This is a genomic window from Chryseobacterium indologenes, from assembly GCF_001295265.1.
GTDB classification, from domain to species: domain Bacteria; phylum Bacteroidota; class Bacteroidia; order Flavobacteriales; family Weeksellaceae; genus Chryseobacterium; species Chryseobacterium indologenes_A.
On record NZ_LJOD01000006.1, the window covers coordinates 57,672 to 115,123 of the forward strand.

Consider the following 57,452-nt stretch of genomic DNA (forward strand, 5'->3'; position numbering starts at 1 on the left):
ACTATGAAGTTCAATTATGATCTTGCTGAAACACAGGGATATGATAAACATAAAGAAATATTGAGAAATGCTTCCTTTTTCGGAAGAGCTTTGTATACCTATGGCGGAAAATATACTTTAATGGGAGTGTTCAGGTATAACGGCTTTTCAGGATTGGCTCCGGATAGAAAATGGGGGTTCTTCCCAGGAGTATCTGCTTCTTGGCTAGTGTCTAAAGAAGATTTCCTGACAGACAGTAAAGTGATCAGTGAACTGAAGCTTAGAGGAGGATGGGGACAGACGGGTAATGTTTCCGGAGTTCCTGCCTATTCGCACTTTAGTCTCTTTGATCCTTATTGGTCCAATGGAGAAGCTGTTTACAGTGTGGGGCAGTATGACAGCAGTGACCTTACGTGGGAAACAACAACGGATGCGAATGTAGGCTTGGATCTGGGTTTATTCAGTAACCGTATCCGCCTGGCTGTGGATGCTTACAAAAGAACAACCAAGGATCTTGTATTTCCTTTTATTCTTGGAAATACAATCGCGCCGATCTACAGAAACTTCGGAAGTCTTGAAAACAAAGGGCTCGAATTCTCATTGAATACTGTAAATGTTAAAAATGAAAACTTTACCTGGAACAGCTCATTTAATATTTCATTTGCTAAGAACAAGATTACGGAACTCAGCGAAAAATATCTCAAAACAGTATCGGCAGGTGGGGTAGATGGATATGATCAGATTGTACGTTTCCAGCCGGGGCAGGCTTTAAGTACTTTTTATGGGTATAAAGTAGACCGTGTAGACCCTAATACCGGGGATCTGATTTATAAAGATCTTGATGGAAACGGATATGTAAGTGTAGACGACAAAGCTATTATCGGTGATCCTAATCCGAAATATACCTTTGGCTTCAGCAATAATTTTACTCTGAAAAATTGGTATATGGATGTTTTGATTACCGGTTCTGTAGGAAATGATGTATTTAATGCGACCCGTTTTGATCTGGAAATGATGAATGATTATAAAAACCAGTCAACAGCTGTTCTCAACCGATGGACTACGCCGGGACAGATTACTGATGTTCCGAGAGCCAACTCGGCTTCTGCACTGGCTGTTTCAGACAGATTTGTAGAAGACGGATCTTATATAAAGCTGAAAGCGGTGACACTGGGTTACAACTTTAACAATCCTTTTAAAGGAGTAAGCAAATTAAATGTATATGTAACCGGACAGAATATCTTTACGATTACTGATTATTCCGGAATGGATCCTGAAGTGAACGCTTTCAGTCCTAACAGAAATACATCTGGTGCCGAAAGATCTGTTTTTGGAATAGACTACGGAACCTATCCTCAGGTAAGAACTTTTATCATCGGTTTAAAAGCTAACTTCTAAATTATTCACAATGAAAATCAATAAAGCAATATATTATTTATTTGGAGCATCGGTTCTTTTAACAACCGTTTCCTGTAATGACTTTTTAGATACCGAACCTATTACGGAAGAGGGGATTCCAATTGAAAATCCATTGAAAACCGCTGATGATGCAAATAAAAGAATGAATACGATTTATGCTGCATTTGGTAACGAGTACTGGCAGCTGGATTATTTTATGAATGGAGATTCTCAAACTGATATTTCCTATGCGGGAGCAGACAATATACAGAATTTTCAGCAGGATGAGTACCGTATTATTGCTACCAATGCTAATGTATCAAGGGACTGGAGATACCTGTACGGATTTATTAATGATTGTAATATGATCCTGAATTATGTGGATGAAATCAGTGATCCTGCCCTTACAGCAGCCCGGAAATCTGAAATGAAATCTGAGGCAGCCATTCTTAGGGCATTGTATTATTTTCATGCTGTCCAGCTTTGGGGCGATATTCCGTTGGTAACAAAAGCAGTCATAGGAGTCAACTCTGGTAATTTCGATGAAGTATACAGTCAGGTATATCCTGCGAGGAAAACAGTAAAAGAAGCCTATGATCTGATTATTGCCGATCTGGAGGGAGCCATTGCCAATGCACCATCAGGAATTCAGAAATACAGAGCCAATAAAAACTTTGCTTATGGCCTTCTGGCGAAAGTATATGCCTCAAAGCCGAATCCGGACTGGACTAAAGTAAAACAATATGCTTCCAATATTTCAGGAGTAAACCTCCTTCCTGTGTATGATCAGCTTTTTGACGGTACGCATGAAGCCAATGCGGAGTCTATCTTTGAAGTTGATGGAAATGCCGGAACAGTATGGGCGTGGGGGTCATCCATGTTTTATGGAACAGACTGGAAAAAATTCAATGTTCCGTCCAATGATCTCGTAAAAGCATTTAATGATGCCGGAGATACCCAGCGTTTAAACAGTTCTGTTAAATTTTCACCGGTAAGCTGGTCAGATAAGTATTGGACGAGTAATAACTATCCATTCATGTATAAAATGAGGAAAACCGATGGAACTCAGAATTTTTATATCCTGAGATATGCAGACATTCTTCTGCTACAGGCAGAAGCAGCGGTGAGGTCCGGAGATTATACGGGTGCTGCAGGTTTTATCAATCAGGTAAGGTCAAGAGCGGGACTTTCTCCGGTTGCGATTTCATCGGAAACAGACGGAATCCAGAAAGTGCTTCAGGAAAGAAAGCTGGAACTTGCATTTGAAGGTCAGCGCTGGTTTGACCTTAAAAGAACGGGAACAGCAGTTGCGATTCTTTCCCAGCAGAAAGACGGAAACGGAGTAATACTGCCTTATGCTGCCAATGTCAATCAGAACAGGCTGTTATGGCCCATTCCGCAGGGGCAGAGAGATAACAACCAGAACCTAACTCAAAATTCCGGTTATTAAATATGAAGTTTCACAACTTATATAGTTTCTTTTTTAACGGTACCGCACTACTATGTGGTGTGGTACTTTTTCCTTTATCATCGTGTACATCTGTAGCAGGTAATAAAGGCAATGAAGTTCATTTCTGGCTTACAAAAGGAGATCAGAGTGTAAAATTACAGCGGCAGACTTCGGTGAAGTTTACCCAAAACAGTAATAACCTTCAGAATATTGTAATTGATGAATCCCAAAAGTTCCAGTATGTAGATGGTTTCGGATATACCTTAACCGGAGGAAGTGTGGAAGTCATCAACCGTCTTTCACCTGCCAAAAGAAAAGCATTATTGAATGAGCTTTTTGGAGATGATGAAAATTCGATCTCTGTGAGCTATCTCAGGTTAAGTATCGGAGCTTCAGATCTGGACGGAGAAGTTTTTTCATATGATGATCTGCCGGAAGGGCAGGCTGATCCTTCTTTGTCTAAATTCAGTCTGGCAAAAGATAAAAACCTGATTGCTATGCTGAAAGAAATCCTGGCAATTAACCCTTCAATAAAAATCATTGCAGCACCATGGTCGGCTCCCGTGTGGATGAAAGATAACGGGAAATCAAAAGGAGGCAGCTTAAAACGTGAATTTTACGGGGCTTACGCCAATTATTTTGTAAAGTATATTCAGGGAATGAAGAAAGAAGGAATTCATATTGATGCTATCACGCCCCAGAATGAACCCTTACATCCCGGAAATAATCCAAGCCTGTATATGCCTTCTGAACAGCAGAGAGACTTTATCAAAGGCTTTTTAGGACCTGCTTTTAAAGCCAACGGGATCAAAACCGGAATTGTGGTATACGATCATAACTGTAACAAACCGGAATATGCCCTTGATATTCTGAAAGATCCTGAAGCTTATCAGTATATTGACGGTTCTGCCTTTCATTTATATGAAGGGGATATTTCAGCTTTAAGCACGGTTCATAACGCTTTTCCGGATAAAAATTTGTATTTTACCGAACAGTGGACCGGATCGAAAGGAACTTTTAACGAAGACCTGAACTGGCATATCAAAAATGTGATCATCGGCTCCATGAGAAACTGGAGCAAAACGGCTCTGGAATGGAATGTGGCTAATGATCCGCAGTATAAACCTCATACCGATGGCGGTTGTACGGAATGTAAAGGAGCAATAACAGTTTCCGACAGTGAAAACTTTACCCGAAATGTTTCCTACTACATTATAGCCCATGCCTCCAAATTTGTTCCTGCAGGCTCTCAGCGTATTGCTTCCACACAGACAGAACATCTTTCTACGGCAGCATTTAGAACCCCAGAAGGAAAAACAGTTCTTATTGTGCAGAATGGAAGCAGCACCGATGAAAATTTTAATATACAATATAACGGAAAGACAGCTGCTGTAAAAATCTCCGGAAATTCAGCAGCAACCTACATTTTTTAATAAACTAATTATGAAGAAGGCTTATTTTTTACTTGCATTTTCAGCATTGGGCATGAATGCCTACGGACAGAAAACAGTTGATCAGAAGGTTTCAGAACTCCTGTCCAAAATGAGCCTGGAGGAAAAGGTAGGGCAGCTGGTACAGTACAGCGGATTTGAATATGCTACAGGCCCGCAGAACTCTAATTCTGCAACGGTTTTAGAAGAAATTAAAAAAGGAAGGGTAGGATCTATGCTTAATGTGGCAGGAGCTGAAGAGACCAGGGCTTTTCAGAAGCTTGCTTTACAGTCCGGGCTGAAAATTCCTTTACTGTTCGGGCAGGATGTTATCCACGGATATAGAACCACTTTTCCGGTTAATCTCGGACAGGCTGCCAGCTGGGACCTCGGGCTTATTGAAAAATCGGAAAGAATTGCCGCAACAGAAGCTTCTGCATACGGAATACACTGGACTTTCGCCCCGATGGTAGATATTGCCAGAGATCCAAGATGGGGAAGGGTAATGGAAGGTTCCGGAGAAGATACTTATCTGGGCACGCAGATCGGGCTCGCAAGAATCAGAGGCTTTCAGGGAAAAGGATTGGGAAGCCTTGATGCTGTGATGGCCTGTGCCAAACACTTTGCAGCATATGGTGCAGCAGTGGGAGGGAGAGACTATAATTCTGTGGATATGAGCTTAAGACAGCTTCACGAAACCTATCTGCCTCCTTTCAAAGCGGCTGCAGATGCCGGTGCAGCTACTTTTATGAATTCTTTTAATGACATCAACGGAATTCCGGCAACGGCCAACTCATATATTCTCAGAGATCTTTTAAAAGGAAGATGGAATTATAAAGGGTTTGTGGTCTCAGACTGGGGTAGCATAGGGGAAATGATTCCCCATGGTTATGCCAAAGATGCGGGAGAAGCGGCTGAAAGAGCCATTGAAGCGGGAAGTGATATGGACATGGAAAGCCGTATGTATATGGCAGAACTTCCCAAACTGGTAAAAGACGGAAAGGTAGAAATTAAGCTGATAGATGATGCTGCCGGCAGAATCCTGAAAAAGAAATTTGAAATGGGACTTTTTGAGGATCCCTACAGATTCAGCAGTGAAGAAAGACAAAAAGAGCAGACTCATAATACGGAACACCGGAAATTCGGAAGAGAGTTTGGTTCAAAAAGTATTGTACTGCTTAAAAATCAGGGAAATATATTACCTCTTTCAAAATCAGTAAAAACAGTTGCCCTGATTGGTCCTTTCGGGAAAGAAACAGTAGCTAATCACGGATTCTGGTCAATTGCTTTTAAAGATGACCAGCAGAGAATTGTCTCCCAGTTTGACGGAATTAAAGGCCAGCTGGATAAAAACTCCACTTTATTATATGCAAAAGGCTGCAATGTAGATGACAATGACAGATCCATGTTTGCTGAAGCTGTTGAAACGGCAAAAAAAGCCGATGTAGTGATTATGACACTGGGAGAAGGGCACGCGATGAGTGGAGAAGCAAAAAGCAGGAGCAGTATCGGGTTTACAGGAGTTCAGGAAGACCTTTTAAAAGAAATAGCAAAAACAGGAAAGCCCATTGTTCTGATGATTAATGCCGGAAGACCCCTGATCTTTAACTGGGCAGCTGATCATATTCCGGCCATCATGTATACCTGGTGGCTCGGTACGGAAGCCGGGAATTCTATTGCTGATGTCCTGTTCGGGACCGTAAACCCCGGAGGAAAACTGCCGATGAGCTTTCCAAGAACGGAAGGGCAGATTCCGGTTTACTACAACCATTACAATACGGGAAGACCTGCCAAAAACAATACAGACCGGAATTATGTTTCGGCCTATATTGACCTTGATAATGATCCTAAATTCCCTTTTGGCTACGGCCTTAGTTATACTGAATTTAAGTATTCCGATATGAACCTGAGCTCCACAGCTTTGAAAGGAAATCAGACTTTAACGGTTAGCGTTACCGTTTCCAATACCGGAAAACATGATGGAGAGGAGGTTGTACAGCTCTATGTGAGAGATTTATTCGGAAAGGTAGTAAGACCCGTGAAAGAGCTGAAAGATTTTCAGAAAGTACTGATCAGAAAAGGTGAAAGTAAGGCCATAACCTTTAAGCTGACGCCGGAAAATCTTAAATTCTTTGATAATGATCTGAATTATGACTGGGAAAGTGGAGAGTTTGACATTATGGTAGGTACCAGCTCCCAAAATGTTCAGACCAAAAGAATCAGCTGGATCAAATAAAAATGAGATATTTGCCGGCAATTTTCAGCCTTGCAATAAAAGGAAGAATTAGGTTTCTGCCTATCAGGTAAATTAAAAATAATGAAGCGAGGGCGTATTCGTCCAAAAAGAGAGAAAGATATGAAAAAACTAATCGTAAGCTGTCTGGCAGCGGGAGCTGTTTTGAATGTGAATGCACAAAACTACTGGAAGAAAAATGCAGGGAAAACGGCCAGGGTTATCCTTACCAATTCCAAAACCGGCGAAAAAATGGCAGACAAAGGAGCCGTGAAATTTGAAAAATTCGGGCAGCCCAAAGAAACAGATGCCTGTATTTTTGTAGATCCTGATTTCAGATACCAAAAGCTGATCGGGATAGGAGGAGCTGTTACAGATGCTTCTGCAGAAACATTTTACAAAATGCCTAAGGATAAGCAGAAAGAAATTATTGATGCTTATTTCGGGAAAAACGGTTTAGGATATACCGTAGTCCGTACAAATATGAATTCCTGTGATTTTTCAAGTGATTCTTATACGTATGTAGCGGATAATGATACTTCGTTGAGGTCATTCAGTATTGCACATGATGAAAAATATAAGATCCCTATGATTAAGGAAGCCCAGAAGGCAATAGGGAAAGATTTTACATTTTATTTTTCCCCCTGGAGCCCCCCGGCATGGATGAAGTCTAACAAAAGTCTTTTCAAAGGAGGAAGACTTGAAAACCAGTATTATCAGACCTGGGCAGATTATTACATTAAATTCATCAAAGAATATGAAAAAAGAGGAATTAATATCTGGGGACTGACGATTCAGAATGAGCCAATGGCCACTCAAACCTGGGAATCTTGCATTTATTCAGCGGAAGAAGAAGGAGATTTTCTTAAAAATAATTTAGGACCCACACTCTGGAAAAATGGCTATAAGGATAAAAAAGTAATGATCTGGGATCATAACAGGGATCTGATCTACCAGAGGGCAACGACTACATTAAGTGATCCGGAAACTTCAAAATATGCTCACGGAATCGGGTACCACTGGTATGAAACCTGGAACAACAAAACACAGCTGTTTGATAATTTAGCAGAAACCCAGAGAGCTTTTCCGGATAAATTCCTTGCTTTTACGGAAGGCTGTAAGGAACAGTTCAGCATGACAAGAATTTATGATGTAAGCCTGGGAGAGCTTTACGGAAGAAATATGCTGAATGATTTCAATAAAGGAACCGCTTTATGGACAGACTGGAATGTTCTTCTTGATGAAACAGGAGGCCCGAACCATGTCGGAAACTTCTGCTTTGCACCGATTATTGCTGATACCAAAACAGGAGAGGTGCATTATACCTATGAATATTATTATGTAGGACACGTTTCAAAATTCATTAAGCCCAAGGCTCAGAGAATCGGAAGTTCTTCCAACAGGGCTGCTCTTACTTCAACTACTTTCATGAATGAAAACGGGCAGCTGGTGACGGTAATTATGAATGATTCCGATAATGATATTGAAACCAATCTATGGATTGAAGGAATGTCTGCAAAATTATCTGCTCCTGCACATTCTATACAGACCGTAATTATATAAACTTCATATTAATTATTTTTTATAAAGGCTGGCTTTTTTTAGTCAGTCTTTTTTATGGTGAATCTAACTTTTGGAATGTTTTCCCTGAATTAAGGCGTCCTGTAAAAAATAAGAGGTTATCTTCAACAGATAACCTCTTTATTTTAAAAATATGAATGACGGATTAGCCTTCAATATTATATTTACTGATTACTTTCTGAGTTACCCCTGAACTGCTGAAACCTCCATCATGGAAAAGGTTCTGCATTGTTACTTTTCTGGTAAGATCGGAGAAAAGGGTAACACAATAGTCTGCACATTCAAGAGCGGTAGCATTTCCTAGCGGAGACATGTCTTCTGCATATCCCAGGAATCCTCCGAAACCTTTCACGCCACTTCCTGCGGTAGTCATTGTAGGAGACTGAGAAACTGTATTTACCCGTACTTTTCTTTCACCCCAATAGTTTCCGAAAGTTCTTGCAATACTTTCAAGATACGCTTTATTATCAGACATATCGTTGTAATCCGGGAACGTTCTCTGAGCAGCAATATAGGTAAGCGCTAAAATGCTTCCCCATTCGTTCATACAGTCTTTTTCCCAGGCCACACGCATTACTTTGTGGAAAGAAACAGCGGAAACGTCCCATCCTTTTTCCAACCAGTCGTAATTCATTTCTGTATAGTGTTTTCCTTTTCTTACATTCACGGACATTCCGATAGAATGAAGAATGAAATCTATTTTACCAAATTTAGCAACAGCGGCATCAAAAAGTTTTTCAAGATCTTCTATAGAAGTGGCATCTGCGCCAATTACTTCAGATCCTGTTTTTTCAGCTAAAGCATTCAATTCTCCCATTCTCATAGCGATAGGAGCATTAGAAAGGATAAATTCAGCTCCTTCTTCATGACATCTTTCAGCAACTTTCCATGCGATAGATTGTTCATTAAGGGCACCAAAAATAATTCCCTTTTTGCCTTTAAGTAAACCGTATGACATAATTCTTTAATGTTTATTTTACTACAAATGTAGCAATAATTTGTGTTTGCGGCATAATAAAAATGGAGCCTTATCAATTTAAGACTCCATTTTCTTGAAAATATTTATATGACTGAAATTTTAATTGGTTTTCTTGTTCCATTCGGCTTTTACATCTTCAGCTGCATCTTTGGTTTTCTCCCATGCATCATTGGCTTTATCTTTAATATCATCCCATGCATCAGAAACATTATTTTTCACCCTGTCTAACCAGTCTTCCTGTCGGGCCTCTTCATCATTTTGTCTTTTTTCATTGATATACTCTTTTGCCTTGTCTGCCAGTTCCTCAATTTTCCATTTTGCTTTATCTGCTGCATTTTTTATTGAGTTTTCTGTGTTGTTTACTGCATCTTCCGCTTTGTTGTATTCTGAATTGTTCATAATATAAAATATTTTGTTGTGTAACCATAAATAAACAATAACCATTCCTAAAATCCGGAGCCATTGTTAAACTTTTCATAATCTTTTGTTATTCTTTTCTAAATCAGCTGTACCTTTAATATTAATATATAATAAATGAAAGCTTATGGAAAAGATACGCTGCGGATGGTGTGAGAAGGATGACCTCTACCGCAAATACCACGATGAGGAATGGGGAAGGCCTGTTTTTGATGACAGGACTATTTTTGAATTTCTCGTTCTTGAAAGTTTTCAGGCCGGATTGAGCTGGTATACGATTCTTTCTAAACGTGAGAATTTCAGGAAGGCATTTGATAATTTTGATTACCGGAAAATCGCTGGGTATTCCGATGCAAAAACAGAGGGACTCATGCAGGATCCGGGCATTATACGGAACAGGCTTAAAATAAAAGCTACGGTAAATAATGCACAGCGTTTTATGGAAGTACAGGAAGAATTCGGAAGCTTTTCTGAGTATATCTGGGCTTTTGTCGGAGGAAAACCGTTAGATAATATGCCTGAAACTCTGTCTGATATTCCAGCTGTAACAGAGGTTTCGGATGCTTTGGCAAAAGATCTTAAAAAGAGAGGGTTTAAGTTTATGGGATCAACAGTGGTTTATGCCCATATGCAGGCTACCGGAATGGTGAATGATCATCTTAAAAACTGTTTCATCAGATGGTGATAAATTTTATTTTATTCAAATTTTAGTGACGTTTTTTAATAATAATACAATTTTATTTTAAGTTTTTTTAAGTTTGACAGTCCTTTTAGTGCATTTTTGATGGGTTTTTAAGGTATTTTAAACCATGGAATGTTTCATTTATTAGTGATTAACTGTTGTTTTTGTCACTGTTGAGTGTATTTATTATTGAATTTTTAATTTTTTTAATGTTTTGTTGAAAAATTCGTATATTTGCATCCTCAAAATAAACACCCAACAATAGAATGATCAAAAAATGTAAACTTTCGCTTTCACTTATCTTTTTTCTATTCACTATTTTTTCATCGGCACAGGTGGGGATAGGGACTTCCAGCCCTGATCCTTCTGCCATGCTGCAGATTAGTTCAAAGGATAAGGGAATGCTGCTGCCAAGTGTGGCGTTGGTTTCATTAACGGATCGTGTAACCATTCAGAACCCTGCTGAAGGGCTTATTGTGTGGAATAATGGTAATGGAGCCTTAACCGAAGCTGGTTTTTATTACTGGAATGCTGCAAAATGGAATATGCTTTCCACAACTTCCGGAAATAACGGAAACGGATCGAACGGTGGAGGAGGAATTACACCTATGTCTGCCTGGAATAACTCAGCATCCAACAGTGGAAATTCAGGAGGAGCCAATACAAACCTTTCGCTGGGAACCAATACTTCTGATGACCTTGTATTTAAAGTAAATTCCGTTTCAGTAGGGAGATTGGGGGTAAACAATTCGGTGAGCTTCGGAAGAAATGCCAATGCTTCCCAGAATGGTATTGCTTTAGGAAATTCCAGCAGTGCTTATCAGGGAATTGCGATTGGAACCAATACTTCGGTAACAGCTAATGAATCTGTGGCTTTGGGAGCCAACACAAAAATTTCAGGGTATCAGTCAACGGCAATAGGTTATAATGCAAAAGTTACGGTGAATGAAGCCACAGCAGTCGGAAATAATGCTGATGCATCAGGGTTTCAGTCTGTTGCTGTGGGATATAATGCGAAAACGACAACCAATGATGCTACTGCTCTGGGAAAGAACTCAACAGCATCAGGGTACCAGTCAACAGCAGTTGGATATAGTGCTAAAACAAGCTCTAACAGTGAAACGGCAGTAGGTTATAATTCGCAGACTAATAACCAGAACTCTACGGCAGTAGGATCAGGGGCTCAGGCATTAGGTCAATTTTCTACAGCAATAGGTTATGGGGCCTCTACTTCTCAGGCAAACGCCGTCATTATCGGAAATGGGAATGCCAATGTGGGAATTGGGACAGGAACGCCTAATACATCTGCAAAGCTGGATGTTAACGGATTGTATAAGATGGGAGAAAAGGGAAGTGTGCAGAAAAACCAGATCACTTTTGAAGCGTGGCCTTCAGTTTCAGTGAACAATCTTCCGACAGGAAAAACTGTAACAATGGAAATACCGGTTCCTGCCAATCTGCAGCCTGGTTCTACAAGAGCAGCGATAGTAGTTTCTCCAGCCGGAGATTTTGCCGGAAACACTTCTTTTTCAATTTCAAATCCAAGAATGACCTCTGTTTCAAGTATTACCATCAACCTTACGAATGTTTCAGGAAATCCGGAAAGCCTTTACTCTACGCATTTTTATGTGATGATTAATGAGTTTTAAGGATGGAGTAATATTATACAGCAAGTTCTGAAATCCTGTCTTAATTGTTAATCTTCGTCCAGCAAAGAAAAATTACGGCCGGGTTTCTTTCTTTCCTTTTCATATTCTTCCCATTCTGTCTGGGTATATCGTTTTCCTTCAAATATCCTGAAGCAGCCGTCTTTGTAGCTGTCAAAATCGGTATCAACTGTATAATCTATTTCTTCAAACAGATCCTGTTCACCTTTAAGGATGTAATTCAGTTTAATGTGCTTTATTACATTGGTAATAGTCTCCAGTTTTATTTCTATTTTAGATTTAATGGTAAAATCCCGTGAAATGTGGTAATCTTTAGCTTTGTTACGAAAGCTCTGATTTAACAGCAGCCCGTCCAGATGCTCTTCTTTAAGGTTGATCCATCCTTCAAGATGGGTTTCTTTTTCGTCCGAACACCTGCATAAGAATGTAGTTTCCATAGGAATATCCAATGGTATAGATAAAAAATCCAGTCCCCTGTAGTGTTCATTTTCAGTATACATTCCCTTTTCATTGAGAAAAAACGGCAGATATACTCCATTTGAAAGGATATCGTATTCCATTCCCAGTGGTGTATTAAAGTATAGTTTTTCAACAATAAGCAATAAGGCCCTATTGTTTGCACTTCTGTGCTTGTCCCGGTATCGGTTCCATTGAGGCTTAAAATTTTTTTTATCTTTAATAGCCGCAAGGTTGAGTTTTCGGTTATAGTGAATAGCAACAGGGCTGAAGATTAACGGATCTTTGGTAATATTACTGCTGTATTCAAGGTTTTTGAATGTAAATATAGATTCATCCTGGTCAGCTTTTTCTTTTAATAAAGTAAACCTACCCGATGAATTAATGTTTAAGAGTGATTTTCCTTTATAGGAGCTGTTTTTTTTAAAAGAGAACCTATATTCAACAGGTTCTGATTGTTCATCAAGCATGGTATTTTATTTTTCTCCGATGTGTTGTTTTCATTTCTTTTTATCCGGATGCTATTCAGCTGCCTGACTTCCTTTTTATCTGAAAAATAATCATGGGGATCACAACTATGCAGCAGATATTGATGGTTCTTCTTCTATGAATTTCAGATCTGTTCTGATTTTAGAGGTCATTAAAATTAAATTCTTTGACCTTATGTCTGATAGTTATCAGGATTGGCGCTTTCCAAATATCCTTGTTCTGCATCTTTTTTCATTGAAGAAACAATATTGGACGGAACCATGTAATGATTAAGCATTTTATTTTCGGATTCCTTCATTTTCTCTGCATCACCTGTACAATGATATAATTTAAATAATATTTCGTCTTCTGTTAAGAACTGATATGGGTCTTTAACGTAATTACTTCTGAAAGCAATAAACTCATTTATTTTTTCAATTGCTTTTTCATATTGCCCGGTATGTATCAGAGAGGAGTAGAGCCTGATATAGGTTAGACCAAGCCATTGGCTTACTATTTTTCTTTGATCCTCTTCTGAATATTCATTTCGGCCGGTATCAAAATTATCAATCAGGAATTCAGCCTCCTGTATGGCTTCCTCGTATCTTTCCTGCTTGTAGTATAAAAGAACTAACCGGAGATACCCCATTTTAAAAGGAGCTTTCTTTTCAGTAGATTCTTTATAATAATGTTCTGCAAGATCATCGTTTCCCTGCTTTTCTGCAATCAGTCCTTTAAGCTCAATTGCTTCTGAATAATCAGGATCAATTTCCAGGGCTTTATTGCAGTATTCTTCTGCAGCATCAGCTGAATCTGCATCCCAATAAGCACTTGCCAGGAGAGCCAGGTATTTTTTTTCTTTTGGAAATTCATTGTTTAATAGATGCAGATTAGCAATAGCCTTTTCTGTTTCACCAAACATCTTCTGATTGCTTATTTTCTGCAGCAATTTTTCTACTTCCTGTTCAGTCATTTATCTTTGATTTATTATTTAATTACTATTTAGCCCCTAAATGTATTCCCTGGTGGCAATTTGCCATGTGTTGCTATATAAGCATCAATTAAAGCTACTTCTTCCGCACTTGCTGTTGCATAATTTACGTTTTGTAAATACCATTCATAAGGTAACAATTTTCCGGAAGACAGGCTTAGTAAAATATATTCATCTTTATCTCCCTGATATAGCTGGAAAATTACCAAATACCTTGAATATACCGATTTAAAAGAGGTCAGCCCGTATTTCCAGATGGCACCGCTTAACATAAATTGATTGACAAACCCGGCTCCGAATGTATAATTTCTCATTAAGCCCGGCATTCCGACATGGAGATCATATACGTTATAGATGTTTTTTTGTCTCCTTCTTGTTCTGGGTTTTGTTTGAGGAATAGGTATTGGAGGTGCAATCGGGATTGGAATAGGCTCATCAACAGGAATATCTACCGGAGGCGGAACGGGCTTTGGAAGGTTTTCATCAATTGCCGGAGGCGGAACGGTAATAGGGGGTGCGGTAACATATTCCCATACTACTTTTGCGGCATCAGCAATTGCATTTCCAACAGAAGAAAAGAAACTGCATATTTCGTCCCAATAGGTGACGACCAATGCGACAACAATCACAACGGCAACAATAGCAAGAATAACCCAGCCAATAGGATTCCATGACATTGAGGTACCCGCTGTTGTTCCACCCATGATAAAGCTGCCTGCACCACCTGCTAAAACTAATTCCATATTGATAATTTTATAATTGACCTGAATTTTTACAACTAATTATTCCCCCGAATGGGCAAATGCATTTTGAAATATCTGATAAAGGCTTTTTGTCTGAAATTTTAATTTTGGGTACTGTTTTTATCCATGTTAACGGAACACCCGAAAGTTCAAGGTTCAGACGGCAGATTCCCTTTAAACTGCACAATCCGAAATTGGGTATGTTCAGCCCAGCTATATTATCCTTATCGGTAGCAAATTTTCCATCGCGAAGTTTGATCTTTGGATTGGAAGTTACAATCAGTGTTGATTTTAATAATCCTTTATCGCAATCCAGAATAGCCTGATCTTTAATGTATTCCATTTTAAGTAAGTTTTACCTCAATTCCACCTTTTACATGAATGTTTTGATCATTCCTTATCGTAATATCTCCGCCTTTGGATGTAATATCTATCGTACCTGCTCCTCCTGCTTTTTCTGACGGAGTGGCATTCATCGTTATATTATTCCCTCCGGTAACAGTAATATCTTTTCCCGAAACAGAAATGGTACCATCATCTTTCATTGAAAAAGAACTGCTTCCAATGGTTATGGTAAGACTTTTATTACCGGTAAGATTAATATTACCCTCATTATCCATTTCAAATATTGATTTTGCAGGGCTGCTTTCTTCTGCTCCTACATGTATGGAGCTTTTGCTTCCTGCATTAATAGTATGATTGGTATTGGCACTGGTGGTAGCATTTCCTGTTCCGTCAAAATTCATATTGGCGCCTCCCTGATCCTTCAGGTTCATAGATCCTGCCCCGTTATCATATTTCAGCTCAGCACCGCTTCTTCCGCTAAAGCTCATAATATTGTTCCCGTTTCCGCCGCCGCTTCCGATATTTCCGTGGAACATTCCGCCCATAACGAAAGGCCGGTCGGGATGCTGATGCACAAAATTCACTACAATCTGGTCACCAACCTCCGGAACAGACATGAATCCCCGGTTTTTACTGACTTTATCACTGCTTCCTGCATCCGGGGTCATAACGCGTATGAATTCTGTGGTATCCGGACCTTTCTGCCAGTCAAGCTGAACCTGTACACGACCCTGGTTTAAAGGATCCGTATTAGAAATAACCTTGCCCAGCTGAGGGTCTGCTCTGGGAATATGAAATTCGGGACGGGGCATAAATCCCGTATCCGCAGCAATTGCTCCGAAATTTCCCGTGTAATAGCCTCTTGCATCTACTTCATGACTGACTTCTGTGATCATTAGTTTCGTGAAATAGACTGTTTGATTGCTGTCTGCTTTCCTCATTTCAATATCAGCAGTGCATCCCGGATATAAAAACGGAACGGTGGTGCTTCCCGATGTAATGAATACGTCCACAGCTTTGCTTCCTGCTGTACCTTTTTGTGAGGCATCAATATCCATAAAACTGGAAGCCTTGATGGGAGCTACACGCAGAGAAGGGGTGGTAAAGGTTTTTTCTGATATTTCGTAAGCCCGTCTGGCAATATCTGAATGATGGTTTATTTTGGAGCTGCCCGTAGTGAGCTTCTCATCTTTACTGCTGTTATAGCCATAAAAAGTGGGATTAACGTGCTGAGCTCTCATGTTGATCCGGATATCATTCACATTGCTTCCATACATTAGCTGAACAGGCTTTTCCTGAGGCGGAAGTTTTCCGAAATGAAGGACTTCACCATCATAGTAAAACTGTTCACCATAAGCTTCTGCTATTCTGGCAAGATAATTATAATGAGTTTCCTCGTATTGAGAACTGTATGAGACATTTCCATGCTGGGCATCTACCCTGAAATCGAATTTACTGGAACCAAGCCCTTCTTTGATAACCTGATCTGCAATGTTGTTCAGGCTTATTTCCTGTTTCCCTCCGAAACTCTGGATGTGTGGTGCAGCATCCAGAAGTACTGTAGGGCTGTATCCTGTAAGAACAATATTTCCCAGGCTGCCTTTATCCTGGCAGAAGCCTACTTCCGTAATCACTCCTACGAAATTCCTTTCCGGACTGTCTTCTACGTCTTTATACTTGAAAACAACTGTTATTCTTTTTCCAAGAAAACTCTGTGCCTGTTCCAGATTATGATTTTCGGCGTCTCCTAAAGTATCATGAGCCAGCATAAGGCTGAACTCATGGTGTTTCACAGCACTTTGTGTAAGTTTAAAATGTTTAAAATGTTTAATAATTCTGCCTTCAACAATAATGTCGAGCTTCACTACTCTGTTGATTCCCATGATTTCACTTTTCGGGATCGCTCCTGCATTATGAATTTTAGAAGTGGGTTGTTGGGACCATACCTTACTTTCACTGACCAACGAGGTGTTGGACTGTGAAGCCTGATTCATAAAGGTATTAGGAGAGGAGAGAGGCTGTTGGCCTGTCTGCTGCATTTTTTTTGGTTTCTGAGAGGCTTTTTCTGCCGTTTCTCCGGATTGTTGTATTTCCGGAATTTCCAGACCGGATAAATCGTTGGGGGATTTCCGGATCGGACTTTTTGAAAATTTATGGTCTTGAGACATAACATATTTTTTCTGGATTGGGGTAGAAAGGTGCAGTGTGAAAACTGCGTCTGGCATTTGTGTTAGTCCTTTCATGAAAAAATATGTTCTGACAATGAAACCGGAAAATATCTTCTATGGCAGGTTTATCGTACGTTCTTCAAATATTCAGTATTCATCCTTGTTGTTTAAAAAAAAATATTGGTTTAAAATTAATCTTCTGTTGAGAAGTTTTTAACTTTATGTAAATCAATAGTTTGTTTGATTTTTAAAATCACATCTATGTGAACAAATATAAAGAATCTATCCCCTAATTAATAAAATATGGAATGGTATTTTGAAATTTGTAGTAGTTTTACTACTAACGGTTGTTAGGGAAATGTTTGTGATGAAAGTGATAGAAATATTTTGCTATAAAATAAGGTCAGTCAATAGATATTGAATTAATTTTGTAAGGGAATAACTAAGCTGGAAATTTGAAGATGGAGATTGTACGGTTATTCCGGTCTTTACAATTTCAGGCAGGTAATTAATTTATATTTTACAAGCCTGAGTTTTCAGCAATTATCCATTCAATATGAAGAAAATAGGAATCATTGGTTGCGGCTGGCTCGGATCCAGAATTGCAGAATCCCTGTCAGGGAGATATATCATATATACTACAGCAACTACAGAGGGAAAAATTAAGGAGCTGAATTCTAAAGGATTTAATGCCATTCTTGCGAGCTTCCCGGATTATCAGCTGGATGAGAGCATTCCACAGTGGAGTGTAATCAGTCAGCTGGATGCATTAATCATTACGATCCCGCTTTCAGGAAAAAGTTGTTGTGTGAGCTCTTTGTACAACAGAATACAGCATTTGTTATCATTTACAGGAGATTTCAAAGGACAGATGTTTGTGATGAGTTCCACAGGGGTTTATCCTGATCTTCCAAAAGAATTTACAGAAGATGATCTTTCAGTAGTTTCTGTTTCCGGAGAAAGAATGATCCGGAATAAATATCCTCAGGCTAATATTCTGAGACTGGGCGGACTTATGGGAGACAACAGACTTCTTAAAAATTATAACGTTTCTGATCTGGAAGCTCCGGTAAACCACGTTCATTATGCAGATATATGCTCTGTAATTTCAAAAATGACAGAGAAGGGAGCGGAAGGAAAGCTTTATAATGTGACGGCTCCTTTTCATCCTTCAAAAGCGGCTGTAATTCAGGCACAGAAGAATTTACCGTTTTCCGGTGAGAGGGAAGCTGAAGGCAGGAAGATCCTTTCATCGAAACTAGCTTCTGAGCTGGATTTTGAATTTAAATATCCGGACCCGTGTTATTTTCATGACGTTTAAAAACTTTATAAATATTTTTTTTACCAGTTATTTCACAGCCGTCCTTATGAAATCTACCATATATGGTTAATAGAGGCTAAATAAAACATACACCATAATCTCTGCACGAAAAAGCACATAAAAAAACCTTACAGATTTAAGCCTGTAAGGTGTTATGATATTTCAATGCTGAAAATTATTTTTTTGCTTGAATCAAAGTATAAGCTCTGTCCGAAACGGGATAAGAATGAAACAGGTCATACATGGCAAGCCAGTCGAAATTCAGGCCGAAGTTCTTTTTAGCTTCTTTAATGTTTTCAAAATTATTTCCGGTAAACTGATTTTCGTTGTTCACCAGAGGATTCTTAATGATCCTGCCGTCAAGAACCTGCATAAAACAATAATCTACGGGCATATCCGCCCATTCGGAACTGTGCTCAATAATAAAATTTTCGAGTTGATGATCTCTGATCATTTTAAAAATATCTACTTCACAGTGATCATTGTCCCGGTCATACGGATAGCTTTCAAAATCATCTTCAGATTCCAGATGCCTGATATAGTCACTTACCTGATCGAAATTTTCTATTCCCTCAAAACGGGGACAGGACATATTGAACGGAACAAAGGTGAAATCATTCACCTCAAAATGAACAACTTCCTTCCCTAAATCAAGTTTTTTATTGATGATAAGACAAGTAATATCCTGGCCCATGAGCAATTATTTAATGATTCTGTCAAGCACCCAGGTAATCAGGTTCTTTTCAGAAGCATGGTGGTCTGCAGAGAATTCTCCACGTCTTCTGTTAGCAATTACGTTGTTTACGGTGATGGCTTTGTGGCCTAATAATTTGGATAGAGCGTAGATGGCAGAAGTTTCCATTTCGAAATTGGTGATGCCAAGATCATTCAATGTTTCCAGGAATTGATCATCTACTGCTTTCAGACGAAGCTGTCTTCCCTGAGGAGCATAGAATCCCGGGAAAGTAGCCGTATTTCCGTGATATTTGGCATCTTTGTAGTATTCACCCAGCTCTTCAGCCCAGTCTGAAAAATAAAGCATCGGCTTGATTCTTTCATAAGGGAACTTTTCCAGGAAGCTTCTGGAGAATTCATTCTCGAAATTATAATCCTGGTAGAAATGCATAAGACCGTCCAGTCCAACTACATTCCGGGTAACAAGCATATTATCAACCTGTACATCAGGATTTACACTTCCGCAGGTTCCCATACGGAATAATTCAAGGGATTTATGTTCTGTTTTGAATTCTTTATTCTTTAGATCGATGTTCACCAGCGCATCCAGCTCGTTCATAACGATATCAATGTTCTCAGTTCCGATTCCGGTAGACATTACGGTGATTCTTTCTCCGCGAAGGGTTCCTGTATGCGTATAGAATTCTCTTTTATTTTTTTTGATTTCAACCTTGTCAAAATACATTGAAACTTTTGCCACTCTGTCAGGATCTCCTACAAGGATAATCTTGTCAGCAATATCTTCAGGTAAAAGATTCAGGTGGTATACACTTCCGTCTTCATTCAGAACAAGTTCTGAAGCAGCAAGTTTGTTTAGCATAATATGTATATTTTATTTTTTTAATTTTAATTAATGAAAATGGCTTCTTTATAGGGAGATGATACCAGTTCATAAAGGGAGCCATATTCCTCCACAATTCTTTTCTGACCCTGGATTACTTCATATACCGTAATGGTGGTCTTTTCAAAATCCTTAGGATCTTTCCTCTGGGAAGTAATCTCATAGAAATGGTCTCCTTTTTTAAGAACAGAAATGAGTTCTTCCTTGGTAGAATTGTTAGATTTCATCATTCCGGGAAATTCCATAACAATATCCTTAAGTTCATTATATTTTTTATACGGTTTTGTACTTCCGTTGGAATAAACATAAACATTGGGTATATCTTTATCTTTTTCCAGGCGGATCAGATAATAATCACTGCCTTTTTTCTCCGCGTACACAGCCATTTCCTGTGGTTTTTTCTGCGAAAATGCAGAAAGAGAAAGGAAGCTTGCTGCAAAGGCAAACAATAATTTTATTTTCATATGACTATTTTCGTTTTTGATGTTGAATTTAATTAAAAATATCCGCTCCCCAATACCCCTTCCCATTATTTTTTACCGGCAATTTAGAATATCCGTTTCTTTAAGAAGAATGAATTTTGATTTCGGGGTTTAAAATTAGTAAAAAATCTCCTATTTAAAATATAAACATTTTTTAATCTGTAATTAAAATTGGGATAACATCTGATCAATAGTTTTGCTGCTAAAAAATTCATGAGATCTTACCCGCTGTTTGTTGTGATTCTGCTGATTGGTTTTGCTGTTATGTCTTTTAATCCTGTTGACAAAGGAGTGAAAAGTGAGGCTACATTTATCAATAAAGGCCTGGCTGACTTTAAAACCAGACTTGAGCAGCTGAAATCAGATGTCTATGAATTTTCGGAAGATCGCCTCTCACTTGAAGAATTACAGAAATCGTTGAGCCTTACAAGAAATTCATTTAAGGAAATTGAATTCTATATTGCTTATCATTATCCTGAATTTACCAAAACACACCTTAATGCAGCACCTTTATTTCATATTGAAGCAGCCGGAACTTCAGCTTATACCTTACCCCCGGAAGGATTGCAGGTTTTGGACGAGCTGATATTTTCTGAAGAAGCAGGAGATGAAAAAGAGAAAATTAAAACAATTACAGACTTCTTATACAACAGCTATTCCGGGTTCTATCTGAGTGCTGTAAAGAATGGATTAAGCAAAGGAAATAATAAGACCCTTCCGCTCCGTATAGAGCTGATACGAATTTATACATTAGGGATAACAGGGTTTGATACACCCGGTTCCCTGAATATTTCTGAGGAGGCGGCTCATGCGCTTACAGGAATTAAGAGATATATTCATGATGAACCTTATTTCAGGAATTATAACATACAGAAAGCAGATCAGATTCTAACCGGAAGTATCAGTTATCTCTCAAAGAATACAGATTTTGAAACCTTTGACCGGATTGAATTTTATAAAAATTATTTACAGCCATTGTATGAGGAATTGGGTAAATGGGATGGCAGAACAGATGACCTTAAAGAGTTTTCAGGCTGGAATGTAAACAGTAAAGGTCTTTTTAACAGTGATTTCCTGGATCCTTATTTTTATACATTGCTGAAATCTTCTGAAGACAATGCAGAGCTCCGTAATCTTGGAAAAGCAATCTTCTATGACGGAAACTTAAGCGGGAACGGTAAAATGAGCTGTGCAGCATGCCACCTGCCGGAAAATGCTTTCACGGATCTTCAATCAAAATCTGAAAGCAATGTACAAGGGAAAACTGTACTAAGAAATTCACCTTCGCTTTACAATGCCGTTTTTGCCAGGAGATTTTTCTATGACCTCCGTGCTTTTTATCTGGAACAGCAGGCTGAACATGTGATTTACAATGAAGATGAATTCAATACAAGCTATGAAGAGATCATTAAGAAATTAAAAGCAAGACCTGAGTATAAAAGAGCATTCCGTTCTGCATTTAAAGACGGAAAAATCAATAAAGAAAACTTTTCAAAAGCGCTGAGTTCGTATGTGGCATCGCTGCATTCTTTTGATAGTGATTTCGACCGTTTTATGAGGAATGAAAAGGATGTTTCAGAGGATGTGAAAAAGGGGTACAATCTGTTTATGGGAAAAGCCAGCTGTGCTACCTGTCATTTTGCACCACATTTTTCAGGGCTGGTTCCTCCGTTTTTTAACGAAAATGAATCTGAAGTTTTAGGAGTTACCACAAAGCCTGTCAATCAGCTTCCTGTAGAATTGGATGCAGACCCGGGAAGAGCAAATAGTCCTGTAAAAAAGGAAAAATCATGGATTTATGATTACTCCTTCAAAACGGTAACAGTAAGAAATATAGCCCTTACTAAACCTTATTTTCATAATGGAGCTTTCAATACGCTGGAAGAAGTTCTGGATTTCTACAATGAAGGCGGAGGAGAGGGGCTCGGCTTAAAAATGAAAAACCAAACACTTCCTCCGGATAAGCTGAATCTTACCCAAACAGAAATCAGACAAATTATCGCCTTTCTGAATTCCCTTACGGATGTTAGCAAAGCAAAATAAATGAGTATGAAAGCTTTAAAAAGGGACTGACCATTAAGTTTTAACAATTATTTAATCCCCTTAACATTAAGTTCCGGATTAATTAACAAATGCCTGGGTATATTTAAAATCCTATTAACGGAAGTGCCGGCTCAAAAAAATAGTTTTGCAAGGTCTAATAAATCAAAAAAATGAATAAAAAACTACTAGCAATCGGAGCCATAGCATTGGCTACGGGGTTTAGCGTACAGGCACAAACCATTGTTTTCGACAAAAATTCATCATGGAGTTACAGAGATCTTGATCAGGCCCAGCCGGATGAATGGAAAACCCAAACCTATGACATTTCTGCCTGGCCGGTAGGAAATGCACCGTTAGGATATGGAGATCCTGTAACAACAACCATTCATAATGGAGCTACCGGACTTGTCACAGCTTATTTTGCGAAAGATTTTACAGTGGATCTTTCAACTCTTTCAGATGAAATGGAGCTTGGAGTAATGAGAGACGACGGAATCATTGTTTACCTGAACGGAGAAGAAGTGGTAAGAGATAATATGCCCGCAGGAGCAGTTACTTTCAACACTTTTTCATCAACAACCATTGACGGGGCCGCAGAAAGCGTGTATAATCTTTTCTCTATCCCGAAATCAAAATTTGTAAACGGAGTAAACAGAATTTCTATAGAACTTCACAATAGAAGTGTATCAAGCTCTGACCTTAGAATTGATGCTTATCTTAAAACTAAAGTAACGACTACCCCTCAGCCTACGGCCTGCAACGGGACGCATATCAGCTGCTTTACTTCTATTGTTCCTACAGCACAAACTAATAAGCTGATTATTCCTGCCGAACATAAATACCAGCTTATCCTGAAAGAAGGGGATAATTACACAGAAGGAGGCGGAATGGTTGGCGGCCAGAATGACTTTACAGCATACGTAGGGAAATCAGGAAGCAGCACAAACGGATATCTTTCTGTAAATCATGAGACCAATCCGGGAGGAGTAACCATGGCAGAGATCAACTATAATGCTGGCACTAAACTATGGCAGCTTACAAGATCCAGAGCTGTCAGTTTCTCAGATCCCAGCCTTGTTCAGACCATCAGAAACTGTTCAGGCGGGATTACCCCTTGGGGAACAGTAGTTACCGCTGAAGAATCTGTGACCTCCAGTGATGTGAACGGCGACGGGTATAAAGATTACGGATGGCTGGTAGAAATAGATCCTGCTACAGCACAGGTAGTTTCTAAAAACCCTGACGGCTCTAAAGGAAAGCTTTGGCAGATGGGAATTATGAACCATGAAAATGTGGTAATCAACAATGCCGGAACTACAGCTTACTACGGTGAAGACGGCGGAACACACATGGTATATAAATACGTGATGGATACTCCGAATGACCTTTCTTCAGGAAATCTTTATGTACTGAAGCTGGATCAGGGACTGAGCGCTTCCGGAGATCCTGTAGCAGCAACAGCAACATGGATTCAGATTCCTAATAAAGTAAAAGCAGACCAGAATAATACCACATCGCTTGCGCAGTCATTGGGAGGAACAAGATTTAACGGGGTAGAAGATGTAGACATCAGCCCGCTGGACGGCAAGATTTACTTTACAGCAAAAGGTCTTGATAAAGTATACCGTCTTCAGGATAACGGAACTACGGCTTCTCAGGTAGAAACATTCGTGGGGGGATCTTCTACAACGTATTCATTCAATACTTCACAAGGAATGAAAACCGAAGCCTGGGGAGACGGAAATGATAACCTTACCTTTGATGAGCTTGGAAACCTTTGGGTGCTTCAGGACGGAGGAAAAAATTATATCTGGGTAATTGCACCGGATCATACTCAGGCCAACCCTAAAGTGAGGCTGTTCGCTTCAATGCCGGCAGGTTCGGAACCTACAGGACTTACCTTTACTCCGGATCATAAATTTGGATTCTTCTCTATTCAGCATCCTAATTCTACAATCTTAACAGATGTAGACGCAACAGGGAATACTATTGATTACAGAGGAAAGTCTGCCACAGTAGTGATTGCTCTGAAAGAAAATCTTGGTACGAACGGTTCATTAGGTACAATTGATAACCATATTGCGGAAAATACGGTAACGGTTGCTCCTAACCCAACTTCCGGTCTGGTGAAGATCAATTCAGACAAAGGGCTGAAGGATATTCAGGTAACCGCTTACAGCATGGACGGAAAAATCGTTTATACGAAGAAGTTCAGCGGATTAAACAGAGCTTTGGAACTTGATTTCACGAAGCAGCTGGAAGTATCCCGTATTTTGCTTTTAAATATTGAGGCTGAAGGAGGATTCCAGAAAACCGTAAAATTAGTAAAGAAATAAGTATTAATAATTCCCGTCCGGGGCGGCAGCGAAGCTGCCGCCCCGGACATTTTTTAGCTATGAAAAAAATTCTTCTGACCGGTGCCGTTTTTTTTCTTTTTCACGCAAAAGCCCAGATTGATCCTGTAAAATATCCTACTTTTACCAGTATTGATGAGGCTTTGAACAGCAGTAAAACAGTCTACAGTATGAGCTTCAGGGAAAAAGGACTCTTCAACCTTCCTCCGCAGATTGCCAGCCTTAAATCTCTGTTTTTTCTGAATATCATGGGAAATAAGCTGGAAAAGATGGATCAGGAGATTTTTGCTTTAAAAGAACTGGAAATTTTAAATGTCAATAATAACAGTATTAAATTCATTCCTGATGAAATAGGAGAATTGACTAAGCTGGAAACGTTTTCTATGAATCTCAACAGTCTTACAGGTATTAACCCAAATATAGCTAAACTCCAGCGTTTAAAAGCTGTTCACCTGGAAGCTAATAATCTGAATGTTTTTCCGGAAGCTCTGATGAAGATTCCGTCTCTGGAAGAAATTAATCTGCAGGGGAATCAGATTAGTTTTATTACTGATCAGATAGACAAAATCGAAAATCTTAAGTTTTTAAATCTTTCCGAAAACCAGATCAATGATATGGGGAGCCTTTCTTTTCCTGAAAATCTGAAATATCTTGAGCTACAGCAGAATGCCATTACAAAACTTCCCGAAAATCTTTTTAAAGCCCGAAAGCTTGAATATCTGAATGCCAGCGGAAATAATATCTCTGAAATTTCATCACGGATTAAAGGTCTGAAAAACATGATCAGCATGAATCTGGCCAATAATAGCCTGAAAGATATTCCTTTGGAAATTACCCGTCTGAAAAATCTGAAAACATTAATTCTGACAGGAAACCCAATAGAAAGACCTAAAATTGAACAACTGAAAAAGCTGATGCCGGAAACTCAGATCTATTTCTAAATTTATCCGCCAACTCTTTTGGTTTTATACCCCATCTCTTTAAGGATATTCATAATCTTATCCCGGTTATCACCTTGAATAATGATGATACCATCCTTTTCGGAACCGCCTATTCCCAAAGTGGTTTTTATTTTTTTCGAGATTTTCTTTAAATCTTCCTCACTGCCTTCCCAGCCTTCTACAATGGTAACAGGCTTGCCATTTCTGCCTTTTTTCTCAAATTTGCACACCAGAGGTTCTTTCTGCTTGAATTTTTCTTCAGGCATTTCAAAATCCTGCTCTTCATGATCAGGGAAAAGGTTCTTTAATTGATCTCGTAAATCCATAAAACAAAATTAATAATAAATAATTTAATGAGAGATATAATTGTGGAGTTACAGGAGCTGAAAGCCGCTGAATATTAAATCAATTAAAAAATAAAATACTTATTCTTTGTGACTTTCATAATTTATTTATGTTTTTTGAACTTACAAAATATGACTTAATATGGATCTTTTTGTTCTTTAAAAACTGCCGCATACGGCATCTGTTTTCCAGACTTATTAATTGTTTTTTGTTTATTCATATAATATTTTACTACTTTGTACAGTTAAATAATAAATTTAGTATAATAAAACCATGAAAATAAAAACGAATCAGCTGCTTGCGGCCTGTTTTCTCACTTATGCAACAGTAAATGCACAATCAGGATTTTCCAATAACCCATTAAATGCTGTTTTTGAAACGAGTGATACCGAAAAGTTCTGGAAAGCTTTCGATAAAATGGACACTTCCAAAGACAATCCTTTTACAGAATATATGAAGAATGGCTCACAGGGCGTTAAAGGCTTTACCGCATTCAGGATCATTAATGCAGATTCATTATATACGATGGTTAAAAGACGGAAGGAAGATTACCTGAAAAGCCGCAACGTCCTTGCCGGAATAGGGCAGAAGGAAAAAAGAGCAAAGGCTATTTACAGTGCTATGAAATACTGGTATCCGGAAGCTAAATTTCCTCCTGTTTATTTTGTGTATGGCAGATTTAATTCCGGAGGCACAGTCTCCAAAGACGGAATTATTATCGGAACAGAAATGCTTGCTAATCTGGACGGGGTGATGGGGCTTGTTGCTCATGAGCTGATCCATTTTCAGCAGAATATAAAAGGAGATGATTCTTTATTGAAAAATACCCTGATGGAGGGTGGGGCTGATTTTATCAGTGAAATGATTTCCGGAGAAAATATCAATACAGGACCTTTCCGCTATGGTGAGGCCCATTTGGATGCTTTGTGCAGGGAATTCGTAACCCAATTAAAAAGCGATGACAATACAGATTGGCTTTACGGAACCAGTAAAAAAGATGACAGACCCAATGATCTGGGATATTGGATGGGCTATAAAATTTCGGCAGCTTACTTCAATAAGCAAAAAGATAAGCATAAGGCGATCCATGATATTCTCAATATTGAAAACCCATTGGAATTCCTTAAAGAAAGTGGCTTTTTAGATCCTTATATCAAAGAATATACGGAAGGCAAAAAAATGAAATTTGATGATTTTTATAAGCTCTATTCAGACGAAATTCATGAAGTTACTTTAACCGTAAGTGTTCCTGATAAGAATGATGAGGTGTATATTACAGGAAATCAGCCGGAATTAGGGAGCTGGACGCCATCCTCTATTAAAATGAACAGGAAAAGTGCTAAAGAAAGAAGTATTACTTTAAAAATACATCTTCCCGTCCAGTTTAAATTCACCAAAGGAAACTGGGAGAGTGAAGCAGATGTAAAAGGAAAGGACAGATGGCAGAATATTAGAATTGAAGAGAAACCTTCAAAACCGGTGCATTATGAAATCACAAACTGGTTTAAGAATCAATAGAGATTAAAATCTGCTGAATCTGCATGATCTGTGAGTAAATTTTACGCTCGCAGATCATGTTGTAAATAAACCAAATTATCATTTAAATTAAACTGCGTATTTCCAGCGTCCGCTTCATCAGACCAACGGAGCTGACTCTCTTCTTTGCCTTCTGAAATCAGCGGAATGAATCATTAATTTTGCTTTAATTTTTTTCTCATATTTTGCACAGGCAGCCCATCAATGAGTGAATTCGTGGTAAAAATATTCTTATACAAATCCGGCAGATTTTACGGTAAACTGTTACAAAATGATAACAAATTATCATAGAAAGACCAGATTCAGGCTGAACATTAAAAATTCAGGATACTGTTAAAATTAGACGCTGTAAATTCTTCTGTTCATCGGAAATTAGGTAAATTTGTATAACAAAAGTTTACAAAATGTCAAAAAAAGCAATATTAGCAATCCTTGACGGATGGGGGCTGGGCATGAATCCGGATGTTTCGGCAATAGACAAAGCAGATACACCGTTTATTGACAGCTGTTATAAAAAATTTCCTCATACAACCCTTGAAGCAAGTGGCCTGGCAGTAGGACTTCCGGCCGGACAGATGGGGAATTCCGAAGTGGGTCACATGAATTTAGGAGCCGGAAGAGTGGTGTACCAGAACCTGGTAAAACTCAATATGGCAGTGGAAAACGGAACTTTAGGACAGGAGAAGGTTATTCAGGATGCTTTTGAATATGCTAAAAAAGAAAATAAAAAAGTACACTTTATAGGATTGGTATCCAATGGAGGGGTACATTCTCATATCAATCACCTGAAAGGCCTTTTAACGGCTGCAAAAGAATCAGGATTGAACGAAAATGTTTTTGTTCATGCATTTACAGACGGAAGAGACTGTGATCCGCATTCAGGATTAGGCTTTATTGAAGAACTGCAAAAGCACATGGAAGCAACTACCGGGAAACTGGCTACTATTGTAGGACGGTATTACGCCATGGACAGAGATAAAAGATGGGAACGTGTAAAATTAGCTTACGATGCGCTTGTAGAAGGAGTAGGGCTTCAGACTACAGATGCTATAGCAGCGATTAAGGCTTCCTATGATAATAATATAACAGATGAGTTTTTGAAACCGATCATCATGGTCAATACTACAGCTACCGGAAATGTGGTGCCTGTAGCTAAAATCATCGATAATGATGTGGTAATCTGCTTCAATTTCCGTACAGACAGGGGACGTGAAATTACAGAAGTTCTCTCACAAAAAGATTTTCCGGAATTCTTTATGCGTAAGTTAAATCTGTATTATGTAACACTTACCAATTACGACAAAACATTCCAAAATGTACAGGTTGTCTTCGATGAGGAAGTTTTGAAGGATACCATGGGAGAGGTGCTTGAAAGAAATGGTAAAACCCAGATCAGAATTGCTGAAACAGAAAAATACCCCCACGTAACATTCTTCTTTTCAGGTGGAAGGGAAAAAGAATTTGAAGGCGAAAGAAGACTGCTTTGTCCAAGCCCGAAAGATGTTCCTACTTATGATCTGAAACCGGAAATGTCTGCTTATGATATTACTAATGCCATTGTTCCGGAACTGGAAAACGGAACTGCTGATTTTGTATGTTTAAATTTTGCCAATACCGACATGGTAGGACATACCGGAGTTTTTGAAGCAGCAGTAAAAGCAGCTGAAACAGTAGATAAGTGTATTGAAAAAGTAGCAACTGCTGCCTATGAGAACGGTTATGCTGTTTTCATTCTGGCTGACCACGGAAATTCCGATGTAATGATTAACCCGGACGGAACACCTAATACCCAGCATTCAACCAATCTGGTCCCTTTTATTGTAATGGATAAAGATCATACCTGGAACCTGAAACCCGGTAAACTGGGAGACGTAGCTCCAACTATCCTGAAAGTTATGGGAGTGGAAACTCCGGAAATAATGACCGGAAATATTTTAGTTAGCTAAAATTCAACAATAATGATAAAAAAGTACCGTTATAGTAGTGTATCACGGTCTTCTTTTATGATTTATGTCAGACATGATATGAGTTGCATACTTTATTATGCGGTAAATAATAAATAAATCATATCTTTGCTATTTAAAATTAATAGAGTTATAATGTATCAAAAGCTTGTTAGGAAAGAAGTAATGGGAATTTTAGAAAAGGAGGTAGGTTCTTTTCTGGAAAAATTTTTAACGCCAATCGAAAAGATCTGGCAGCCTTCAGACATGCTTCCGGATCCTTCAAGCGCTGACTTTAAATATGATTTAGAAGAAATTCAGACCTTCGCCCGTGAAATGCCTTACGATCTGTTTGTAACCCTGATCGGTGACTGTATCACAGAAGAAGCCCTGCCTTCTTATGAATCCTGGCTGATGGGAGTAGACGGAGTGAATCAGGAAGAAAGTGTGGGTTGGGTAAACTGGGTAAGAGCGTGGACTGCTGAAGAAAACAGACACGGAGATCTTCTGAATAAATACCTTTACCTGTGCGGAAGAGTCAATATGAGAGAAGTGGAAATTACCACTCAATATCTGATCAACGACGGTTTTGATTTGGGTACAAGCATGGATCCTTACAGAAATTTCGTATACACCAGCTTCCAGGAAACAGCGACCAACATCTCACACCGTAGAGTGGGAACACTGGCAAAACAGTCCGGAAACGGAAAACTGGCCAAAATGTGTGGGGTGATTGCAGCAGATGAGGCAAGACATGCCAAGGCTTATAAGCATTTCGTAGCTAAAATTCTTGAAATTGATCCTTCAGAAATGATTCTTGCTTTTGAAGATATGATGCGCAAGAAAATTGTGATGCCCGCACACCTTATGAGACAATCCGGACAGAAAGCAGGAGAGCTTTGGGGACATTTCTCAGATGCAGCACAAAGATGTATGGTGTACACTGGCCAGGATTATATCAATATCCTGAAAGATCTGTTGGATGAATGGAAGATAGAGCACGTAAAAGGCCTTACTGAAAAAGCTGAGAAAGCTCAGGAATACCTAATGAAACTGCCGGCAAGATTACAGAAGATTACCGACAGGGTTTCTACTCCTGATCTGCAGTTTCAGTTCAGCTGGGTAAAAAGTTAATCAACATAATCATTAAATTATAAAACTAAGAGTGTCATCGTTTTTTGGCACTCTTTTTATTTCTTATCTTTGCAAAGCTAAAAAAAAAACATAAAATGCTAAATAATAAAAAAATTGCTGTGGATTTTGACGGAACCATCGTGGATGACGCTTATCCGGCAATTGGAAAAGCTAAAATATTTGCTTTTGAAACTCTTAAAAGACTTCAGGCAGAGGGCTACAGATTAATTCTCTGGACTTACAGGCATGGGAAAACATTAGATGAAGCCGTAGAATTCTGCCGGGAAAATGGAATAGAGTTCTATGCCGTGAATTCCAGCTTTGAAGGTGAAGTATTCGACTCTGAAACACAATCCAGAAAACTGGATGCAGACTGGTTCATTGACGACAGAAATTTAGGGGGATTCCCGGGATGGGGTGAAATTTACAATATCATTCAGGAAAGAATAGAATTCCGTGTAGAAGGAAAAGAAGTTCTGGCCTATTCAAAACTAAAAAAAGAAAAGAAAAAAGGACTTTTCTGGTAGAAAAGACAAATAAATAATCTGACACTGTTTCCGGCTAATCCGGTTACATGTTACATTCATACATTGGTAAATTAAAACAATGATTCAACTAAAAACAATAGAGGAGCTCCGCCTGATGAAGGAGAGTGCCAGACTGGTTTCCAAGACACTGGGAATGCTGGCAAAAGAAATTAAACCGGGAATCAATACCTTATATCTGGATAAATTAGCACACGATTTTATTAAAGATCACGGTGCCGAACCTGCTTTCTTAGGATATGGAGGCTTCCCGAATTCTTTATGTATTTCTCCGAACGAGCAGGTAGTTCACGGTTTCCCGAATAAAGATATTGTAAAAGAAGGAGATGTTCTTTCCGTAGACTGTGGAGTAATTCTGAACGGTTTTGTCGGAGATCATGCCTATACCTTTGAAATCGGGGAAGTTAAGCCTGAAGTGAAAAAAATGCTTCAGGTAACCAAAGAATCTCTTTACAAAGGAATTGAGCAGTGTGTACGGGGAAAGAGAATAGGAGATATCTCCCATGCCATCCAGTCATATTGTGAAAAAGAAGGGTATGGAGTTGTAAGAGAGCTTGTAGGACATGGTTTGGGTAGAAAAATGCATGAAGATCCACAGGTTCCTAATTACGGAAGACAGGGAAGCGGAAAAGTGATTAAGGACGGCCTGGCTATTGCTATTGAGCCCATGATTAACCTTGGAACCGAAAAAGTGAAATTCCATAATGATGGCTGGACGGTAACTACTCTGGATAACCAGCCTTCTGCCCACTTTGAGCATGACGTAGCGGTAATCAATGGTAAGCCGGTATTGCTTTCCACTTTCCAGTATGTGTACGAAGCATTAGGAATTGTAAGCGACGAGGAAAAGCCATTCCAATTGGATTTTTAATGAAAAAAGTAACGAAACTTTTACTCAATAAAATCCCGCGTCCGATGCTGATCAAAATGAGCATCTGGGCAAGACCTCTTATTTATCAGTTTTTCAAAGGAGATCAGTTTTATGACCCTATTGATGGAAGGTCTTATCGCAAGTTTCTTCCTTACGGATATGGGAAACAAAGGGAAAATGCACTTTCTCCCGGTACTTTAAGTCTTGAAAGGCACCGCCAGATGTGGCTGTATCTTCAGAATGAAACCGATTTTTTTATCAAAAATTATAAAGTACTGCATATTGCTCCTGAACAGGAGTTTTTGAGGAAATTCAAGAGGATGAGAAATCTGGATTATATCTCTGCAGATCTGTTTTCTCCCATCGTAGACGTAAAAGCAGATATTCTGGATATGCCTTTCGCTGATGAAAGTTTTGATATTGTTTTCTGTAATCACGTTCTTGAACATATTGAAGACGATGCCAGGGCTATGAGTGAACTCTACAGGGTGATGAGACCGGGCGGATGGGGAATCTTCCAGGTTCCTATGAAAAATTCACTGGAAAAAACATATGAAGATTTCTCTATCAAAGATCCGAAAGAACGTCAAAAGCACTTCGGCCAGTACGATCATGTGCGCTGGTATGGGATGGATTATTTTGACCGTTTAAGAAAAGCAGGTTTTGAAACCGAACCCAATTTCTATTCCCGGAAATTCTCTGACGAGGAAATAAAAAAGTACGGATTAAGGCATAATGAAATTCTTCCCGTGGTTTTCAAAAAATAATAAAACCGTCTTCAACTAAGAAGACGGTTTTATATTGATAGATAGAAGTTGTTTTAAAAATAATTTACCGGAAGGTTTAATGAGAAACAGCTTTTAAACCTACTACAGAACCAATTAGGGTAATGATAAAAAATACTCTCCAGAAGCTTACCGGGTCTTTAAAAAAGAAAATTCCCATAAGCGCTGTTCCTACAGCACCAATACCGGTCCATACGGCGTAAGCGGTTCCTATAGGCAGAGTTTGGGTTGCTTTGATGAGAAGGACCATACTGATGGTCATCGTTACCAGAAATCCTGCGTACCAGTAATACATTTCAGATCCCGATGTTTCTTTGGCTTTTCCCAGGCATGAAGCAAAGGCTACTTCAAACAATCCCGCAATGATTAAAATAATCCAATTCATTTTCTTACATTTTTCTCCTGCAAATTTCAGGATTTGAAAAGGAAAAAAATTTTACAAATGATAAAAAATGAATTTTCAGACTTAATTTCCTTTATATAGTTATTTAATTTCTGCACGTATCCTGCTCAGGCTGACCTGTGTAATCCCCAGATAAGAGGCAATATGCCCCAGCTGGACTCTTTTCAGAAGGTCAGGATTATAGGCAATCAGATCTTTATACCGTTCCAGAGAAGTTTTAAACTGCCTTGAAATAATCAGTTCTTCGGATTTTATCATTTCAGATTCTGCCAGCTTTCTTCCCCAGTTGGCAATATGAATATCTTCGTTAAATAATGTCCTGAGGTTTTCTGTTTCCAGTCTGTATAGATCGCAGTCTTCCAGAAGCTCAATACTTTCATAGCCGGGTTTATCCTCAACATAGCTTTTCATTGAAATCACCGTCTGTCCTTCACTTCCGAACCAAAAGGTAATATCATTCTCAGCCGTGGTAGCATAAGCTCTGGCAATACCCTTCCTGATAAAATAAACATAGGGAATAATCTTATCTGCTTCCATAAGACAGAAATTTTTAGGATACGAAACTTCTGTAATATGTTCCTTTAAACTGATTTTGGAGGCTTCAGGAAGAACATATATACGGTCAAGGATCTGGTCTATCGTCATAATAAGAATTCTGGTTTTCAAAAATATCAGTTTTAGCCTATGCGATACAATAAAACAGCTTCATTTTTTTAAGGAATATGAACAGACTATTCCTGTGGCCTGTACCGGTGATTCCCGCTTTTTTCATCCTAAAATTGGAGATAAGACCCAAAGACCGGTTTTGTTTTACTAACTTTGCAGTTCGTAATATTATTTTTATGCATAAAGCTGGATTTGTAAATATAGTCGGAAAGCCTAATGCCGGAAAATCTACCTTATTGAATCAATTGATGGGGGAGAAACTGGCAATTGTAACGCAAAAGGCCCAGACCACCCGCCACAGAATCTTTGGGATATATAATGAAGATGATCTCCAGATCGTATTTTCTGATACTCCGGGAGTGTTAGATCCGAAATACGGACTTCAGGAAAAAATGATGGATTTTGTAAAGGATTCTTTACAGGATGCCGATGTTTTCCTGTTCATTGTAGATGTAACCGATAAAGCAGAACCTTCGGAATTTTTAATTGATAAACTGAATAAAATTCCGGTTCCCGTACTTCTTCTCCTGAATAAAGTAGACCAGACTGATCAGGAAGGACTGGAAAAACTGGTAGAATTATGGCATGGCAGAATTCCGAAAGCGGAAATTCTCCCTATCTCTGCACTAAATGCTTTCAATACGGAAATTATTCTTCCAAAATTAAAATCATTGCTGCCGGAAAATCCGCCTTATTATGAAAAAGACCAGTTTACCGACAAGCCGGAAAGGTTCTTTGTCAATGAAGCGATCCGCGAGAAGATCCTTCTGAACTACGAAAAAGAAATCCCTTACTCAGTAGAGGTTGTAACAGAACAATTTAAAGAAAAAGAAGGAATTATCTTCATCGATTCTATTATTTATGTGGAAAGAGATACCCAGAAAGGAATTATTATCGGGCATAAAGGTGAGGCAATCAAGAAAGTAGGAACAGAAGCAAGACTGGATCTTGAAAAGTTCTTTAATAAAAAAATTCATCTGAATTTATTTGTGAAAGTGAAAAAAGACTGGCGTAAAAACGACAGGGATCTTAAAAATTTCGGGTACAGATAAACTAAAAACACCGGAATCCCGTTGTATTAAAAGATTTTTATTACCTTAGTCTAAATTTTTAGTAGATGAACTATTTAAACTCAAATTCCAGCTCAGTCCCTAAAGATCTTGTTTTATTAGTAGTGAGAGTATTTATTGGTTTTGCCATGCTGTCTCACGGTTTTCCTAAACTTCAGATGCTTATAGGAGGCGGAAAAATTGAATTTTATGATTTTATAGGGCTAGGACCTCTGATCTCTTTGATTCTTACTGTTTTTGCTGAATTTGTTTGTTCAATATTGCTGATACTTGGCCTTTTTACAAGGGTTTCTTTAGGATTTCTGATCTTTACCATGATTATTGCTGCTTTTATGGTACACGGAGCAGATTCTTTTGACAAAAGAGAAATGAGCCTGGTGTATCTGTCTGTATATCTGCTGCTGCTGGTATTTGGTGCCGGAAAGGTATCTGTGGATCACATGATAGAAAAAAGGAAAAGAGCTTCAGATTGGTAAGCTTAAACGGATAAAATTAAGAGGCATCTCAGGAATGAGATGCCTCTTTTGCTTTTATGGCCTGCACGGAGATGAAGTCGGGATGCAGTCCCAGATTGGAGATCCGTGTTCCGTTCTGCCTACTATGCAGGCTCTGTATCCGTCATCACATAATGGAGCGCTTCCTCCGATAATTGTTTTCAGACTGTTCTTGGATAATTTTCTTAAATTTTTCATATTGTTTTATTTTGAGTATTAAATGTAAGTAAAAAATATTAATTATTTCACTGTATCGAGATTATTTTAATAAATTTTATCTGTACTTAAAAATTTCATTATATTAGTAAAAATGATTTTTTATGAAGATAAAACTGACCATCTGCCTTCTGGCGTTTCTTAATTTTTATGATGCACAGGAAAATATTACTTATCAGAAACCATCTGCAGAAATCCTAAAGCTGGCAGATTACGAGAGACCTCCGGGGGTGATGATGAACAGTAAAAAAGACTGGGTAGTTTTTACCTACCGCCCGACTTATAAAACACTGGAAGACCTTAACCAGCAGGAACTGAAATTGGGAGGGCTGAGAATTAATCCCATAACCAATATTTCAAGCACGGTTACGTATTCAAATAATCTGAAGATCAGAAAAATAAATGATAAGAATGAAATTCAGGTGAAAAACCTTCCTGCTAATCCTAAAATAACTTTCATTTCATTCTCACCTGATGAAAAAAAGCTGGCTTTTACCAATACAACCGCCAAAGGAGTAGAGCTCTGGATTGTAGATATGGAAACAGCTTCTGCTAAGAAAATTACCAGCGATAACCTTAATGCTAATGTAGGAAGTCCCTATCAATGGTACAATGATTCGCAGAATTTACTGATCAGGACATTGCCTCAAAACAGGCCTGCTCTGATTAACTCTGATAAAGATCTTCCTACGGGGCCAATCGTTTCTACGGCAGACGGAAAAGTTTCACAGAACAGGACTTATCAGGATTTACTGAAGAATCCTCAGGATGAAAAAAACTTTGAAGTGATTACTGCTTCTGAGATTTACAGTGTTGACCTGAATGGTAATCTGAAAAAAGTAAAAGATAAGGATATGTATGTAGGTCTGAGCTTTTCTCCTGACGGAAATTATTTAATGGCGGTTGTGGTTAAAAAGCCATTCTCCTATATTGTTCCTTACAACAGATTTCCATTGACTACTACTGTATACGATATGAAGGGAAATACGGAGAAAGTGGTTAATGAAGTTCCTTTAAATGAAGTGATGCCAAAAGGCTTCTCTTCTGTAAGAACAGGGAAAAGAAACATGGGGTGGAGAAGTGATGCTCCGGCTACATTAGTCTATGCTGAAGCCCTGGACGGAGGAGACCAGTCAAAACCTGCAGACTTCAGAGATGAGATCTTTACTTGGGAAGCTCCGTTTACGACAGCTCCTAAATCATTCTTCAAAACAAAACAGAGATATGAAGGAACAGAATGGACAAATGATCACTATGCAGTTATTTCTGAGGGCTGGTACGATACCAGAAATACAAAGTCTTTCTTAGTAGATCTTAATAATTCAGAATCGAAAATTATTGAAGACAGAAATTCCCAGGATGTATACAGTGACCCGGGGATATTTAATACCACAAAAAATCAGTACGGAAGATATGTAATTGATATGAAAGGCGGAAAATCTTATCTGATTGGTGATGGCTTCACCAAAGACGGACAACATCCTTTTATTGATGAAATGGATATGAAGTCATTGAAAAAGAAAAGGATTTACACTTCCGATCTTAAAAATGCCAAAGAGGAAATTGTGGATATTCTTAATCCTGCAAAAGGAGAGATTCTCACAACCCAGCAGTCTGCCAGCCAATATCCGAATTACTTCAAAAAGAACATTAAAACCAATAAAGCAGAAGCTGTTACCAGTTTTGCCAACCCTTTTGAAAGCATCAGGGATGTTTATAAAGAAGTGATTACCTATAAAAGAAACGATGGTGTAACTCTGACCGGAACGCTTTATTTACCTGCCGGATATGACCGTAAAGCAAAGAAGGAAAAGCTGCCGTTACTGATCTGGGCTTATCCTACAGAATATAAAGACAAAAATACAGCCGGACAGAATACCCAGAACCCTAATGATTTCACTTTCCCTTATTACGGATCTTTTGTCTACTGGACTACAAAAGGATATGCCGTGCTGGATGATGCCGCTTTCCCGATCATTGGGGAAGGGAAAACTGAGCCGAATGACACTTTTATTCCTCAGCTGGTAGCCAATGCAGAAGCTGCCATCAATGCCGTAGACCAGTTAGGCTATATTGATAAAAAGAAAGTAGCTGTAGGAGGACATTCTTATGGAGCTTTTATGACGGCAAACCTTCTTACCCATTCCAAATTATTTGCCTGTGGTATTGCCCGAAGCGGAGCGTACAACAGAACACTGACGCCGTTCGGATTCCAGATGGAGCAGAGAAATTACTGGGATGTTCCGGAAATCTACAACACGATGTCTCCTTTCATGCATGCCGACCAAATGAAAACTCCATTACTGCTGGTGCATGGTGACGCAGACAATAATCCGGGAACCTTTACCCTTCAGACGGAAAGATATTTCCAGGCGTTGAAAAACCTGGGAGCTCCGGTAAAAATGGTTCTTCTGCCAAAAGAAGCACACAGCTATCAGGCGAAGGAGAATATACTTCATCTTTTATGGGAACAGGACCAGTTCCTTGAAAAATGTTTAAAGAAATAGAAAATATTTAAAGATAAAGCCCGTTTGATAATAGCGGGCTTTTTTTGTTCTGCTGAAACTGATAACGATACTTATGAAACAATATTGCATCTTACTTTTGATTCCTGCCCTAAGCTTCGCACAGCTGTCTGATAAAACGAATGAGATTTATAAAAAACTGTCAGAAAGCAAAAGAGTAGAATCTGTTGCCATTGGAGATGCAGGAGAAAGAAGCAGTGTATTTGATCACTATAAAGAAAAAAAACGTCCTGAATATTACGAAAAACTCGCTTATTTTAAAAAGAAATACAATTCTGAAATCATTAAAAAATATCTGGAATTTTGCGGAAACTGACTGAAAACACAAAACCGCTTTCAAACAGCGGTTTTTTATTTATAAATGCTTCAGCACTTCATTAATGCTTTTCAACTCTATGAAATGTTCGTGTTCCAGAGTATGCTCATGCTGTTCATGCGCCCAAGTGACATGGTAAGGAATATGAGCCGCAAATCCACCAATTTCTAAAACAGGCAGAATATCAGATTTTATGGAATTGCCCAGCATAAGAAAATTTTCAGGCTGGCAGTCCAGATGTTTCAGGAGCTTTCTGTAGTCGCTTTCTTTTTTGTCACTCATAATTTCAATATGATGAAAATATTCCTGCAGCCCCGAATTTTTAAGCTTACGTTCCTGATCCAGAAGGTCTCCTTTTGTAGCTACCACCAGACGATATTTCCCTTTCAGGCTTTCCAGCGTTTCTGTTACGCCTTCAAGAAGTTCTATTGGTTTCTGAAGCAATTCCTGGCCAATCTCGATAGCTCTGTTAACCAGATGAAAATTAGCCGTACCTCCTGAAACCCGGCTTATCGTTTCAATCATGCAGAGCATAAAACCTTTCACACCATATCCGTAAAGATGGAGATTCTGCATTTCCGTTTTAAACAATTCCTGGGACACGGAATGTTGAGGCAGATAATCCTCAAGCAATACACAGAATTCTTTTTCTGCTTCCTGGAAATAGGGTTCGTTAACCCAAAGTGTATCATCTGCGTCAAAAGCAATAGTGGTGATGTGATTATTCATTTTTGTTTTTGTATTTTTCTTACCGCAAAATTCAGAATAAAAAATAAACAAGGAAAGGACATTTGTCCCGGATATCATATGCTACGGACCAATCAGTTATTTTTAGATTATATAGAAGACCTTTATAATAAGAAAGAGAATAAAGGAAATATTGTGCTGGAATCTTTTTCGAAAGGAGAAGAAATGTTGATTCAGAACCGTAAACCTTCCCGGATCATGCTGATAAAGGACGGAATCACCAAATGTTTTTTTGTAGAGGAGAACGGAAAAGAATATATCGTAGAGTTGCTGGGAAGGGGAGAGGTTATCGGAGAAATAGAGCTGATCCGGAATATTCCGTGCTTATGCAGTATTGAAGCGTTAACAGAGGTCTGTGCTTATACCTTATCAATTCCTTATTTCCAGTCTTTAATCAAAACCGATCTGGTCCTGAATAATCTGCTGCTCGATGTGTTTGCACAAAGGATTATCAATACTTCCAGCCGCGCATCTTATCAGCAGCTTTATACAACGGAACATACTTTGAGACAGTTTCTTGAGTTACAGGCACAGCAGGGAATCCATCTTTCTAAGGAGGATATGGCAGCTTACCTGGGAATTACAGTGAGAAGTCTGAACAGAGCTTTAAAAAACTTAATTTAATTTTATTTGCTGTTTTTTTAGGGCGTGTTATGATAATTTTTTTAAAATTTAAATTCATATGGGTTTTTTTAAGGGGTGTGGTGTAATTTTATTAATTTTGAATAAAAAATAATGAGCGGGATCAAATTCAGAAATGCATCATTAGAGGATCTGGAAAATATTGTTGAAATATATAACTCAACAGTTGCTTCCAGAATGGTGACAGCTGATGTGGAAGAAGTTACAGTAGAAAGTAAACGACAATGGTTTGATGAGCATAATCCGCAAACAAGACCGCTCTGGATTGTAGAAAATGTTGATGATGAGATCGTAGGCTGGGTTAGCTTTAGTTCGTTTCATGAAAGAGCTGCGTACAGCGGAACCGCAGAGGTCAGTATCTATCTGAATGAAAAAAGCAGAGGAAAGGGATATGGCCGGGAAATCCTTCAGTACTGCATCGATAACGCTTCAAAATTTAAAATTCACACATTGGTAGCACTTATTTTCCTTCATAATGAACCAAGCCTGAAGCTTTTCCGGAATTCCGGATTTGAAGACTGGGGAACATTACCCGATGTTGCCATTCTGGACGGTGTGAAAAGAAGCCTGAAAATTCTGGGACGAAAGGTGGATTAAATAACTCATTCTTGGCTTTTCTATTTTGTGGTTGGTAAATTGATAGATGCCGGAATTTATAAATAAAACGCTTAAAAGCAGAAAATAAAAAACGCGGAGTCTGAAACTCCGCGTTGATTTAGTAGATTAATTTTTTATAATGTCTGCTTAATTCTCTTTGCAGACATATTCAGGAATCGTTTTACCAGGAATACCGCAGAAACCGTAAGCCCAAGCCCCAGAGCGATCCACATTCCGAAAGCGCCCATTTTCAGAGTGACGCAAAGTAAATATCCCAATGGAATGGTGATAATCCAATATGCGATAAAAGTATAGATCGACGGTATTTTCACGTCCTGCAATCCTCGTAACATTCCCAGAGCGGTTACCTGAATTCCGTCTGAAAGCTGGAACAAAGCCGCAATGATCATTAATTTAGAAGCTAATGTAATGACCTCAATCTCTTCTTTCTTGGTGAAGAATGTAGGAAGGATGTTTCTCCCTAAAATGAAGACCAATCCGCAGATGCACATGAAGATAAATGCAATCTTCAGGTTATTGATTCCCACCTTTCTCAGTTCAATAAAGTTCTGTTCACCCAGTTTTCTTCCGATCATTACTGTTGATGCCACACTGAAGCCAACGCATAGGTTGAAGGTAAATGAGGCCATGCTTAATGCAATCTGATGAGAAGCAATATCGTGAGCAGAGATCAGCCCGCAGATGAATGCTGCTCCTGCAAAAGCAGTTACCTCAAAGAACATCTGTAAAGCTGTTGGCAAGCCCAGTTTCACCATTTTATCGAACATTTTCTTAGAGAAGTTCTGAATTTTCAAAGAAAAATCCTTGATGTAACGTCTTGTTTTCTTCTCTTTTACCAACACGAAATACAGGAAAATCACCATAAAAATTCTGGAGATCAGTGTTGCTAAAGCAGATCCTTTCACCCCCATTTCCGGGAAAATCCAAAGCCCTTTGATGAAAACATAATTCAATGCAATATTAATGACATTGGCAATGATGGTAGCCTTGGTAACACCTATAGTATAGGATAGTCCTTCAGATACCTCACGCAGGGTCTGGAAAGCCATAAAAGGAATCATGCTGATGGCCATAATGCTGAGGAAGTCCACCGTGTCGGGAATGATCTTTTCCGGCTGTCCGGAGTGATAAAGCAGGGGCATTCCCAGAAACAAAAGTCCCATCAGAATGATCCCTACAGACATATTAATGACAAATCCGTGGCTGAATACAGAGTTAATGATCGCATGATCCTCTTTGGAATGTGCTTCAGAAACCAGCGGAGGTATAGCAAATGAAAACCCAAGCGCCAGTACAAATATGGAGAAGAATACAGCATTCCCCAATGAAACAGAAGCCAGTGCGTCTGCTCCTAAAAGTTTTCCGACAATAATATTATCGAATAAATTTACCGAAACCTGCCCCACCTGTGTAAGCATCACAGGAAGAGCCAAAGTCAGGCATTCTTTCGTATAGTTTTTGTTTAAAAAGTTCATCGTATTTTATGATTCATATAGTTATATTTCAATAGTTTCCCCCAAAAAAAAATTTGCAGTAAGGCTACTGCAAATTTTTATAATTTATTTAATGATTAATTAAATTATTTCCTTACAAAACTTGCAACATCCTCTGCGGAAACAGAATTCCCACCAAGAATAATTAATCTTTCCACAACATTTCTAAGTTCTCTGATATTTCCGGTCCATGAAAAAGCTTTTAGCGCTTCAATAGCCTTATCATCAAATTTTTTCACGGCAGTACCATGCTCATCGGCAATCATACCGGAAAAATGCTCTACTAATAATTTAATGTCTTCCTTTCTTTCATCCAAAGGCGGAACATAAATTTCAATCACAGAAAGCCTGTGGTAAAGATCTTCTCTGAATTTTCCTTCTTCAATTTCCTTCTGCATATTTTTGTTGGTAGCCGCAATTACTCTTACATCTACCTTTATTTCCTTATCGCTTCCTACCGGAGAAACTTTACTTTCCTGAAGGGCTCTTAATACCTTGGCCTGAGCAATAAGGCTCATATCTCCAATCTCATCCAGAAAGATGGTACCGCCGTTGGCCTGTTCAAATTTTCCTTGCTTATCCTTGATTGCTCCTGTAAATGAACCTTTTACGTGTCCGAATAATTCAGACTCAATAAGTTCAGACGGGATCGCGGCACAGTTAACCTCTACCATCGGACCTCTCGCACGTTCACTCTGGTTATGGATGGCATGGGCTACCAGTTCTTTTCCGGCACCGTTAGGCCCTGTAATCAGAACTCTGGCATCTGAAACAGCTACCTTTTCAATCATTTCCTGGATTTTCTTAAGAGCAGAAGATTCACCAATCATCTGATATTTTTTGCTGACCTTCTTTTTTAAGGTTTTATTTTCAGTCTGAAGGTTTTTGTTCTCTTTCTTTAAAGACTCTTTAGCCAGGGCATTCTTTACGCTGGTGATCAGCCTGTTGATGTCAATTGGCTTGGAGATGAAGTCATATGCACCTTCCTTCAGGCAGGAAACAGCAGAGTCAATATCCGCGTGGCCGGAGATCATGATAAAAGTGGTTTCAGGTTTCAGAACCATACTTTGTTTTAAAAGTTCAGTTCCTGAAAGTTTAGGCATCTTGATATCAGAGATCACCAGTGCGAAATCTTCTTTTTCGATCTGTTTATAGCCTTCAAGGCCGTCTTCGGCAATAATGAATTCATAATCAGTAAGTTCATCAGAAAGAATATTATGTAATACTCCTGAGATCGCTTTTTCGTCTTCTACAATAAGGATTTTTTGCATAGGTGCAAATTTAAATTTTTTGATTCAATTATTAGCAAAAACCATACCTAAAAATTCTATTTTGAATAATCTCTTCTGCCGAAAATTGCAGATCCTACCCGTATAGAATTGGTTCCGCATTCAATAGCCACCGGAAAATCATCACTCATTCCCATTGATAAGGTTTCCAGTGTTTTTGATTGACAGAATTCATCAAAAAGAGTTTTTAAGGTTAAAAATTCTCTTCTGATCTGCTGTTCGTTATCCGTGAACGTAGCCATTCCCATCAGTCCGGTAATTTCAACATTGGGAAACTCACCCTTAAGGTATTTTTCAAACAAAATTCTGGCTTCAGGAATATCAAGCCCGAATTTGCTATCTTCCTCAGCAATTTTTACCTGAAGAAGCACTTTTATCTTCCTGTTATGTTTCCCGGATTCTTTGTTGATTTCAGAAAGGAGCTTTTCAGAATCCACACTTTGGATGGTGTCTATAAAAGAAGCAATGTATTTCACCTTATTCGTTTGCAGATGCCCTATCAGGTGCCACTGGATATCTTTAGGAAGAAGCGGATACTTTTCCATCAGCTCCTGCACCTTATTCTCTCCAAATACTTTTTGTCCCAGATCGTAAACCTCCTGAACAGCCTGAACCGGATGTGTTTTTGAAACAGCCACCAGCTGTACATCTGCCGGAAGCTGCTGTACTATTGCGTTATAATTTACTTTAATATCCATAAATGCAAATTTCAGAATAATAAAAACAAAAAACTAATGAATCTGTAAAATAGTTGAGAGACATTCGTTAATGATCTGCCGGACTTCTGATGATGAACGGCCGGATTTTAATATGCTTTACAGTTAATTCAGGATCTCGTTAATCTTAGGGTACTGTGATATCTTTCTGAAAACAAATTTGTTACTCTTCTGTAGCTTTTCAATAAACAGATCAAGCTCATTAATGGAATCGGCATCCCTTAAGTATTGATCGTGGGTAAGGAAAACAAGGTGTCTTGAAGTCTTTTCCAGATCATTGAGGAAGATGCTGTCTACTTTTTTCAGCATGGCTTCATGGCTTCCTTTTAGGGTCATTTGAGGGGAAGGCCTCCATTCAAGATCCCATCCAATTACTTTGTATCCTGCTTTTTTAAGGCCGTTAGCAGCTTCAGCAGAGCTCTTAATATCTGTTACATTAATATTGTTAAGTCTCCAGATATTTCTTCCGGGAGTTCTTGCGATTTTATCATAAAGCTTAAGGCTGTCTTTTGCAATGTTAAAGTCATGAACCACTGCATCCGCATTTTTATAAAAATCGGTGTATTTGTTATGGGCGTGTGTAAAACTGTGGTTGGCCAGCTCAATCAGTGGGTTGCTTTTTAAAAGCTCCATGTCATCTTTCTGTTTTTTACTTCCATAAGCATGTTTTCCTACTAAAAATGCCGTGGCACACACATTTCTTTTGTTGAGGATTCTAATGAGATTTTCTGTACCCTGATTGGGACCGTCATCAAAAGTAAGATAGATAACTCTTTTGTCCGGATCTACAGTTTCATTGTCGGTCTCGGGGACCGTTTCTGCGGAGGGATGTTCCTGTGAAATGACCCTTTCAGTGTCTTTCACTTCAGTTTTGTAATTACAGCTGTTTAATAAAAATGAAGTTGCACTCACCAATGCAAGCATCCCTAGAAAAGTCTTATTTGTTGACTTTTCCGCAAAAATTTTTCTCATAAGGTTAATGGAAATTTAAATTGTTAAAAAATCGTTAAAATTAACGTATAAATGTTAACAAAATATATGCCAGTATTTAGTAAGAATCTACTTTTTAAGGTTATTTTAAGGTGTTTGTTTTTAAATGTTTTTTAACTAAAATGTTAAAATTCAGGTTATATTTGATTATCTTTATTTTTTAACATTTATTAATGATGAAAATGTTTCTCTTACTGCTTTTTTCTGATCAATTATATATTCTTCTTTTTCCGGTGATTTATTTTATCTCGGACTTTAGAATGATGATTAGTAAACATGTTTTTGAAATAGGGAAGCTGAATAGGAGATCATCAATAATAAGTTTTACTTCTTAAGATCATTTGATCTGACTGTGGCTTTCAATACCTATTAATGAATTAGTTTCAAGACTTTAATCTTCCTCAGTGCAAACTCAGGTGAATTAATGATGAAGCCGAATCTCTTTATATTCTTATCGGCATAATTATTTCTTAAAGCCCGTTGGAATAATACAATTCTTCCTATATTCGGAACTTATTTTGAAATCATGAAGCTCAAATACTTATTTCTGCTGCTGGCGGCAGGAAAATTATCTGCCCAGCAGATTTCAGGAGCAATTGTTACTGAAAAACAGTCTCCGGTTTCCGATGCAAGAATCGGGGTTGAAAATACAGATATTGGAGATGTTACGGATGGGGAAGGAAAATACACGATCAATCTTGATGGTATTGAAAAAAACAGGATCTTAAAAATAGTGGTGAACGGCTATGAACCGGTTCAGATGAATGTTTCTGCTTTTGAAGCACTGGAAAATCATACTATTGTCCTTAAAGAGAAGACTGTTGAAATAGATAAAGTGGAAATTCTCCCCAAAAAGTATATTCTGAAAAATTTTGGAACCAGAAATGCAAAGAGAAGTTACTGCGGTTACAACTCAGAAGATACATCCAAATTATTCAGGGAATATGCTATAAAGATTAAAAACACTAAAAGAGTAAAGGTGAAACAGGTTAATATTAATCTTGCTTTTTTTACATTAGAGCAGCCTGTAACACTGATCTTTGATATTCAAAAGTCTGAGGGAGGATTTCCCGGAGAATCTCTTGCTAATGAAACTTTGAAAATGACTGTTACCAAAGATGATATTAAAAATAATACAGTTTCTCTTGACGTAAGTGATAAAGGAATCTGGACGCATGAAGATTTTTTTGTGTCTACGAGAGTTTCTGAAGATTTTAAGGGAAAGCTTTATCTGGCAGGAAATATTTTTGCATTTTCAAAGAATACCTATTACAGAAACTATTTCGGGGAATGGAAAAAGTTTTCAGCAGGTGAACCTTCCATTAACGTGGATGTTCTGGTGGAAAAATAAACATTTCCGGCTTAAACTGTCTCTAAAAGCTTTTTTAAATACAATGCATTATGAATAGCTGCTGTTCCCCAGGTATTATTAAAAAATACAAAGGTTTTCTTTTCCGCTTTGAGGATTTTTTCTGCAAGATCATTAAGGAAGTGATGGCTGTATTCAGATTTGTACAGGACAGGTTTTCCGTGAAGCTTGTAATAAATAATTTCAGGATGATTGATGATCATGTCTTCCGGAAGATCACCCGGAAAGCTCACTCCGGAAAAAATGATGTTGTTTTCCTTTAAAGCCGTAAAAATATCCTTATGCCACCAGGAATGATGACGGAACTCAATGACATTAATATGCCCGAAATCAGGATTGCTGAGGATCAGATCCAGATTTTCAGGAGTGTTTTTAAAAGAAGGAGGGAGCTGGTATAAAAATCCTGAAAGTTTTGCCTGTAAATGGTCTGCAATATGGCTGCAGAACTCTTTAATCTCTTCCTGGCAGTTTTTCAGGCGCTTTTCATGAGAAATGGCTTTGGGTATTTTAATGAAAAACCTGAAATGATCCTGGGTTTCATCATGCCATTTCAAAAGAGTTTTGGCCGTTGGTTTTCGGTAAAAAGTAGAGTTGATTTCTACCGAATTGAAAACCTGTGAATATAAAGTAAGAAAGTCTTTACTTTGGGCATTTTCAGGATATAATGATCCTTTCCAGTCATTATTGTAAAATCCCGAACATCCGATGTAAAGACTTCCTTTTTTCATGCGATGTAAAATTGAAGGTTAACCAGCCGTTTTATCTCTGCTTAATATCCAGATCCACTGAATTTAATCTTAATGAATTCAGGATCACAGATAAAGAGCTGAAACTCATGGCTGCAGCTGCAATCATTGGTGACAACAGAATTCCAAAGAATGGATACAATAATCCTGCCGCAACCGGAACTCCCAGTACATTATAGATGAATGCAAAGAACAGGTTTTCTTTAATATTTTTAAGCAGCTTTTCACTTAACAGTTTTGCTTTGGCTACTCCTAAAATATCTCCTTTCAGAAGGGTGATTTCTGCGCTTTCAATGGCTACATCGGTTCCCGTTCCCATAGCGATTCCTACATCAGACTGGGCTAAAGCTGGGGAATCATTGATTCCATCACCGGTCATCGCTACGATTTTACCTTGTTGCTGCAGTCTTTTTACTTCGTTTAATTTATCTTCCGGAAGGCAGTTGGCTCTGAAATGTCTGATGCCTAATTCATCTGCAACCGCTTTTGCTGTATGTTCATTGTCTCCGGTCATCATAATAACATCAATTCCTTCATCCATCAGCTGTTTTACTGCTTTTTTGGAACTCTCTTTAATCTTGTCAGTAAAGCTGATGAAGCCCAATACCGTTTTATCCTGTGCCACATAGGAAATGGTGTGTGCTTTTGACTGTACCTCTACCGCTTTTTGTTTTAAATATTCCGGAATGCTGAGATTATGACTGGTTAGAAGACTTTCATTTCCCAGATAGGCTGTTTTTCCGTTAATCATTCCTTTTACCCCTTTTCCGGAAATATTTTCAAACTGATCCACTTTTTCTGCAGGGATATTTTCTTCTTTTGCTTTTCTGATGACAGCATTGGACAATGGATGTTCTGAATTCTGATTCAGTGAAAATGCCAGTCCTATCAGCTGATTTTGATTCCCGCTGTCTGTTGTTTCAATATGTTCCACAGAGGGTTTTCCTTCTGTAAGAGTACCGGTTTTATCAGTAATTAGAACATTTACTTTATTCATCTGTTCAAGAGCTTCTGCATTTTTAATCAGAATTCCGTTTTTGGCTCCTTTCCCGATTCCTACCATCAGAGACATAGGTGTTGCAAGACCAAGCGCACAAGGACAGGCTACAATTAAAACAGCTACAGCATTCACAAATGCAAAAAGGCTTCTTTTTCCCTCCGGCCCGAAAAACTGCCATAAAATAAACGTAAGTATTGCAATCAGAATAACTACGGGAACAAAAACCTTAGACACTTTGTCGGTTAATTTCTGAATGGGAGCTTTGCTTCGGCTGGCTTCATTCACCATTTTAATGATCTGTGAAAGAAGGGTTTCATCACCCACTTTTTCAGCTTTCATAATAAAAACCTGATTGCCGTTAATGGTTCCCGAGGAAACTTTGTCATCAATGCTTTTCTCTACAGGAACAGGCTCTCCGGTAATCATGCTTTCATCCACTACGGAACTTCCTTCAATGATTTTTCCGTCCACAGGAATTTTTTCTCCTGGTTTTACTTTTAATAAGTCACCTATCTTAACCTGGGAAAGAAGGACTTTCTTTTCCTCTCCGTTCACCATAAGATTGGCTTCATCAGGTGAAAGGTTCATCAGCTCTTTAATGGCATTTCCTGTTTTTTTATGCGCTGCCGCTTCCATAAGCTGTCCTAAAATAACCAATGTTAAAATAACACAGACGGCTTCGAAATATAATGGAATATCGTGGTTATGCCCCCGGATTTCATGAGGAATAATATCTGGGAAAGCAATAGCTGTGATGCTAAAAATGAATGCAGCAGCAACTCCCAGTGCAATAAGGCTGAACATATTTAGATTCCATGTTTTGAAGGAAACCCAGCCTCTTTTCAAAAGGAACCATCCTGAATAAAACATAACAGGCAGCGTTAATATGAATTCTATAATTCCCTGTATCTGATGGGAAAAAGGAAAATCAATAAACATTCCACCCATTGAAAGAATGAAAACAGGAATGGTAAAAGCAAGGGAAATAAAGAATTTCTTTTTTAAGATATTGTAGGTCTCATCCTCTTCATCTTCACCACTGTCCGGCATTCTTACGAGATCCATTCCACAGATTGGGCAGCTTCCGGGTTCATCACGGATGATTTCCGGATGCATCGGGCAGGTGTATTTTGCGGTTTTCTTTTCAGGATATTTTACCAGATCCATGCCACATACCGGGCATCCCACATTGGAATCGTAGGTTTTATCCCCTTCACAGTACATCGGGCAATAGTACCTTCCGGCCATTTCATCTGTTACTTTTGGAGCTTCATGATGATGGTGTGAATGTGAATGTGAATGTGAATGTGAATGTGAATGTGAATGTGAATGTGAATGGCTGTGCGATGATGTATTTTTTACAAGCTCTCCGGTAATTTCTTTAAGATGCATGTGGCATACCGGGCATCCTGTATCTGAGTCGTAGGTTTTATCCCCTTCGCAGAACATAGGGCAGTAGTAGTCTCCTATATGGTCTTTAAAGCTTTCCGGAAGGTTTGCTGAAGAGTAAGCAGGTTTGTGATCAGGATCTTTAGCATGCTTTTCTTCAATAGGAACAAGGTACATTTTACACACGGGGCATCTTTCACCCTGTTTAAAATATACTTTGTCTCCTTCGCACTCCATGGGGCAGTAATATACCGAAGACGGTGAAACCCTGTCCTGAGGCTTTACAAATGCTTTTTCAGGTTTTTCCGGGTCTTCCAGTCTGTATTTCCCTATTTCCGATAAAGCCTGATTTAAAGCCGAAAGCTCAATTTCGTGGTCGGAAGTGATGGTTGCTGTACTGTTTTCCAGGTTTACATCGGCTTTAACACCATGAACGCTGTTGAGTTTTTCTGAAATTTTTTTCTGACAGCCGGAACACGTCATTCCGAGTATATTATATTGTCTTTCCATGATCCTTGAATTTTATAGTACAAATTTCCAAAAACGGAACTTAAGACTGTTATAAATTTAAGGATAATAGTTATAAAATTAGGAAAGACTGTCAGGAGGAGGTTGGGGTGGTGAGAAAATTTGAGAGAGCAGGAGGAGTATGTAAAAATGTCTTTTCCCTTTAAAGTAAATGTCTTACTTATTATATCCTCTCTCAAATGATTTAATTTCAGATTTACGTTTACTTAAACACTGTCCAGCGGTTTCCTGTGATGATCTTTGAGCTTTTTGAACTCAGTAGGTGTGAAGCCTGTAATAGTGCGGAATTGTGTAGACAGATGCTGGACGCTTTTGTAGCCGAGTTTGCCTGCAATTTCAGTGAGATTGAATTCGTTATATAACAGCAGCTCCTTTACTTTTTCTATTTTCTGAAGGATAAAAAACTGTTCTAGCGTAATATTTTCGTTTTGAGAAAAAGTTTTAGAAAGAGAGCTGTACTCTTTATGAAGTTTTGAGCTTAAATATTCAGAGAGAAGAAAATTCTCATCAATGTCCATTCCGCTGATTTTGAGGATGATGATATTTTTGATCTTATCAACCAGCTGATGAGCGGAGTCTTTAATCCTTTCAAAGCCTGTATCGCGTAATTTTTCCTCAATACGGTGCATAACTTCATCGGGAACTTCGGTTTCAGTTTCGGCTTCTCCGAGGATAACTGAACGAAGAGGTGTACCGGTATCGTCAAATATTTTTTCAACGGCAGCAATGCATCGGTTGCATACCATGTTTTTTATGAAAATCTTCATGGTTTGCTTAATCTGTCTTTCACAAATTCAATCTGGGTTTTTCCATGGGGAGCCGGATTTCCATCAGCGTCAAGGTTTACCATAACAATTTTGTCAACGGTGATAATAGTCTGATGAGTCATTTTGTTACGGACATCACATCTTAAGGTAATGGAAGATGATCCGAAATGTACAGCCTCAATTCCTATTTCAATAATATCTCCCTGTTTGGCAGAACTTACGAAATTAATTTCTGAAATAAACTTGGTAACTACTTTTGTGTTTTCCAGCTGAATGATTGCATATAGAGCAGCTTCTTCATCAATCCATTGAAGAAGTCTTCCTCCAAAAAGTGAATGATTGGGGTTCAGGTCTTCGGGTTTTACCCATTTTCTGGTATGGTAGTTCATATTTTTAAATAATTTGCAGGACAAATTTAGTGTTAAAAAGCGGGTTTATCAAAGAAATACTATTTACTGATCTGAAGAAAATCATTCATTTTCTCAATCATTTTCTTTTGGAGCGCATTGCTTTTACCTTAGCAACTGAACTGTCATTTAAAAGTTGCCGGTATTCCGGGCTTTCTGAAGGATAAGCGGCTACTTTTCCTTCCTTATTATGATGAAACCCGAATCCGTAGCGTTTGGCTAATGGAGAAGATCTCATACAGGGTTGTCCTTTTGAGAAAAAACGAATTCTTTCTGCTTCCTTTTCACTTTCGGTAATGTTGTTCCTGAGCACATAACATTGAAAAATAATATCATCTGACGAAAACTGATACGGATGTCCGGAAATGATTTCATACTGAAGGCTGGCTAATGTTTTTTCATTCTTTTCGGGCGGGATCTGTGCCTGAGAAACAGGGCAGTCTTCTGCAGTTTCAATAAGAGTATTGTAATAATTGGTGGTATGCTGTTTCATATCAATAGAATTTAATGACACTAATATACTCTAAATCGGAGCACCTATAGCTCTTTGGCAGAAAATTTAGATTTTCCTTTTCCTGCTTCAGTTTTCTTTATTCCTTATATTCCAGGATATCTCCGGGCTGGCATTCCAGGGCTTTGCAGATGGCTTCAAGAGTGCTGAATCTTACTGCTTTTGCCTTTCCTGTTTTCAGAATAGAGAGATTGGAAAGGGTAAGGTCTACTTTTTCCGAAAGTTCATTCAGCGACATTTTTCTCTTGGCCATGATGACATCTAAATTGACAATAATCGGCATAACTTATATGGTTAATTCATTTTCAGACTGGAGTTCAATTCCTCTTTTAAACACCTGGGCAATAATAAAGATAATTCCGCCGAAAAACAGGTATTCAGATCCGGAACCTATCAATTCTTGAAGATTTTCAATGGGAGAGATTCCGGCCTTTACTGAACCTTTATCAAAAAAGTAAGAATCGGCAATAAGGGAGATAAGACCTATTGAAAGAGCGGCATAACTGATTTTGGTAATCATTATTCTGATATCTTCACTGAAAGGTGCCGCAAGATTAAGTTTCAGGAAAATTTTCACGACAAAATATGCCAGATAGGCTTTGTAACACGCCAGAAAAATAACAGTGGTCATGATCTGGTAATACAGCTGTGAGTCAGATTGATAAAGACTGTAGAAGCTGATGCCTTTATAAAGGTTCTTTGCAGCTTCGGGATTAATTACCGTGATAATGTATGAACAGGTTAACGCTCCCGCAGTGATGCAGGCCCCGATAAAAACGATCCATGAAATAACATTCATGATCGAAAGAACTCGTTTGGTTTTGGTTTCCATTGTTTTCATATTTAAGAAAAATTTACGAAAACAAATATCGGTAAATATTTATTGAAAAACAATAAATATTTTTCTTTTTTCAATTAATTCAAATATTGAATTCAACATAATGTGAGAAACACTATAAAAAAAGCTTTGATTTGAAATTTTTAATTGTATCTTGCATACGTTTATATTTGGAATCAATATTTGTTCATTAATTTATGTTGTTTTTCTTTTATATACCCAAATTTTTATTAATTTTTTAATTTTATTTAAAATGAACATTTTTGTTTCAAACATCAATTACGCAACTAAAGAATATGAGTTGCATGATCTATTTGCAGAATTCGGTGACGTATCATCAGCTAAAATCGTTACTGACAGAGAAACTGGCCGTTCAAGAGGTTTTGGTTTCATCGAAATGGGTGATGAAGAAGGAAAGCAGGCAATTGAAGCTCTTAATCAGAAAGATTTCAACGGAAAAACGTTGAATGTATCTGAAGCTAAGCCAAGAGAAGAAAAACCAAGAAGAAGCTTCGATAACAACAGAGGCGGAGGTTACGGAAATAACAACAACAGAGGCGGAGGCTATGGTAACAACCGTGGCGGAGGCGGAAATCGTTGGTAAAAATATAAGCGGCTTTTAAGCCGCTTTTTTTATGTTGTATTATTCTATATGATATTTTTATAAATCTTTCTTCTTCCGATTGAACTAATTTTATCAGTCCTTTTTCTTCTTTTTCTTTTTATTATCTTTTCCTTTCTCTTTTTCCTTTCCTTTCTTGCCTTTTTTAGGATTGAGTACTTCTTCGGCAATTTCAAATTTGGGTTCTTCAGCTTTGGCTGGTTTTATTTCTATTTTAAGGTCAAAGTAACCCTTCAGGTCATTTTGTGAAATTAAATTTTCGTTAAATAAAAATTCAAGAATTTCCTTTCCTGAGTCATCGAAAAAATGATGAGCCAGCTCTTTCAGTAAAAATTTCCTGTATTCTTCCATAGGAACAATTACGGAATATTTGAAGATTCTGCCTTCTTTTTCTGTAGCAAGATACCCCTTTTCAACAAGTATTTTTAGATAAGTGGAAGCCGTATTTTGATGCGGTTTAGGCTCAGGATGCTGCTCCATAACGTCTTTCAGATAAAAAGATTCCAGCTTCCAAAACAGTTTCATAAAGTTCTCTTCTGCAGACGTAAGATGATTAATTTTCATAGATGTTCTTAATGTTGAAATTGTATATTGCAATAAAGATAAACAAAAGATACCAGAAATGCTATTCCGGCCCCCATAAATACTTCTTTTACCGTATGTCTTTTTAAAATAACTCTGGTTATTCCTACCAGTACGGCGATACCCAGCCAGATAAGGCCCATCTTCCAGTCCAGAGTGAAAAACAGTGCCGCCACAAATATATTGAAAGAAGTATGCATAGAGCTTTTAATAAAAAAATTACTGATCTGCATGGTAATAAGAAGAATCAGAATAAAAAGCATAACCAGATCGATATATCCATTTCTTACATAATAAAAAATAAGATAACCAATCAGGCAGCCTGCCACAAATATATATAAGGTTTTCCTTTGTATACGGTCAGATACATCCATATTGGTATATCTTCCTGTTCTTACATTCCAGATCAGCCAGATAATGACGGGAATAATAGTCATTAAAAGGATAGGAACAAAGTAAAGCAGAGAGTCTTTAAATGAATATTCCTTTACACTCATATAAACGTAGAAAATAAACAGAGAAACTAAAGGGTTGAAAAAATCAGAGATGACTTTTGAAATTTTATGTACCAATGACGGTGATTTTCCTTCCATGTTTAAGTTTAAAATTCAAATATAACACTATAAGCAAAAAAACAATTGGTAGGTATACGATAAAAACAAAGTTTTTTTTATAATTTTGCTCAAATATTTCATCATAAATAAGCAAGAGCTATCACATGAAAGAATTTTCTAAAGAGGTATACCTGAAGTGGTATGAAGATATGACTATGTGGAGAAGGTTTGAAGACAAATGCCGTTCTCTTTATCTAAAACAAAAGATCAGAGGTTTTTTACATTTGTATAACGGTCAGGAAGCTATTCCTGCCGGCTTCACGCATGCAATGGACTTAACGAAGGACAGTATGATTACTGCTTACAGATGCCATATTCATCCAATGGCGATGGGTGTGGATCCTAAGAGAATTATGGCTGAACTTTGCGGTAAAGCTACCGGAACATCAGGAGGTATGGGTGGATCTATGCACATTTTCAGCAAAGAGCACCGTTTCTACGGAGGTCATGGTATTGTTGGAGGGCAGATTCCTTTGGGAGCAGGTATTGCTTTTGCAGATAAATATTTCGACAGAAAAGCAGTGAATATCTGTTTCTTTGGAGATGGTGCTGCCAGACAGGGGTCTTTACATGAAACATTTAACATGGCCATGAACTGGAAGCTTCCTGTAGTATTTGTTGTAGAAAACAACCAATATGCAATGGGAACTTCTGTAAAAAGAACAGCTAACCACGAAGATATCTATAAACTGGGTCTTGGCTATGAAATGCCTTGCCTTGCAGTAGATGCAATGGATCCTGAAAAAGTAGCCGAAGCAGCTTACGAAGCCATTGAAAGAGCAAGAAGAGGAGACGGGCCTACATTCATTGAAGCAAGAACATACCGTTACCGAGGACACTCTATGTCTGATGCTGAGCCTTACCGTTCTAAAGAAGAAGTGGCAGTTCACAAGAATGATGATCCTATCGAGCTGGTAAAACAAAGAATTTTAGCTAACGGATGGGCTACAGAAGAGGAACTGGAAGCTATGGATAACAAATCAAGAGATTTTGTTGAAGAATGCATCGAATTTATGGAGAACTCTCCGTATCCGGATGCTGAAAAAATCTATGAGTATGTTTATGCTCAGGAAGACTATCCATTCTTAGATAAATTAGAAAATTAATAAATAAAAATTAATTTGAAATTTGAAGTTTGAAATTTCCGAATTCTCAAATCTCAAATCTCGAATCTCAAATCAATATAAATTATGGCAGAAGTAATTACGATGCCCCGCCTTTCCGACACTATGACGGAAGGTAAAGTGGCGAAATGGCATAAAAAAGTAGGTGATAAAGTAAAAGAAGGAGATATTTTAGCTGAAATTGAAACAGATAAAGCTGTTCAGGATTTCGAATCTGAAGTAGAAGGAACTCTTTTATACGTAGGTGTAGAAGAAGGTGGTGCAGCTGCTGTAGATTCTGTTTTGGCTATTATCGGAAATGAAGGAGAAGATATTTCAGGATTAACAGGAGGAGCTGCTGCTGCTCCCAATGCTGGCTCAGAAGAAAAAAAATCAGAAGAGCCTAAAACAGAAACTCCTGCATCTGCTGAGCAGACTGTAACAGAAACTCCGGCTGGGGTAGAAGTGATTACCATGCCAAGACTTTCTGATACAATGACAGAAGGTAAAGTAGCTAAATGGCATAAAAAGGTAGGTGATACCGTAAAAGAAGGTGATCTTCTTGCGGAAATTGAAACCGATAAAGCAGTACAGGATTTTGAATCTGAATTCAACGGGGTATTATTGAAGCAAGGCGTGGAAGAAGGCGGAGCAGCTCCGGTTGATTCAGTTTTAGCAATTATTGGTCCTGAAGGAACAGATGTTTCAGGTGTAGGAGCTCCGAAAGCTGCTTCCCAGTCATCAGACAAACCTGCTGAACAAAAAACTGAAGCTAAAGCTGAGGAAAAATCGGCTCCGGCTGTAAGCTCATCATCTTCTGACAGAGTAGCAATCTCCCCTCTAGCTAAGAAAATGGCTCAGGATAAAGGAGTGGATATCCACGATATTCAGGGTTCAGGAGAAAACGGAAGAATCGTTAAAAAAGATATTGAAAACTATCAGCCTGCCGCAAAACCAGCTGCTTCAGCTCCGGCTGCAGGTGCTGCTGCCCAGCTTGCTGTAAGCTTTGTTCAGGGTGAAGATACGGAGACACCAAACTCACAGGTAAGAAACGTCATTGCAAAACGTCTTTCTGAAAGTAAGTTCTCTGCACCTCACTATTACCTGATGGTGGAAATCAATATGGATAAGGCTATTGAGGCAAGAAAAGAGATCAACTCCATTCCTGATACCAAAATTTCTTTCAATGATATGATTATTAAGGCAACTGCAATTGCTTTAAGAAAACATCCGCAGGTAAATTCAAGCTGGGCAGGTGACAAGATCATTCACAGAGGAAATATCAATATCGGTGTAGCGGTGGCTATTCCGGACGGATTAGTGGTTCCTGTACTGAAGAATACAGATCAGATGAACTATACTCAGATATCAGCAGCGGTAAAAGATATGGCTTCAAGAGCGAAAAATAAAGGCCTTAAAGCCAATGAAATGGAAGGTTCCACATTCTCTATCTCCAACTTGGGAATGTTCGGAATAGAAACATTTACAAGCATCATCAACCAGCCGAACTCTGCAATCCTTTCAGTAGGAGCAATCATCGAAAAACCAATTGTTAAGGACGGTCAGATTGTTGTAGGAAACACCATGAAACTTTCCCTGGCCTGTGACCACAGAGTAGTAGACGGTGCCACTGGTGCTCAGTTCTTACAGACATTAAGAACCTATTTAGAAAGTCCGTTAACTTTGTTACTGTAATTTTCTAAACTGAAAATATTGAAGCCTCCCAGTCGGGAGGCTTTTTTGTTTGGGATTTTTATAGTCTGCAGACCTGGAATTTCTAATGTACAGATAGAAGTATGGGAAAATACAATGATGATAAAAGATTCTCTGTGGAAATTCATAAAGTGAAATAACAGAATGTAAGGAAATACTCAAAAATCCTAATGAATTATTAAGATAATATTCACTTAAATCTTGTAAAAAATAAA

Annotated in this window: 55 protein-coding genes (1 of these 55 only partly in view); 27 read left to right on the plus strand and 28 right to left on the minus strand. The window is 38.4% G+C overall.

Annotated features, from left to right (window positions below; all coding sequences use genetic code 11):
* From AOB46_RS10540 to AOB46_RS10560, 5 genes are all read left to right on the plus strand, one after another.
* On the plus strand, positions 1-1,377 hold the final stretch of the coding sequence (locus tag AOB46_RS10540) for a SusC/RagA family TonB-linked outer membrane protein (RefSeq protein ID WP_062699072.1). 1,455 nt of this gene lie to the left of the window's left edge; 1,377 of the gene's 2,832 nt are visible here — the last part of the coding sequence; its start codon lies beyond the left edge, outside the window; it ends in the stop codon at positions 1,375-1,377.
* A 10-nt stretch (positions 1,378-1,387) separates the two neighbouring features.
* Positions 1,388-2,827 carry a RagB/SusD family nutrient uptake outer membrane protein gene (locus AOB46_RS10545; RefSeq protein WP_062699074.1) on the plus strand — a complete coding sequence of 480 codons (1,440 nt, stop codon included), beginning with the start codon at positions 1,388-1,390 and terminating at the stop codon, positions 2,825-2,827.
* A gap of 2 nt (positions 2,828-2,829) precedes the next feature.
* The gene (locus AOB46_RS10550) at positions 2,830-4,260 is read left to right on the plus strand and encodes a glycoside hydrolase family 30 protein (RefSeq protein ID WP_062699076.1); all 1,431 of its coding nucleotides are present in this window, start codon (positions 2,830-2,832) and stop codon (positions 4,258-4,260) included.
* 10 nt (positions 4,261-4,270) lie between these two features.
* The gene (bglX, locus tag AOB46_RS10555) at positions 4,271-6,493 is read left to right on the plus strand and encodes a beta-glucosidase BglX (protein WP_062699078.1); all 2,223 of its coding nucleotides are present in this window, start codon (positions 4,271-4,273) and stop codon (positions 6,491-6,493) included.
* Between the two features lie 120 nt (positions 6,494-6,613).
* Positions 6,614-8,053 (plus strand): glycoside hydrolase family 30 protein, encoded by a 1,440-nt coding sequence (locus tag AOB46_RS10560; protein ID WP_062699398.1) that lies wholly within the window; start codon positions 6,614-6,616, stop codon positions 8,051-8,053.
* 163 nt (positions 8,054-8,216) lie between these two features.
* Here AOB46_RS10560 and AOB46_RS10565 read toward each other — a convergent pair whose 3' ends face one another.
* Both AOB46_RS10565 and AOB46_RS10570 read right to left on the minus strand, forming a co-directional pair.
* Complete coding sequence (locus tag AOB46_RS10565; protein WP_062699079.1) at positions 8,217-9,029, minus strand: enoyl-ACP reductase; 813 nt, start codon at positions 9,027-9,029, stop codon at positions 8,217-8,219.
* 120 nt (positions 9,030-9,149) lie between these two features.
* Positions 9,150-9,449 carry a hypothetical protein gene (locus AOB46_RS10570; protein WP_082377079.1) on the minus strand — a complete coding sequence of 100 codons (300 nt, stop codon included), beginning with the start codon at positions 9,447-9,449 and terminating at the stop codon, positions 9,150-9,152.
* A gap of 145 nt (positions 9,450-9,594) precedes the next feature.
* Here AOB46_RS10570 and AOB46_RS10575 point away from each other — a divergent pair, with 145 nt between their 5' ends.
* Both AOB46_RS10575 and AOB46_RS10580 read left to right on the plus strand, forming a co-directional pair.
* Positions 9,595-10,152: a DNA-3-methyladenine glycosylase I gene (locus AOB46_RS10575; protein WP_062699081.1), complete on the plus strand. Its 558-nt coding sequence runs from the start codon at positions 9,595-9,597 to the stop codon at positions 10,150-10,152.
* Positions 10,153-10,415: 263 nt separating this feature from the next.
* Positions 10,416-11,798 (plus strand): hypothetical protein, encoded by a 1,383-nt coding sequence (locus AOB46_RS10580; protein ID WP_062699084.1) that lies wholly within the window; start codon positions 10,416-10,418, stop codon positions 11,796-11,798.
* Positions 11,799-11,845: 47 nt separating this feature from the next.
* Here AOB46_RS10580 and AOB46_RS10585 read toward each other — a convergent pair whose 3' ends face one another.
* The 5 genes from AOB46_RS10585 to AOB46_RS10605 form a co-directional block, all read right to left on the minus strand.
* Positions 11,846-12,742: a hypothetical protein gene (locus tag AOB46_RS10585; RefSeq protein WP_062699086.1), complete on the minus strand. Its 897-nt coding sequence runs from the start codon at positions 12,740-12,742 to the stop codon at positions 11,846-11,848.
* Positions 12,743-12,933: 191 nt separating this feature from the next.
* The gene (locus AOB46_RS10590) at positions 12,934-13,713 is read right to left on the minus strand and encodes a tetratricopeptide repeat protein (RefSeq protein ID WP_062699087.1); all 780 of its coding nucleotides are present in this window, start codon (positions 13,711-13,713) and stop codon (positions 12,934-12,936) included.
* Positions 13,714-13,742: 29 nt separating this feature from the next.
* A complete protein-coding gene (locus tag AOB46_RS10595) occupies positions 13,743-14,474 on the minus strand; it encodes a hypothetical protein (RefSeq protein WP_062699088.1) in 732 nt (243 codons plus the stop codon).
* Between the two features lie 10 nt (positions 14,475-14,484).
* Entirely contained in the window at positions 14,485-14,817 is a 333-nt protein-coding gene (locus AOB46_RS10600; RefSeq protein ID WP_062699090.1) for a DUF4280 domain-containing protein, read from the minus strand.
* A 1-nt stretch (position 14,818) separates the two neighbouring features.
* Positions 14,819-17,062, minus strand: coding sequence for a type VI secretion system Vgr family protein (locus tag AOB46_RS10605; RefSeq protein WP_410470269.1), 2,244 nt, complete (start codon positions 17,060-17,062; stop codon positions 14,819-14,821).
* A 481-nt stretch (positions 17,063-17,543) separates the two neighbouring features.
* On the opposite strand from AOB46_RS10605, the gene AOB46_RS10610 reads away from it, so the two are divergent.
* Entirely contained in the window at positions 17,544-18,308 is a 765-nt protein-coding gene (locus AOB46_RS10610; protein ID WP_062699093.1) for a hypothetical protein, read from the plus strand.
* Positions 18,309-18,483: 175 nt separating this feature from the next.
* On the opposite strand, the gene AOB46_RS10615 is transcribed toward AOB46_RS10610, so the two are convergent.
* From AOB46_RS10615 to AOB46_RS10625, 3 genes are read right to left on the minus strand one after another with little or no spacing between them, the layout of a single operon-like run.
* Entirely contained in the window at positions 18,484-19,002 is a 519-nt protein-coding gene (locus AOB46_RS10615; protein ID WP_062699095.1) for a hypothetical protein, read from the minus strand.
* 6 nt (positions 19,003-19,008) lie between these two features.
* Positions 19,009-19,863, minus strand: coding sequence for a nucleoside phosphorylase (locus tag AOB46_RS10620; protein ID WP_062699097.1), 855 nt, complete (start codon positions 19,861-19,863; stop codon positions 19,009-19,011).
* 26 nt (positions 19,864-19,889) lie between these two features.
* Positions 19,890-20,348 carry a hypothetical protein gene (locus AOB46_RS10625; protein WP_062699099.1) on the minus strand — a complete coding sequence of 153 codons (459 nt, stop codon included), beginning with the start codon at positions 20,346-20,348 and terminating at the stop codon, positions 19,890-19,892.
* A 231-nt stretch (positions 20,349-20,579) separates the two neighbouring features.
* On the opposite strand from AOB46_RS10625, the gene AOB46_RS10630 reads away from it, so the two are divergent.
* From AOB46_RS10630 to AOB46_RS10640, 3 genes are all read left to right on the plus strand, one after another.
* A complete protein-coding gene (locus AOB46_RS10630; RefSeq protein WP_062699101.1) occupies positions 20,580-22,409 on the plus strand; it encodes a cytochrome-c peroxidase in 1,830 nt (609 codons plus the stop codon).
* Positions 22,410-22,579: 170 nt separating this feature from the next.
* On the plus strand, positions 22,580-24,745 hold the full coding sequence (locus AOB46_RS10635; protein WP_062699104.1) for an alkaline phosphatase PhoX: 2,166 nt from the start codon (positions 22,580-22,582) through the stop codon (positions 24,743-24,745).
* Between the two features lie 59 nt (positions 24,746-24,804).
* Entirely contained in the window at positions 24,805-25,704 is a 900-nt protein-coding gene (locus tag AOB46_RS10640) for a leucine-rich repeat domain-containing protein (protein WP_062699105.1), read from the plus strand.
* Positions 25,705-25,706: 2 nt separating this feature from the next.
* Here AOB46_RS10640 and AOB46_RS10645 read toward each other — a convergent pair whose 3' ends face one another.
* Positions 25,707-26,030: a translation initiation factor gene (locus AOB46_RS10645; protein ID WP_062699107.1), complete on the minus strand. Its 324-nt coding sequence runs from the start codon at positions 26,028-26,030 to the stop codon at positions 25,707-25,709.
* A 292-nt stretch (positions 26,031-26,322) separates the two neighbouring features.
* On the opposite strand from AOB46_RS10645, the gene AOB46_RS10650 reads away from it, so the two are divergent.
* From AOB46_RS10650 to AOB46_RS10675, 6 genes are all read left to right on the plus strand, one after another.
* The gene (locus AOB46_RS10650) at positions 26,323-27,567 is read left to right on the plus strand and encodes a DUF2268 domain-containing putative Zn-dependent protease (protein ID WP_157845054.1); all 1,245 of its coding nucleotides are present in this window, start codon (positions 26,323-26,325) and stop codon (positions 27,565-27,567) included.
* A gap of 422 nt (positions 27,568-27,989) precedes the next feature.
* Positions 27,990-29,531 carry a 2,3-bisphosphoglycerate-independent phosphoglycerate mutase gene (gene gpmI / locus AOB46_RS10655; RefSeq protein WP_062699109.1) on the plus strand — a complete coding sequence of 514 codons (1,542 nt, stop codon included), beginning with the start codon at positions 27,990-27,992 and terminating at the stop codon, positions 29,529-29,531.
* Between the two features lie 153 nt (positions 29,532-29,684).
* Positions 29,685-30,662, plus strand: coding sequence for an acyl-ACP desaturase (locus AOB46_RS10660; RefSeq protein ID WP_062699112.1), 978 nt, complete (start codon positions 29,685-29,687; stop codon positions 30,660-30,662).
* 95 nt (positions 30,663-30,757) lie between these two features.
* Entirely contained in the window at positions 30,758-31,189 is a 432-nt protein-coding gene (locus AOB46_RS10665; protein WP_062699114.1) for a BT0820 family HAD-type phosphatase, read from the plus strand.
* Between the two features lie 79 nt (positions 31,190-31,268).
* Positions 31,269-32,078, plus strand: a complete 810-nt coding sequence (gene map / locus AOB46_RS10670) for a type I methionyl aminopeptidase (RefSeq protein WP_062699116.1) — start codon at positions 31,269-31,271, stop codon at positions 32,076-32,078.
* The gene (locus AOB46_RS10675) at positions 32,078-32,845 is read left to right on the plus strand and encodes a class I SAM-dependent methyltransferase (protein WP_062699118.1); all 768 of its coding nucleotides are present in this window, start codon (positions 32,078-32,080) and stop codon (positions 32,843-32,845) included. The genes map and AOB46_RS10675 overlap by 1 nt, the downstream gene beginning before the upstream one ends.
* A 76-nt stretch (positions 32,846-32,921) precedes the next feature.
* Here the strand turns inward: AOB46_RS10675 and AOB46_RS10680 are convergent, their stop codons facing one another.
* Both AOB46_RS10680 and AOB46_RS10685 read right to left on the minus strand, forming a co-directional pair.
* Positions 32,922-33,248 carry a DMT family transporter gene (locus AOB46_RS10680; RefSeq protein ID WP_062699120.1) on the minus strand — a complete coding sequence of 109 codons (327 nt, stop codon included), beginning with the start codon at positions 33,246-33,248 and terminating at the stop codon, positions 32,922-32,924.
* 99 nt (positions 33,249-33,347) lie between these two features.
* Positions 33,348-33,911, minus strand: coding sequence for a Crp/Fnr family transcriptional regulator (locus tag AOB46_RS10685; protein WP_062699122.1), 564 nt, complete (start codon positions 33,909-33,911; stop codon positions 33,348-33,350).
* 197 nt (positions 33,912-34,108) lie between these two features.
* On the opposite strand from AOB46_RS10685, the gene era reads away from it, so the two are divergent.
* Positions 34,109-34,984, plus strand: coding sequence for a GTPase Era (gene era / locus AOB46_RS10690; protein WP_062699124.1), 876 nt, complete (start codon positions 34,109-34,111; stop codon positions 34,982-34,984).
* Between the two features lie 65 nt (positions 34,985-35,049).
* The gene (locus AOB46_RS10695; protein WP_062699126.1) at positions 35,050-35,478 is read left to right on the plus strand and encodes a DoxX family protein; all 429 of its coding nucleotides are present in this window, start codon (positions 35,050-35,052) and stop codon (positions 35,476-35,478) included.
* A gap of 54 nt (positions 35,479-35,532) precedes the next feature.
* Here the strand turns inward: AOB46_RS10695 and AOB46_RS23370 are convergent, their stop codons facing one another.
* The gene (locus AOB46_RS23370) at positions 35,533-35,694 is read right to left on the minus strand and encodes a bacteriocin-like protein (protein ID WP_157845055.1); all 162 of its coding nucleotides are present in this window, start codon (positions 35,692-35,694) and stop codon (positions 35,533-35,535) included.
* A 122-nt stretch (positions 35,695-35,816) separates the two neighbouring features.
* On the opposite strand from AOB46_RS23370, the gene AOB46_RS10700 reads away from it, so the two are divergent.
* A complete protein-coding gene (locus AOB46_RS10700) occupies positions 35,817-38,219 on the plus strand; it encodes an alpha/beta hydrolase family protein (RefSeq protein ID WP_082377074.1) in 2,403 nt (800 codons plus the stop codon).
* A 73-nt stretch (positions 38,220-38,292) separates the two neighbouring features.
* Positions 38,293-38,553, plus strand: coding sequence for a hypothetical protein (locus AOB46_RS10705; RefSeq protein WP_062699128.1), 261 nt, complete (start codon positions 38,293-38,295; stop codon positions 38,551-38,553).
* 39 nt (positions 38,554-38,592) lie between these two features.
* Here AOB46_RS10705 and AOB46_RS10710 read toward each other — a convergent pair whose 3' ends face one another.
* On the minus strand, positions 38,593-39,282 hold the full coding sequence (locus tag AOB46_RS10710) for an HAD family hydrolase (protein WP_062699406.1): 690 nt from the start codon (positions 39,280-39,282) through the stop codon (positions 38,593-38,595).
* Between the two features lie 78 nt (positions 39,283-39,360).
* Here AOB46_RS10710 and AOB46_RS10715 point away from each other — a divergent pair, with 78 nt between their 5' ends.
* Together AOB46_RS10715 and AOB46_RS10720 are read left to right on the plus strand one after the other, a co-directional pair.
* Positions 39,361-39,924, plus strand: coding sequence for a Crp/Fnr family transcriptional regulator (locus AOB46_RS10715; protein WP_062699130.1), 564 nt, complete (start codon positions 39,361-39,363; stop codon positions 39,922-39,924).
* 111 nt (positions 39,925-40,035) lie between these two features.
* The gene (locus AOB46_RS10720) at positions 40,036-40,539 is read left to right on the plus strand and encodes a GNAT family N-acetyltransferase (protein WP_062699132.1); all 504 of its coding nucleotides are present in this window, start codon (positions 40,036-40,038) and stop codon (positions 40,537-40,539) included.
* A 134-nt stretch (positions 40,540-40,673) separates the two neighbouring features.
* Here AOB46_RS10720 and AOB46_RS10725 read toward each other — a convergent pair whose 3' ends face one another.
* The 4 genes from AOB46_RS10725 to AOB46_RS10740 form a co-directional block, all read right to left on the minus strand.
* Entirely contained in the window at positions 40,674-42,035 is a 1,362-nt protein-coding gene (locus AOB46_RS10725; protein ID WP_062699135.1) for an MATE family efflux transporter, read from the minus strand.
* 104 nt (positions 42,036-42,139) lie between these two features.
* Positions 42,140-43,324, minus strand: a complete 1,185-nt coding sequence (locus AOB46_RS10730) for a sigma-54-dependent transcriptional regulator (RefSeq protein ID WP_062699137.1) — start codon at positions 43,322-43,324, stop codon at positions 42,140-42,142.
* Positions 43,325-43,380: 56 nt separating this feature from the next.
* Positions 43,381-44,040, minus strand: a complete 660-nt coding sequence (locus tag AOB46_RS10735; RefSeq protein WP_062699139.1) for a YggS family pyridoxal phosphate-dependent enzyme — start codon at positions 44,038-44,040, stop codon at positions 43,381-43,383.
* A 123-nt stretch (positions 44,041-44,163) separates the two neighbouring features.
* Positions 44,164-45,030 (minus strand): polysaccharide deacetylase family protein, encoded by an 867-nt coding sequence (locus tag AOB46_RS10740; RefSeq protein ID WP_062699141.1) that lies wholly within the window; start codon positions 45,028-45,030, stop codon positions 44,164-44,166.
* 544 nt (positions 45,031-45,574) lie between these two features.
* On the opposite strand from AOB46_RS10740, the gene AOB46_RS10745 reads away from it, so the two are divergent.
* The gene (locus AOB46_RS10745) at positions 45,575-46,399 is read left to right on the plus strand and encodes a carboxypeptidase-like regulatory domain-containing protein (protein WP_062699143.1); all 825 of its coding nucleotides are present in this window, start codon (positions 45,575-45,577) and stop codon (positions 46,397-46,399) included.
* Positions 46,400-46,410: 11 nt separating this feature from the next.
* Here AOB46_RS10745 and AOB46_RS10750 read toward each other — a convergent pair whose 3' ends face one another.
* The 7 genes from AOB46_RS10750 to AOB46_RS10780 form a co-directional block, all read right to left on the minus strand.
* Positions 46,411-47,145, minus strand: coding sequence for a DUF72 domain-containing protein (locus AOB46_RS10750; RefSeq protein ID WP_062699145.1), 735 nt, complete (start codon positions 47,143-47,145; stop codon positions 46,411-46,413).
* 31 nt (positions 47,146-47,176) lie between these two features.
* Positions 47,177-50,062, minus strand: a complete 2,886-nt coding sequence (locus AOB46_RS10755) for a heavy metal translocating P-type ATPase (protein WP_062699147.1) — start codon at positions 50,060-50,062, stop codon at positions 47,177-47,179.
* A gap of 224 nt (positions 50,063-50,286) precedes the next feature.
* Positions 50,287-50,847 carry a helix-turn-helix domain-containing protein gene (locus AOB46_RS10760; protein ID WP_062699149.1) on the minus strand — a complete coding sequence of 187 codons (561 nt, stop codon included), beginning with the start codon at positions 50,845-50,847 and terminating at the stop codon, positions 50,287-50,289.
* The gene (locus tag AOB46_RS10765) at positions 50,844-51,236 is read right to left on the minus strand and encodes an acyl-CoA thioesterase (RefSeq protein ID WP_062699151.1); all 393 of its coding nucleotides are present in this window, start codon (positions 51,234-51,236) and stop codon (positions 50,844-50,846) included. Before AOB46_RS10765 ends, AOB46_RS10760 begins: the two co-directional genes overlap by 4 nt.
* 97 nt (positions 51,237-51,333) lie before the next feature.
* Positions 51,334-51,747 carry a DUF6157 family protein gene (locus AOB46_RS10770; protein ID WP_062699153.1) on the minus strand — a complete coding sequence of 138 codons (414 nt, stop codon included), beginning with the start codon at positions 51,745-51,747 and terminating at the stop codon, positions 51,334-51,336.
* Between the two features lie 97 nt (positions 51,748-51,844).
* The gene (locus AOB46_RS10775) at positions 51,845-52,048 is read right to left on the minus strand and encodes a helix-turn-helix domain-containing protein (protein WP_062699155.1); all 204 of its coding nucleotides are present in this window, start codon (positions 52,046-52,048) and stop codon (positions 51,845-51,847) included.
* Between the two features lie 3 nt (positions 52,049-52,051).
* Positions 52,052-52,606, minus strand: coding sequence for a DUF2975 domain-containing protein (locus AOB46_RS10780; protein WP_062699157.1), 555 nt, complete (start codon positions 52,604-52,606; stop codon positions 52,052-52,054).
* A 250-nt stretch (positions 52,607-52,856) separates the two neighbouring features.
* Here AOB46_RS10780 and AOB46_RS10785 point away from each other — a divergent pair, with 250 nt between their 5' ends.
* A complete protein-coding gene (locus AOB46_RS10785; protein WP_062699159.1) occupies positions 52,857-53,207 on the plus strand; it encodes an RNA recognition motif domain-containing protein in 351 nt (116 codons plus the stop codon).
* Between the two features lie 93 nt (positions 53,208-53,300).
* On the opposite strand, the gene AOB46_RS10790 is transcribed toward AOB46_RS10785, so the two are convergent.
* Both AOB46_RS10790 and AOB46_RS10795 read right to left on the minus strand, forming a co-directional pair.
* The gene (locus AOB46_RS10790) at positions 53,301-53,789 is read right to left on the minus strand and encodes a BlaI/MecI/CopY family transcriptional regulator (RefSeq protein ID WP_062699161.1); all 489 of its coding nucleotides are present in this window, start codon (positions 53,787-53,789) and stop codon (positions 53,301-53,303) included.
* A gap of 8 nt (positions 53,790-53,797) precedes the next feature.
* Positions 53,798-54,400, minus strand: coding sequence for a phosphatase PAP2 family protein (locus tag AOB46_RS10795; protein ID WP_062699163.1), 603 nt, complete (start codon positions 54,398-54,400; stop codon positions 53,798-53,800).
* A gap of 125 nt (positions 54,401-54,525) precedes the next feature.
* Here AOB46_RS10795 and pdhA point away from each other — a divergent pair, with 125 nt between their 5' ends.
* Positions 54,526-55,527 (plus strand): pyruvate dehydrogenase (acetyl-transferring) E1 component subunit alpha, encoded by a 1,002-nt coding sequence (pdhA, locus tag AOB46_RS10800; protein WP_062699165.1) that lies wholly within the window; start codon positions 54,526-54,528, stop codon positions 55,525-55,527.
* A gap of 84 nt (positions 55,528-55,611) precedes the next feature.
* Positions 55,612-57,219: a pyruvate dehydrogenase complex dihydrolipoamide acetyltransferase gene (locus tag AOB46_RS10805; protein WP_062699167.1), complete on the plus strand. Its 1,608-nt coding sequence runs from the start codon at positions 55,612-55,614 to the stop codon at positions 57,217-57,219.
* Positions 57,220-57,452 lie beyond the last annotated feature (233 nt).

What these genes read in the sequence shown, in the direction of transcription:
- AOB46_RS10545 (WP_062699074.1), top strand. Translation starts at nt 1,388, where the DNA reads ATGAAAATCAATAAAGCAATATATTATTTATTTGGAGCATCGGTTCTT.
- AOB46_RS10550 (WP_062699076.1), top strand. Translation starts at nt 2,830, where the DNA reads ATGAAGTTTCACAACTTATATAGTTTCTTTTTTAACGGTACCGCACTA.
- bglX (WP_062699078.1), top strand. Translation starts at nt 4,271, where the DNA reads ATGAAGAAGGCTTATTTTTTACTTGCATTTTCAGCATTGGGCATGAAT.
- AOB46_RS10560 (WP_062699398.1), top strand. Translation starts at nt 6,614, where the DNA reads ATGAAAAAACTAATCGTAAGCTGTCTGGCAGCGGGAGCTGTTTTGAAT.
- AOB46_RS10565 (WP_062699079.1), bottom strand. Translation starts at nt 9,029, where the DNA reads ATGTCATACGGTTTACTTAAAGGCAAAAAGGGAATTATTTTTGGTGCC.
- AOB46_RS10570 (WP_082377079.1), bottom strand. Translation starts at nt 9,449, where the DNA reads ATGAACAATTCAGAATACAACAAAGCGGAAGATGCAGTAAACAACACA.
- AOB46_RS10575 (WP_062699081.1), top strand. Translation starts at nt 9,595, where the DNA reads ATGGAAAAGATACGCTGCGGATGGTGTGAGAAGGATGACCTCTACCGC.
- AOB46_RS10580 (WP_062699084.1), top strand. Translation starts at nt 10,416, where the DNA reads ATGATCAAAAAATGTAAACTTTCGCTTTCACTTATCTTTTTTCTATTC.
- AOB46_RS10585 (WP_062699086.1), bottom strand. Translation starts at nt 12,742, where the DNA reads ATGCTTGATGAACAATCAGAACCTGTTGAATATAGGTTCTCTTTTAAA.
- AOB46_RS10590 (WP_062699087.1), bottom strand. Translation starts at nt 13,713, where the DNA reads ATGACTGAACAGGAAGTAGAAAAATTGCTGCAGAAAATAAGCAATCAG.
- AOB46_RS10595 (WP_062699088.1), bottom strand. Translation starts at nt 14,474, where the DNA reads ATGGAATTAGTTTTAGCAGGTGGTGCAGGCAGCTTTATCATGGGTGGA.
- AOB46_RS10600 (WP_062699090.1), bottom strand. Translation starts at nt 14,817, where the DNA reads ATGGAATACATTAAAGATCAGGCTATTCTGGATTGCGATAAAGGATTA.
- AOB46_RS10605 (WP_410470269.1), bottom strand. Translation starts at nt 17,062, where the DNA reads ATGAAAGGACTAACACAAATGCCAGACGCAGTTTTCACACTGCACCTT.
- AOB46_RS10610 (WP_062699093.1), top strand. Translation starts at nt 17,544, where the DNA reads ATGAAGAAAATAGGAATCATTGGTTGCGGCTGGCTCGGATCCAGAATT.
- AOB46_RS10615 (WP_062699095.1), bottom strand. Translation starts at nt 19,002, where the DNA reads ATGGGCCAGGATATTACTTGTCTTATCATCAATAAAAAACTTGATTTA.
- AOB46_RS10620 (WP_062699097.1), bottom strand. Translation starts at nt 19,863, where the DNA reads ATGCTAAACAAACTTGCTGCTTCAGAACTTGTTCTGAATGAAGACGGA.
- AOB46_RS10625 (WP_062699099.1), bottom strand. Translation starts at nt 20,348, where the DNA reads ATGAAAATAAAATTATTGTTTGCCTTTGCAGCAAGCTTCCTTTCTCTT.
- AOB46_RS10630 (WP_062699101.1), top strand. Translation starts at nt 20,580, where the DNA reads ATGAGATCTTACCCGCTGTTTGTTGTGATTCTGCTGATTGGTTTTGCT.
- AOB46_RS10635 (WP_062699104.1), top strand. Translation starts at nt 22,580, where the DNA reads ATGAATAAAAAACTACTAGCAATCGGAGCCATAGCATTGGCTACGGGG.
- AOB46_RS10640 (WP_062699105.1), top strand. Translation starts at nt 24,805, where the DNA reads ATGAAAAAAATTCTTCTGACCGGTGCCGTTTTTTTTCTTTTTCACGCA.
- AOB46_RS10645 (WP_062699107.1), bottom strand. Translation starts at nt 26,030, where the DNA reads ATGGATTTACGAGATCAATTAAAGAACCTTTTCCCTGATCATGAAGAG.
- AOB46_RS10650 (WP_157845054.1), top strand. Translation starts at nt 26,323, where the DNA reads ATGAAAATAAAAACGAATCAGCTGCTTGCGGCCTGTTTTCTCACTTAT.
- gpmI (WP_062699109.1), top strand. Translation starts at nt 27,990, where the DNA reads ATGTCAAAAAAAGCAATATTAGCAATCCTTGACGGATGGGGGCTGGGC.
- AOB46_RS10660 (WP_062699112.1), top strand. Translation starts at nt 29,685, where the DNA reads ATGTATCAAAAGCTTGTTAGGAAAGAAGTAATGGGAATTTTAGAAAAG.
- AOB46_RS10665 (WP_062699114.1), top strand. Translation starts at nt 30,758, where the DNA reads ATGCTAAATAATAAAAAAATTGCTGTGGATTTTGACGGAACCATCGTG.
- map (WP_062699116.1), top strand. Translation starts at nt 31,269, where the DNA reads ATGATTCAACTAAAAACAATAGAGGAGCTCCGCCTGATGAAGGAGAGT.
- AOB46_RS10675 (WP_062699118.1), top strand. Translation starts at nt 32,078, where the DNA reads ATGAAAAAAGTAACGAAACTTTTACTCAATAAAATCCCGCGTCCGATG.
- AOB46_RS10680 (WP_062699120.1), bottom strand. Translation starts at nt 33,248, where the DNA reads ATGAATTGGATTATTTTAATCATTGCGGGATTGTTTGAAGTAGCCTTT.
- AOB46_RS10685 (WP_062699122.1), bottom strand. Translation starts at nt 33,911, where the DNA reads ATGACGATAGACCAGATCCTTGACCGTATATATGTTCTTCCTGAAGCC.
- era (WP_062699124.1), top strand. Translation starts at nt 34,109, where the DNA reads ATGCATAAAGCTGGATTTGTAAATATAGTCGGAAAGCCTAATGCCGGA.
- AOB46_RS10695 (WP_062699126.1), top strand. Translation starts at nt 35,050, where the DNA reads ATGAACTATTTAAACTCAAATTCCAGCTCAGTCCCTAAAGATCTTGTT.
- AOB46_RS23370 (WP_157845055.1), bottom strand. Translation starts at nt 35,694, where the DNA reads ATGAAAAATTTAAGAAAATTATCCAAGAACAGTCTGAAAACAATTATC.
- AOB46_RS10700 (WP_082377074.1), top strand. Translation starts at nt 35,817, where the DNA reads ATGAAGATAAAACTGACCATCTGCCTTCTGGCGTTTCTTAATTTTTAT.
- AOB46_RS10705 (WP_062699128.1), top strand. Translation starts at nt 38,293, where the DNA reads ATGAAACAATATTGCATCTTACTTTTGATTCCTGCCCTAAGCTTCGCA.
- AOB46_RS10710 (WP_062699406.1), bottom strand. Translation starts at nt 39,282, where the DNA reads ATGAATAATCACATCACCACTATTGCTTTTGACGCAGATGATACACTT.
- AOB46_RS10715 (WP_062699130.1), top strand. Translation starts at nt 39,361, where the DNA reads ATGCTACGGACCAATCAGTTATTTTTAGATTATATAGAAGACCTTTAT.
- AOB46_RS10720 (WP_062699132.1), top strand. Translation starts at nt 40,036, where the DNA reads ATGAGCGGGATCAAATTCAGAAATGCATCATTAGAGGATCTGGAAAAT.
- AOB46_RS10725 (WP_062699135.1), bottom strand. Translation starts at nt 42,035, where the DNA reads ATGAACTTTTTAAACAAAAACTATACGAAAGAATGCCTGACTTTGGCT.
- AOB46_RS10730 (WP_062699137.1), bottom strand. Translation starts at nt 43,324, where the DNA reads ATGCAAAAAATCCTTATTGTAGAAGACGAAAAAGCGATCTCAGGAGTA.
- AOB46_RS10735 (WP_062699139.1), bottom strand. Translation starts at nt 44,040, where the DNA reads ATGGATATTAAAGTAAATTATAACGCAATAGTACAGCAGCTTCCGGCA.
- AOB46_RS10740 (WP_062699141.1), bottom strand. Translation starts at nt 45,030, where the DNA reads ATGAGAAAAATTTTTGCGGAAAAGTCAACAAATAAGACTTTTCTAGGG.
- AOB46_RS10745 (WP_062699143.1), top strand. Translation starts at nt 45,575, where the DNA reads ATGAAGCTCAAATACTTATTTCTGCTGCTGGCGGCAGGAAAATTATCT.
- AOB46_RS10750 (WP_062699145.1), bottom strand. Translation starts at nt 47,145, where the DNA reads ATGAAAAAAGGAAGTCTTTACATCGGATGTTCGGGATTTTACAATAAT.
- AOB46_RS10755 (WP_062699147.1), bottom strand. Translation starts at nt 50,062, where the DNA reads ATGGAAAGACAATATAATATACTCGGAATGACGTGTTCCGGCTGTCAG.
- AOB46_RS10760 (WP_062699149.1), bottom strand. Translation starts at nt 50,847, where the DNA reads ATGAAGATTTTCATAAAAAACATGGTATGCAACCGATGCATTGCTGCC.
- AOB46_RS10765 (WP_062699151.1), bottom strand. Translation starts at nt 51,236, where the DNA reads ATGAACTACCATACCAGAAAATGGGTAAAACCCGAAGACCTGAACCCC.
- AOB46_RS10770 (WP_062699153.1), bottom strand. Translation starts at nt 51,747, where the DNA reads ATGAAACAGCATACCACCAATTATTACAATACTCTTATTGAAACTGCA.
- AOB46_RS10775 (WP_062699155.1), bottom strand. Translation starts at nt 52,048, where the DNA reads ATGCCGATTATTGTCAATTTAGATGTCATCATGGCCAAGAGAAAAATG.
- AOB46_RS10780 (WP_062699157.1), bottom strand. Translation starts at nt 52,606, where the DNA reads ATGAAAACAATGGAAACCAAAACCAAACGAGTTCTTTCGATCATGAAT.
- AOB46_RS10785 (WP_062699159.1), top strand. Translation starts at nt 52,857, where the DNA reads ATGAACATTTTTGTTTCAAACATCAATTACGCAACTAAAGAATATGAG.
- AOB46_RS10790 (WP_062699161.1), bottom strand. Translation starts at nt 53,789, where the DNA reads ATGAAAATTAATCATCTTACGTCTGCAGAAGAGAACTTTATGAAACTG.
- AOB46_RS10795 (WP_062699163.1), bottom strand. Translation starts at nt 54,400, where the DNA reads ATGGAAGGAAAATCACCGTCATTGGTACATAAAATTTCAAAAGTCATC.
- pdhA (WP_062699165.1), top strand. Translation starts at nt 54,526, where the DNA reads ATGAAAGAATTTTCTAAAGAGGTATACCTGAAGTGGTATGAAGATATG.
- AOB46_RS10805 (WP_062699167.1), top strand. Translation starts at nt 55,612, where the DNA reads ATGGCAGAAGTAATTACGATGCCCCGCCTTTCCGACACTATGACGGAA.